We start from the raw sequence: 57671 nt of genomic DNA, 5'->3' as shown, positions 1-57671 counted from the left end.
GATAAACTTACTGGTGTGCTTACCATGTTTGCGTCTATTTTAGTGTGGTTTTTGTTACCTTGGCTTGATAAATCAAAAGTTAAAAGTGGTGCTTATCGCCCGGTGTTTAAGAAATTTTTTTGGGTTTTTGCAATAAATTTTGTACTTCTTGCCTGGCTTGGAGGACAAGAGGTAAAAGAGCCTTACATCACTATGAGTAGGCTATCTACTCTTTATTACTTTGCATACTTTGTGATAGTTTTACCACTGCTTAGTAAGTATGAAAAGCCAAAAGAACCACCAAAAACCTTAAGTGATTCTGTGCCGGAGATGAGGTGATGTCAATTCAAAGCAGATCTCTTACAAAATTCTCTGTCATCCCAGAGCTCTCTTCTGTCATCCCAGAGCCCTCTTTTGTCATCCCAGTGCTTGACACTGGGATCCAGAAAAAAAATAAATGGATTCCAGCATCATGTACACAATTGTATGAACGTTGTATACAACACACAGTGTCATTCCACTATCTTCCGTTGTCATCCCAGTGCTTGACACTGGGATCCAGGTATAAAAATACTTACAAATCATGCAATGGACAACAGATTCTAGGAGTGCATGATAACCATAATGTCAGTGATGAAATAAGCTGGATTCCAGTGTCAGCTACTTGCATGACATCAATTCGAAATTTACTAAAACAGTGGTTATGCATGGGATCTAATGTATTTGCAATCTTCTGCATGTTATTTCTATCTAGTCTTATATCTGCAGAAGAATTTAAATCATCACCAAATAAGAAAATAGACTGGAAATTTGATGGAATTGTCGGATCTTTCGATAGAGAGTCAATTCAGCGTGGCTATAAAGTGTATAAAGAAGTCTGTGCTGCTTGTCATTCAATGAATAGGGTAGCATTTCGTAATTTGCAAGATGTCGGTTTTTCTGAAGAAGATGTAAAACAAATAGCAGCTTCTTATCAAGTTAAAGATGGTCCGAATGATTTGGGTGAAATGTTTGACAGACCTGGAGTACCTTCGGATTATTTTATTGCGCCTTTTGATACAAAAGAAGCAGCTGCAGCAAGCAACAATGGTGCAGTCCCACCAGACTTATCATTAATTATTAAAGCAAGGCATGATGGTGCAAATTATGTCTATTCATTGTTAACAGGCTATCAAAACGGCGAACACGATGAAAATGATTTATATTTTAATTCGTATTTTCCAACAGGCAGATTAGCTATGGCGCCACCACTTTCTGAAGGAATGGTGGAATATGATGGTGCAAGGCAAGCCACAGTTGAAAATATGGCGTATGATGTGATAAATTTTTTACAATGGGCAGCAGAGCCAGAATTAGAGCGCCGGCATAAACTTGGATTAAAAGTAGTGGCGTATTTTATAATTTTAACAGTGTTTTTTGTATTAACTAACAACAAAGTTTGGAGCAAGCTCTATAAAAAGAAGTGATAGTCAATTTTGCCTCAAGCACAATGGTTGTCATCCAAGTAGCTAACACTGGTTCCTTTATGACGGTGTCATCCGAGTAGCTGACACTGGGATGGCTTTGTCGCATCGTACCTTATACGGTAATAATTTACGATAAATTCATGTAGCCATTTCGAATTTAGCCATACCAATGTCAGTAAATTTATTAAGCAAACAGCACTTAATGAGCAGTTCTTTTTCACGATTTATAGCTCTTTTCATAGAAGTCCGGATGTGATAAGGATAGATAATGATAAGGAGGTTGAATGCCAGCAGCATATAGTTATGATTTAAGAAAAAAAGCAATGGAGGCGCTAGACGAAGGAGAAAGCAGAGAAGCAGTGGCAGCAAGATTTAAGATTGGACGAACTACTTTATGGGAGTGGCAGCACTGTAGGCTTGACCATAAATTATGTTAAGATAGAAAATGACTATTTTAGATAGAGCTTGATGTAATGCAGTGCGATACAAAATAACGGTAGAATATAATGGTAGTAATTTCTCTGGTTGGCAAAAACAGCAACACTCTGCTAACTCAATCCAGGAGAAGATAGAAAATGCTATATTTAATTTTAGTGGTGAGAAAGTTACTTTGTACTGTGGTGGCAGGACTGATGCAGGAGTTCATGCTTTAGGACAAGTTGCTCATTTTGATATGGAAAAGGAATTTGAGCTTTATAGAATAAGGAATGCAATAAACTATCATTTAAAATCAATTCCTATAGTCGTGCTTAATGCAGAAGTTGTAGATGATGCGTTTCACGCACGGTTTTCAGCAAAAAAAAGATATTACGAATATAGAATAGTTAATCGCTATGCTCCTGCCGCTCTGGAGACGGGTTATGTATGGCAAGTGTTTAGCCCACTTGATGTAAATATTATGCGTGAAGCTGCTAAACATCTACTTGGAAAACATGACCTTTCAAGTTTCCGTTCAAAAGATTGTCAAGCCGCAAATCCGATAAGAACAATTGATGATATCGATATAATACAAAATGGGAATCATATACACATCAAAATATCTGCTATTTCCTTTTTACATAACCAAGTGAGGATTATTGTGGGTACTTTAGTTGAATTTGGAAAAAATAGAACCAATCCGCAAGAAATGCTAAATATATTAAACCAATGCAAAAGAAGTGCCGCTGGAGTTACTGCACCACCTTTTGGCTTATATTTGGTAAAGATAGATTACTAATTTAATAAAAGCTAGTGAAATAAGTGCCATACCGCCACGGTATCTCCAGATTCCGCTAACAAGCAGCGAGATGACGAGTTTAAGTTCTCATTGGCATTACTACATATAATGCACTTGAATCGTCTTCATCAGTGATAATTGTAGCACTATTACCATCGGCTAAGCTAAACTTACATTTATTTTTTATGCAGGATAGAACATCAAGTAAATAACGCGAGTTGAACCCTATTTCTATAGGGGCTTCATTGTAGTCCACTTCTATGGATTCAGTTGCATCACTGCACTCTTGGGAGTTTGAATGCAGAGTTAGCAGCTTTTCTTGTAGTGAGAATTTAATAGATTTTACTTTATCAGATACAACAACGGAAACTCGATCTATAACGTCTGAAAGTTTTTTACTTTCAATAATCATATGCTTATCTTGAGATGCTGGAATAACTGCTTTATAATTTGGAAAAGTTCCATCTATTAATTTTGATATTAGAATATATTCACCGCATGTAAACTTGATTTTTCTGTCTGAGAGTTTTACTTTAATTTCATTACAATCGTCCAATATTTTTAACAGCTCCATAACAGTTTTACGTGGAATGATCACACCAAATTCGCCATTGATGTTCCCAGGCTTTGGCCTCTTTATACATGATAAACGATGGCCATCAGTTGCAACGCAGTACAGAAATTGCTCATCTGTATGTAGATATATTCCATTTAAATTATACCTTGTATCATCTAGTGATACAGCAAATTTTGTTTTAGTTAATAAGTCTATCAGGTCTGTATTTAGTAGAGTAAAATCATGTTTATAATTGTCTTCTTCAAGAGCAGGAAAGCTGCTTGAAACTACATTCGGTAAAGAAAAGTTTGCATTTCCGCAAGACATCAATAATTTTCCTTGGTTGTTTACTTCAAAATTGACATCCAAATCAGCGGGTAACTTCTTCACTATGTCATGTAAAGTATGCGCTGAAATTTTTACTTCTCCTTCTGTTAATACGGTTGCAGCAAGTGAGGCAAACATTGAAATGTCAAGATCAGTTGCCATTAATTTTATGCTGCCGTGTTGTGCTTTGATATTTATACACGCCAAAACATCTATTGCATTACGCCTTTCAACCACTCCACTTACTCTGGATAATGTATTTAAAAGACTTGTGCGGCTCACGCTAAAACGCATCTGCTCGCACACAGAATTTTGCTTTTTGATTTCTGTATCTACACCTGCAACCTCTGACATTGCTAACTCTCAAAAATATATTTTAAATGATATCCACATCCCATATAAAGTAAAGTGCTATTTATATTTCCATTGAAAGAGTAGTCTAGTTTATACTATAGCTGGGTATTCTGTTACAATAATTTACTTTGTATGGCATAAATCATGCATTTTTTGATACGCTTTTTGAAAACCAAGTAGGGAATAAGTATCATCAATGGTCACTGTTTTTGTTTTTCCATTAACTACCATTGATAATCCCTGCTTCATTTTTAGAATGAGATCTTGATCTATTTTTGTATGCTCTGCCCACGCAAAACTTCCCTGTATTATGGGCAGTGTATATTTAATTTTTTTGTCGATATTGAGAGCTACAGGCTCCTTATCATACTGAAAACCAGAGGTAACGCTTACCTCATCTGCTTTTTTATCAACATAACTAACCATTACATACGGCTTGCGATTGGTTGTATAATATTCGCTTTTTTTTTTAGGATAGGATACAATATAACATACTTTCTCTCCATCTTCCAATGCAGTATACACGAGCCAATCTTTATATTTTTCCTTCAATTGTACATCACTAACCGATGCAAAAGCGCCTATCGAAAAAAATATTAGAAATATAAAAAAACTACGCATGCAAACAAAATTTCAAACTTTCAGATTGTATATATTGTTTTACCTTAGCCATCGCCTGCTCAGCCAACTGCCTTATTCTTTCTCTTGAAACACAATATTTTTTACTAAGTTCATCCAGAGTTTGAATGTTTTCAGACAAATATCTACTGATAAAAATGTCTCTTGCCCTTTCGTTGAGGCTCGCTAGTGCATTGTTTAAAATTGCTTCTTTTAATTCTTTTTCTTCATGATTCTGATAGGTTACTTCTTGACTGACCAAGTTACATGGGATCATATCTTGTAACTCCCTTTTAGAGTCATCACCTATTTTTATGCAATCGTTTAGCGACTGATCCTTACAAGCCAAACGGTAATTCATTTGTATAACATCTCCTTCGGATACAGAAAGCTCATTAGATATTGCTTTTATTTCTTCATTATTTAAAGTTTCTCTGTTTGTATACTGTAAAATTCTTTTTTTTATTTTACGTAAACTAAAAAATAATCTTCTTTGTGCTTGCGTTGTGCCTATTTTCACAAATGACCAAGATTTCAATATAAAGTCTTTTATTGAAGCTTCAATCCACCACACTGCATAAGTTGAAAAACGAAACCCTAAATCAGGATTAAACTTTTTTACTGCATGCATTAAACCCATATTCCCTTCCATGACCAGGTCCATCAACAATAGTCCATAATTTTTGAATTTCATTGCAATTTTCACTACCAAATTCAAATGGCTGGTAATCAATTTATGAGCAGAAGAAATATCCTTGTATTGGTTCCAATTTTTTGCTAGTTGTACTTCTTCCTCTTGAGACAGCATGGGAAATTTTCGCACCCTAGCAATATATTGCATGAGATTGGTTCTGCTATCGACACATAAGCTTGCCATTGGGGTCAACATAACAACTTAAATTAAAACTTCATGCATATAATATATTGATTTTCCAGCAAAAATTCAAGCTTTGATTTGAAAAAAGTACAAATTTTCCATCTAATTTCTTGGAGACAGTAGGCCGCAGTGTTAGCTAATTGGATAACATTATGTAACTTTAGATGATATTCTACCAGTACAATGGTAAACGTTATAGCTTAAACACATAGCAAATAGTGTTATTCCAGTGCCTTGACACTGGAATCCACATTTCTTTTTTCTAGATCCCAGTGTCATGCTACTTGAATGACAAGAAAAAACCCACTGGGATAACAAGACTGAGATAGACTAAAAATTAAACGCTACTCCAGCTTCTGCACCAACAGTGCTGTAAAGGACTGTATGTCCTCCTTTGTCTTTCTCACCACCGCTTTTATCGAAATTAGCACCATAAGAACCGAAATAACGAGCTCCAGCATAAAGTTTGACTTCTGGAGTTACATCATAACTAACACCAGCTTTTACTTGACCAGCAAAACCAAATTTACTTTTTTGATCATTCACAGCGTCTTTCAAAGGAGTGCTAATATACGCTGCACCAACACCAACACCAACATATGGAGTGATAGGCATATCTTCAATTGCTATATCGTAATAAACGTTAACTAGCCCTGAAATTGCTGTTACACTGTCTGCAATAGTATCTGGCGTAAATCTTGCATCTGTAACATTATTTTTGTTTAGGTATGAATAAACTCCTTCAACATCAACCCTGATGTCGTCCATTTTGTAACCAAACGCACCACCACCAGCTAGAAAAGACGCTTTTAATGGACTGTAATCACTATTGTCTTTCTTATAGGTAATACCATCAACTTTTGTGAAAAGAGGTAAAATTTCACCGTTGTATTGCAAACGAATATAGTAACTAGTTTCTTCATCACTTATTGGACCAACAGGATCTGAAAAAGCAGAGTTTGATAAACTTAGCAACGTTGCTAAAGCGGCTGCTGAAAAAAACTTTTTATAATGCATAATTGTCCTCGTAAAAAAATTAAAATTCCACTTTAGCAGTCTAAGTAACAACTAAAGTTAAGTCAAGTGCTAACTTAATAACACAAAATATTCTACATTTTAACTAATTTTTAGGAGAAGACAAAGATTTTATTAATGAATAAATACGACTTTTGATTTTTTGGTATAGCTAACACAGGTAAGATTTACTATCGAAAGACCTCGTCATCTCGCTGCTTGTTAGCGGATGAGAAATCCACAACTGTACGAACATTGCAATTTGGGCCTACCAGGAGGGCAATGCCTCTTATCCAAGTACCATCTTCTTGTCATCCCAGTCTGGGATCCAGGAATTTTATTAAGTTGGTAAGCATAAAAGTAGCCGTTTTATGTTAAAACACAATGTTCTTGATGAGATTACGGCAAGGCTGGATTCCAGACTGGAATGACATCGTTTACTATGTGCCATATTGCAATGTTTGTACAGTTGTGGAATGAATCACGGTATGACGTAGGGCTATGCTAGTATAGGTACATTATATGAAGAAGTACTAGCGTTGGGAATATTAGAAAAAAAATACTTACACTAAAAGAAACTTCAGTAGTAAATTCAAAAAGGAAGTTTAAACCCAGATGGTAAACCCATCATACCTGCAAGATCAGAAGTTGCATTCGCCATATCTTCTTCTGCTTTTTTAACGGCATCATTAAACGCTGCTGTTACTAAATCCTCTACTATATCTTTTTCCTCATTTCTCATAAGTTCTAAGTCTATGTTCACCTTTTTAGCTTTATAGCTACCTATTTTTATGACTTCCACTAATACAGAAACTTTGCCACCACCAGAAATACCTTGAAACTCTTTTCCAACATATTTTTCTTGAGCTTCTGCAAGCTTTTTTTGCATCTCTTGCGCTTGTTTCATTATTTGACTAAAATCCACAACTTACTCCTTATTTTCTATATTAACTACTTTTGCACCTTTAAACGTGTCAAGGATATCCTTAACTGCAGGTGCATAATTTAAATTACTCACTTCCCTGTTTATATAACCTGTATCAACTGCAACAACCCACTCTTGCTGAGTCACCTGGTTTAAGTAATTTTTTAAATCATTGCAAAAATTACTATCCAACTTAGATACAGCTTTTAATTTTAAATATCCAGGTTTACAATCTATTAATTGTAGATTATTACACAGTTGTTTGTAAAGATAAATTTGGTTACTTCGCCTTAATAGTTGCAAAATCTTATCAAAATCGTAATTTTGTTGTTTATTTTCCACATGGATCCCAGTGTCACGCACTGGGATGACAGAGTGGGGTTGTTGTTTACTTTCCACATATTTTTTTGGATCCGAGTAGTCAGCTACTTGGATGACAGAGGGGGAAGGTGCAACAGGTCTGCCCTGTCTATTTCCTTGCTCTACATTCTGCGAAAGAACTTTTTTGATCACCTGTTCCGGAGAAGGCAGATCAGAAAGATAACAGAGGCTAATTAACATCATTTCAGCAGCAACATCGTTGCATGTTGAAGTTTTTATATCTTGAATACCTTTAAGCAACATCTTCCACAATCTCGAAAAAAATATTAAAGATCTCTTTATACTTAAATCTTTTATCCTATTCTTTTCATGCTCTGTAACTGCATTATCAATCTCTTTTGTAATCAAAAAACGGCATACTAACTGAATTGTTTGCAATAGACCTTCAAAAATACTAAGTGGGTTTGCTGTTTTTACCGCCTTGTCAAACACTGATAGAGCTTTCTGTAAATCACCTTCTAATATTGCCCCTAATAGATCAAATATAATATCTTTATCCACTAGGCCAAGTATGTCTGTCACATTTTTAGTGGATATTGCACCATCTTTGCTATATAGCACTGCTTGATTCATCAAAAACAAGGCGTTACGCATTGAATTTCCAGAGTGTCGTGCAATTAATTCTAATGCTCCCTTTTCAATGGAATAACTCTCTTTTTGTGCAACATCATTTAAACGTTCCACTATTTTAGCTACAGGAATGTTGTGTAAATCAAATCTTTGACAACGTGCAATAATAGTTATTGGTATCTTTTTTATTTCCGTAGTTGCTAAAATGAACTTTACACTAGATGGTGGCTCTTCTAGGGTTTTAAGTAATGCGTTAAATGCACTGCTAGATAGCATGTGTACTTCATCTATAATGTAGACTTTGAATTTAGAGCTTATAGGTGAATAGCAAATATCTCCCAGGATTACTTTAATATCGTCAATGCTAGTGTGACTTGCTGCATCGATTTCAATTACATCTGGATGGCTTGAATTTTTTATTGCTAGACAATTTTCACATGATCCGCAAGGTTCAAAAATTGGCCCCAGGGAACAATTCAAACATAAAGCTATTATCCTTGCAGTGGTGGTTTTACCAACTCCACTACTACCAGAGAGCAGTATAGATTGTGGGATTTTGTTTAAAATAAAAGCATTTTCTAATACACGCACTAATATATCTTGACCTACTAGATCTTTGAAGCTACTAGGACGATGTTTTAATGCTATATTCATAGCCTCGGATAAAACAAATAATGAAATAGGTATGCAACCCAAAAAGGTTCTGATATGGCTGCTTCATTTCTGATCTGACCAAATTACAGAGTTTTTGCCTGCATACCTTATAAAATATTATACTTTTTTTTTTATTTAGCAAGGTATATCCTATATTAGCTCTATAATTTGATATGTTAAATTTTTTACAGTGCTATTTTGAAGTAAACAAAAAGTTAGTTGTCATGCAAGTCACTACAAGATTGTCACTCCAATGTTTATTTATGTCATTTCAGCGCTTATTTATGTCATCCCAGTGCCTAGGCATACAGCTGTATGAATGTTGTGATATAAGAGCAATTTTTACCGAAAAGGATGTCATCCCAGTGCTTGACTACTTGGATCCAGAAAACTTAACTGTAAATGAGCGCACTAGGCAATTGTATAACAAGAACTGGATTCCAGTGTCAGCTACTTGCATGACACTACCTGCTACGCAAACTTCTGTGGACTACAAAGAAAGTTCGTACAGTTGTAGGTCAAGCCATAGAGTAACAAAAAAAGGATATTGGTATAACAAAAGAGGAACATTATGATTTTATATCATTTTCCTCTTTGTCCATTTTCACGAAAAGTTAGAGCTTTTCTAAAAGAAAAAAAATTAGGCTGTGATCTAGTGTATGAAAATCCGTGGGAAAAGCGGAATGAATTTATGGAGATCAATCCAACCGGGCAAGTACCAGTGTTAATAGATAATAACTTTGTAATAGCGGATAGTAATGCCATTTGTGAATATATAGAAGAGACTTACAATAGCGACGTCAAATTACTTGGTTCATCCACTATTATTAAGTCTAAAATACGCGCTCTAATCAATTGGTTCGATAACAAATTTTACAATGAAGTTACTAAGTATATTATGAATGAAAAAGTAATTACTAACCGCAGCCCTGACTCTAGATTTCTTCATGCAGCTCAGCATAACCTGCCTTGCCATATGGAATACACCGAACACTTAATTAACAAGAACGTTTGGCTTGCAACTGATAAGTTCACTTTAGCTGATATTACTTTAGCATCGCATATTTCCGTAATGGATTATGTAAGTAGTTTTCCATGGGAAAAAAGTAAAATTTTAAAAGAATGGTACTCCATTGTTAAATCAAAGCCTTGTTTTCGTGAGATATTATTAGAGAGGATTTCTGGTTTAATCCCTCCTAAACATTATGCTGACCTTGATTTTTAACTTATGTTAGCTTTAAAGCTACAGTCATTCCTTCATCAGTTGGAATCAATATAGAGAAATATTTTTTTTCATCTGATAATCTATTATTAAACTCCCTCATGGCATGCCATGATTTTTCTGATACTTCTTTTGGAGGCGATTCTAAAAATACTGTGTTAAACAGTAGAGTGTTATCTGCAACGATTAGCCCATCTTGTTTAATGTATGACTCTGCCCAATCTAAATACTTAGGATAACTACTTTTGTCAGCATCAATAAATATCATGTCAAATGGTGCTTTTGCTGATAATTCATTAATTTTTTCCAGTGCATCGCCTTCTATTAGAGTAATTTTATCACTTAGATTAAAAGCACTAAAATTTTTTTTTGCTATTCTTGAGTGTTGAGGATTATTTTCTATTGTATATATATGACCGTCTTTTAGTAGAGCTTTTGCCATGCAAATCGACGAGTAACCGTATAACGTGCCAATCTCAACAATACTTTTGATTTTTTGGATTTTTATAAATAAACTTAATAGCTTTCCTTCTTCAGGGCCAATTTGAATATGTTGCTTTTTTTCAAGAATACAATATTCTTCTATTTTTTTATATTCTTTTGCAAATAGATTTCTTATGTATGACAATTTTATACTAAAATTATTACGCATATATTATAAATTAGGGAGACTTAATTCATACACAATTTATAAATATAATAATATAGTTTAAAATAATAAAAACATTTATTTTAAGTTATTATTTCATAGTATAAAATTTTAAGTGACAAAAATTATTATATATCGTACTATAGTTAACTAGTATAATAAACAGTCGATTATTATGCTAGAATTAAAGGGATTGTTTATGCGCATTTCTCTTTTTAAAATATAATTTTTATAATCAATTAGAGGGGGTTATATGTCTTATACTATTGCTGGTGAAGTTGAAACGTTAAACAAAAAATCTAACAAGAATGAAGGGGTTATGTTACTACATAATCCAGCTTATCGTGAAAAGTATAAAGAACGTTTTGATGAAGCTCAGAGAAAAGTTATGGATATGGTTCAGTTTTATGATGGGACAATAGTATTAATAGAGAATAAAATCGCTATGTATTACTACACTTGGCACAGTAAAAAAAGAGAGTTTGAGCGTAAAAAACAACAAACAGTAGTGAAAAACAATGACTCAGCATAGAGTCTTTTATATGGTAAGCTACAGTGGTATTACTTCGCTATAGCTTTTCCATATAATTTATCTATCACATTAGTGAAATATTTCAGCTCTTTATACCCTCCATGTTTAACTTTATTATGCTCTATATATGATTTATCATCGTTAAGCTTGATGAAAAATATTGGAGTGGCTGTGATACCAAGTTTATTAATTGCCAGTGATTTATCATTTACGATTTTATCCATTATTTTCTTATCATTAATGCATTGGTTAAATGCATCTTGCTTTAAGTTGCTTAGTGCAGCAATTCTTTGTAGTAAAGTCAAATCACTTAAATTGTAGTAATTCCACGAATCTATTGAGTTAAAAACAGCTTTGTTAAAATTAAAGTAGTCTTCTTGTTTTTCGTAGCAATGACTTAGCATTGCAGCCTTTAGCCCTCTGTAATCCAAAGGAAAATGACGAAATATATATAACATCTTACCTGTGTCTATATATTTCTCTTTAATTTTAGGAAAAACATTCCTATGAAAAAGAGAGCAGTGATAACAAGTTAATGAAGCATATTCTATCATTAGAATTGGTGCTTTTGGATCTCCTAATAATTTATCATTAGGTAATGGCGATAATAGCTCATTTGATGTTATTTCATTGGGTTTTTTTTGAATGTATTGGTTATCGGATAAATCTTGCTTAACAACTGCATAAGAATTAACACTTATGAAAATTAATAAAAACAATAGTCTAAAAATCATTACAATATAAACACTTAACTTACTAAAAAAAATTATACATTTATATTAATAATGTCAAGATAACTTTTGTTTAGCAAGGCTTTCAGCCCTATCTTTAAATGCAGCAATTATTTTACTTTGTGTATACTTATATACTGAGTTTAATAAAGTGGAAAATGAGTTGGACTTAAACTTAAACTCTATATAAAACTTTACCATAGTTTTATTTTCATCTATGGGAATGAATTGCCATTCATTGTATAGATGTTTAAATATTCCATTTGATGATACAGCTTTTATCCAACCTTCATTTGTTCCACTTGGAGAAAGAGAAGTAACTTCTGATGTATATCTACCTTTAATTCCATGAAAAGCTGCGAGGAGATCCACAACCATTTGGTTGTTAATTTTTTCTTTTATATAAACGGCTTTGCACCAAGGAACAAAATCAGGATACCTTTCAACATCAATTACAATTTGGAATACTTCATTAGGCAAACATAGGAAAACACCCTGTTCTTTGTATTGATGAAGCATAAATGTTAAACCAATCAAAATAGGATCCGTATCTACCGTCAGCCTTAGTAGATTCCTGAGACTAAAGTTAAGGTGGGCATCGCGTATCAATTTCAACGAAATTAACAGAGGCAATTCCCTTGACTAGAAATTATCGCTCGGGAAATTTAACTTAACTCATAACGCATAGAACAGACCCTTAATTAATTGTAGATGATTTATACAAGGTGTGTCTATAGATATATTAAAGCTAGCGATTATTATTTAATCTTTATTAAACTTTGCATTCTAAGTATCATAGCTAATAAATATATCTTATGAACATTACTAAAGTGTTAACTATCATTGTTTTTATTGTAATTTCTTCAAGTGCTTACACTAATTGTACAGATCACAAAATTTTTGTGCATACTATGAAGCAACAAGTGGATGGTATATCTACAAAGGAGAATAAAAAAAACCGGGAATGTGTGCAAAAAAAGCTTCAGGAGGTCATTCAAAACAATGTTAACCTCAAAGGAATATCGCAATTCGTCATAGGAAAACATTGGGCTTTAGTTAAACAAAAAGAAAAAGAAGATTTTTTAAGAGAGTATGAAGTGTATCTTACGCGTTTGTGCGTTAAAATTTTATATAAATACATGCATGATAGTGAAATGATCATAATGAGTACAAAAGCAGTTGACGATGAAACTTGCTTAATTGGTACAAGATTTTCTTACGGTGATGAAGAATTTACAAATATTGATTTTAAAGTTACTAAAAATAACAGTTCTTTCTTGATAAGTGATGTTGTAATGAGTGGAATAAGTATTGCTATTAATCAACGTTATCAATTTAGTGAAAAAATCGACACACATGGCATAGCAAGTGTGATAGATGAATTAAAATGTAACAACAATCTATGATATATATGCCTCATTGGCCTAAGCCACTTGGTAGCAGGCCGAATGATTTTTCTCTTGATCGCATAAAAGGCTTTCTTAGCAAACTAGATAACCCCGAGAAAAAAATGCCTCCCGCAATTCATATAGCTGGAACTAATGGGAAAGGCTCAACACTAGCATTTATAAGATATATAATGCAAGCAGCAGGGTATAAGGTACACGCATACACTTCTCCACATTTGGTGAATTTTAATGAAAGAATAGTTATTGCAGGCAGTTATATCGACGATAATGAATTATATAGCTTGTTAGAAGAATGCCGTGCCGTAATTGCAGAACAACCTATCACTCTGTTTGAAGCTGCAACTATTGCAGCTTTTTTAGCTTTTTCTCGTCATAAAGCCGATATAACTTTAGTTGAAGTGGGTATGGGTGGAAGGCTTGATGCAACAAATGTTATAGATAATCCGATTTTAACAATCATTACTTCCATTGCACTTGATCATACAGAATATCTTGGCCCTACTGTAGAAACCATAGCAGGTGAAAAAGCTGGAATAATGAAACCTAATATTCCTTGTGTAATAGCACCACAAAAAAAGTCTATAATGAATACACTAGAATTCCATGCAATAAATAAGAAATCTCCTCTGTATAGAGGAGGCCTTGAATGGAATTGCAAAAAAAAGAACAACAAAATGGTTTTTCAATCAGCTATTCAATCAATAGAATTTCCTTTGCCATCTTTAAAGGGTGATCATCAGGTGATTAATGCAGGCAATGCTATTGCAGCATGTAGTATTTTAAGTGGAAAGTATGAATTTGATATTGGAGAAGAGGATATCACTTCAGGTTTACAGTGCACTTATTGGCCTGCACGGCTAGAGTCTATAAAAGAAGGTAATTTAATTTTCCTACTACCGAAAGATTGGCAATTATTTTTAGATGGTGCACACAATAATGATGGTGCTAGAGTACTATCTCAGTGGGTAAGAGATAACTTTGCTGAAGGTGTCTATATAATTTTTGGTGTTACTCGTAACAGAAATGTAGAAGAGTTCTTAGAACACTTAAAACCATATATCAAACTACTATGTGCGGTTTGTGTTAAGTCTGAACCTAAAGCAACAAATACAAATTTGATTAGGGAAAAAGCCAATAACATAGAAATAAAGGCAGTTGAATGTGAATCAATTGGCGATGCAATATCAAATCACATATTAAAAGCCTCTACCCAAAACGTCAAAACCATACTAATCTGTGGCTCATTGTTCCTAGCTAGAGACTTCGCTATGGAGAATAGCTAACTTTGATGATATTAACTGACCGATGGGGAAATAACTTTGATTGCTCATAGTACTGCTTGGCTTTTCGTTATCGACTTCTATAAACTGATCATCACCTTTAAATTGCTCCTCAATTGAATTTATAGCTGTCTTTTTGAGAATATAATTACTTGCAGCATTTAAAATAGGTGAAGTAACAATTAAAAGCGTGAATGGTAATGAAAGTAATAAGCCGGATAACATCATAGAGTTAGTTATACCAAAGCCGTTGGCAACTAAATCTAATCCCACACCGAAAAACATTAAAGATGTACAGATTATGTTGCTCAAAATAACTGAATTTTTTAGCCACTTTAATTTAGTCCTATCACTCTTTGAAAAATTTTCGCATTCTTGGTCAAAGTTAAACAATAATAAAACATTAGTCTGATGATTAAACTCTTTCCCATTTCTAGTATAAATGCTCTTGATAGCTGAACTCAAAATAAATCCTGCTAACAAGGGAGCAAGAAAACCTACTGCTATTGGTACATTACAAGAAATACCATTAATTATTAAAAATGCAATTGATGTGAAGAATACTAAAAGACTTCCTAAGAGACATGAATAAGAAGAATATTTTGAATAAGCAGTTACATTATTGTTAATTGACTGCTGCTTATTATAGAGTTTATTTCTGCGCTTATCATCTAAGTATTTTTGCAATTCTTCATAACTGCGACTCCACAACTTACCGCGTAATTCTTTTATTAAATTATTTCTTTTATTGAGACCTTTCTCCAATGGCTCTATTATAAATTCTTCAAAAAATGGCTTATTTAATGCAATAACCTTAAATTTCTCCTCCGCTTCTTTATTGTTTGGGTTTTTATCTGAGTGATATTTTAACGATAATTTACGGTATTGTTGACTAAGCTTTTTCTTAATATTCTTAATGTCAGAATTTACCACATCCTCCTTTTGAATATTAAATGTTCAAAACAACTGCTTTAAAGCGTGGTACTCATTTTCATTCAAAACATTTCTAGCCACATTACACCTACAAATTAACTAACTAACTATTAATGTTCTATAATATACATATTTCCAAACTATGTCAATTATTTCATAAATATCTTTGGTAAAAATTATTTCTGTTATGACTAGCATGATAAGTGTATGAAGCGACTAAAATTGTCATTACAGCGCTTAGTGTACGACAGTGCTCCAACATTTAGGGTTGCAGTTTTCATGGCAGATCTGAGTAGCTGACCCATCTAAGAGGTGTCATTCAAGTAGCTGACACTGGAATGGCTTTGTTGCATCGCACCTTATACGGTAGTAATTTACAATAAATTCATGTAGCCATTTCGAATTTAGTCATTTCAGTGTTGGCTACTTGGATGACACCACCTGCTATGCTGCAAATTGCAACGTTCGTACACTAAAGTATAGTGTGTTACTAACGAAGGCAAACAAATATCTGCTTTATGAAAACGTTAATATTTTTCATTGAAATAATACATAAATACTAGAAAAACCTTGGCAGGTTATTCGCGTTTGATTATCATAGAGAATTATATAAATTAATAAATGATCTATGGCAAGTAACCCAGAAGAAAGAAATAGTGATAAACAAAAAGCGCTAGATAACGCAATAAGCCAGATTGAAAAAGCATTCGGTAAAGGTGCAATAATGAAGTTGAAGCAAAACCCTGTAGAAAAAATAGACACAATATCCACAGGATCAATTGCGCTTGATTCGGCTCTAGGTGTTGGAGGTCTGCCAAAAGGGCGTATAATTGAAATATTTGGCCCCGAGAGTTCTGGTAAAACCACTCTTGCCTTGCACGTGATTGCTGAAGCACAAAAAAAAGGAGGATCATGCGCATTTATCGATGCAGAACATGCATTGGATGTCTTATATGCTCGTAAACTTGGGGTAAGCACTGATGATTTAGTGATTTCACAACCAGACACTGGAGAGCAGGCGTTGCATATTGTTGAGTATTTAGTGTGTTCTGGTGCGGTTGATGTGATAGTTATTGACTCTGTCGCAGCATTAACTCCAAGAGCTGAAATTGAAGGTGATATGGGTGATCAACATATGGGGCTGCAAGCAAGGCTTCTAAGTCATGGGCTACGGAAACTAACCTCTGCCGTTTCAAAAGCGAACTGTATATTGATATTTATTAATCAAATTCGTATGAAAATAGGAGTAGTGTATGGAAATCCTGAAACTACCACGGGTGGAAATGCATTAAAATTCTATACTTCTGTAAGGCTTGATATAAGAAAAGTTGGTGTAATAAAAGACAAAGAAAATATTACAGGTAATGAAACAAGAGTTAAAGTTGTAAAAAATAAAGTTGCTCCTCCATTTAGAGAAGCGAAATTTGATATAATGTACAATGAAGGTATATCAAAACTCGGAGAAATAATAGATATGGGAGCAAAGCTTGGTGTGCTTGAAAAAGCAGGCGCTTACTATTCATATAACAACACACGTCTTGGGCAAGGAAGAGAGAATGTAAAAACTTACCTAAAAACAAACAAAGAAGTCGCAAATGAAATAGAAACGAAAATCAGAGATTTACTCAGAAATCATGATAATTCTATCATAATAGACGAGGATAGTGAGCAACTTTTAGAAGAATCAGTTTTCTGATCTAAACTTAGGCATTAGATTTTGTGTTGGACGGGTTGTTACAGTATGACGGTAATTCTATGTGCTAATATAACAATCTGTAATGTTACCTTGTATCAAAAAGACTTTGCTGAAGCAGTTAAAAAAAGCTTTTCATGAGAAATTATAAATGATAAATTGTTAACAATAGGTTATTGTTAATAAGATTATGTGTTTTGGTTTACCTAATATAAACAGGGAAGGTTATTCATTTATAGTAGTTTCCTTTATAGTAACGTGTATAGCATTCTCTATATCTTGGGGGTTTGGCGTTACGTGCTTGTTTCCGACATTATTGTGTACTTATTTCTTTCGTGATCCAGCAAGAGCTGTGCCAAACAATAAGAATCTTATATTAAGTCCTGCTGATGGTGTGATTTCAAAAATTGAAGAAGTTAATTATCCTTTATCAGCAGAAAACGGAGAGGAGAAGAAGTTTACGCTTGTTAGCATATTTTTAAGTGTTTTGAACGTCCATGTGAACCGTATACCAATATCTGGTACGATAAAGGAAATGAGTTATAAAAAAGGCAAGTTTGTATCCGCAATGAGCAATAGGTCTAGTAACGAAAATGAAAAGCAGGTTATTGTAATTGAATACGAAAAGGGGAAAGAAATTATTGTGGAGCAAATAGCTGGATTAATTGCACGTCGTATCGTTTGTAATTTAGGAATATCCCAGAACGTAAAAGCAGGTGAAAGGTTTGGAATTATAAGGTTTGGCAGTAGAGTGAATATCTATGTTCCTGCTGATACAGAAGTCAGAGTTTCAGAAGGGCAAACTGTTATTGGTGGTGAAACAATTATAGCAAACTTAAATAAGGAAAACGTTCAAGAGAAGCTTACTTTTGACGTTATATGAATAACGATGGAAGTAACAGTAGATTCTTACCTATTACTAAATTATTCCCAAACTTTATAACTTTATTGGGTTTATGTTCTGGTCTCACTTCACTTAAATTTACATTTAATGAACAATGGGAATTCTCAGTAATTTTTATCATCATTGCAGCAATAATAGATGGAATGGATGGCAGAATAGCTAGAATTCTAAAATCAACTAGCGATTTTGGAGCCCAGCTTGATTCTTTTGCAGATTTTCTAAATTTTGGTGCAGCGCCTGCATTTCTTTTGTATTTTTGGAAGCTAAACGAAATCAAAGTCATAGGTTGGATTTTAGTAATGATATACGTAATCTGCATATCAATAAGACTTGCAAGATTTAATGTTTCGCTACACTCAGAACAACCATACTGGGAAAAATTTTTCTTTTCTGGTGTTCCAGCTCCAGTGTGTGCTTTACTTTCTTTGTTACCAATAATTATTACCTTTCAATCTCATGAGAGTGAATACTTACTTCTCATAGAGCGATTTTTTAACACAAGAAACGTAGCTTGTTACTTTCTGGCCATTTCATTTTTTTCGATAAGTCACATTCCAACTTTCTCTGCAAAATATATTTATATTCCCAAAAGCCTATCCTATATATTTGTGTCATTTTTTGGAGTACTTATTGTATTTTTCATCAGTAAGCCCTGGATGACTCTACCAATTTTAGGTATAGTGTATACACTTACTATTCCAATAAGCATCGGGTTTTACATATATTTTACATATAAAACTCGTTAGCTAACAAAAAATAGAAAACTGCATGATTTTGAAGATAAGTGAACTATTAAATTCATTTCTGTATATAAAGATATTCAACATTCCATTTATAATTATTTGGGTAATTGCAACTGGAATCTTTTGTACTGCCCAGTTCAAATTCATTAACTTTAGGTTACTTAAATATGGAATACAGACGCTATTCAATCTAAAGTGTAATAACAGCAACAATGGCATAATCACTCATATTCAAGCGTTTGCAACAGTAATTTCAGGAACAGTTGGTCTTGGAACAATATCAGGAGTTGCAATAGCTATCACAATAGGGGGCCCAAGTGCAGTTTTTTGGATGGTAATTACCGGAATACTTGGTATGTCGATAAAGTTTGCCGAGGTGGTGCTTGCATTTACTTATCGCTCTGAAAATACAACTGGCGGGGCTTTTTATTACATGAAGTACGGGCTTGCAAAAATTGGATTTGCAAAAACTGGTAGATTTCTTGCCTTCACTTATGCGATTATGCTACTTATTGCAATGATTTTGGGCGGTATACCATTTCAAGCAAATCAAATAGCAGCACTATCAAATAACCTCCTAGAATACAACGCATCCATTATTATATCCCTGCTTGTCTTTATTGTAATATTGGAAGGAATAAAGCGCATTGCTTTCGTTTCAACGAGCTTAGCACCAATTATGATAGTGCTATATGTGGGTATGTGTATATATTTAATTTATGTAAACGGAAGTAATTTGCTGAATGCTCTATCCATAATATTCCAAGATATCTTCAATAAATCAGCTATAGGAAGCGGAGTATTGAGCGGATTAATAGCCGGAGTGAGAAGATCAGTGTTTGCTAACGAAGCAGGTACCGGAACAGCAGCTATAGCACATTCAGCTGTAAAAGAAGAAGATCCAATTAAAGTTGGGTGCGTTGCAATGATTGCACCACTTATAGACACAATATTAATCTCATTTTTGACTGGTATTGTGATAATTATCACTGGTATGCATAGCACTGATAACGTGGGTGATATTACACTAATTAGTTCGATATTTTCAACAGCTTTGCCCTTGTTCAGCAAGTTAGTTTTTCCGCTAATGATGTTTTCCTTTGCATTTTCCACAATAATAGCTTATTGTTACTACTGTGAAGTTGCTTTGCTGTATTTATTTGGTAGTAAAAAAATACTGATACCGTTCCAAATTCTTATAGTGGTTTCAGTGTATATCAGCTGTATGTCAAAGAATATAGAATTTATATCTTATCTAGGTGACAGTTTGTTTATGTGCCTTATGATTCCAAATGCTGTTGCAATATATCTACTAAGAAGGGAAGTTTTGAATACAATAGATTCTTATTACAATTCTAAAGGGTATTAACATGATTTATAGATTGCTTTGTATGGTGTTATTTTGCCTATTGTTTAATGATGTGTACGCTGCTTCAGGTTTTTACGAAAGTTATGACGCTGTGTTGAATGGAATAAATAACTTCATGAATGAAGTACTGTTTTTCAAGATCCTTTACGTGCCATTTATAATCCTTCTACTAGTTTTTGGTTATGTGTTTCTAACATTACGTTTTGGATTTCTCAACATAAGAATGTTTAAGCATGCGTTTGCTATTTTATGTGGAAAATATGACACGAATCACCATGATGGTCATATTACGCATTTTCAGGCATTTATGACTGCACTTTCAAGCACAGTAGGCCTTGGAACTGTTGCTGGAGTCGCAATTGCAGTTTCAATGGGTGGACCAGGAGCGGTGCCTTGGATGATGATTACAGGTTTTTTTGGTATGTCAGCAAAATTTGCTGAGGTAACGTTGGCGTTTAGACATAGAACAGAAGATCAGGACCAATTGTTTAGTGGTCCCTTTCAGTATATAAGGAATGGTCTGGAGGAATTTGGATTTAAAAAACTTGGTATTGTGCTGGCTGCCATGTATGCAGTATTCTTTGTATTATCAGGTCTTGGTGGAAGTGTAGCGTTTCAAACCAACCAAATGGTTTCAATATTATCTGGCTATTCAAGTTGGGTAGATGGTCACTCTTGGTTTCTTTCTTCCATAATTTCTGCGCTGCTTGCTCTAGTGATTATTGGCGGAATTAAAAGGATAGCTAGAGTATCTTCTGCACTAGTGCCTATTATGTCACTTATATATATCTTTAGTTGTATTATTATTATTGCATTTAATATTCATAACCTTGGTTATACGTTGAAAATATTATTTTCCACTATGATAGATTTCAATGCTGTTGGCGGAGGGATGGTAGGAGCATTTGTTGCTGGAATTCAAAGGGCAATCTTTGCCAGCGAAGCAGGTGTTGGTTCTGCTTCAATTACTCATGCAACAACTAAAGATGAAGAACCAGTAAGAACTGGACTAGTCGCTATGATAGAACCATGCTTTGACACAATGTTAATTTGCTGTTTAACAGGAATAACAATAGTAATAACAGGTGCATACCAAACAGGTGTTGGTGAGGGAATATTAATTACTCACAAAGCATTTGAGACAGTTTCTCCATGGTTTCCTATCCTTCTAACAGTAGCTGCTCCTTTGTTTGCATTTTCTTCAGTAATTTCGTTTGTATATTGTTGTGAAATGGGGTGGCTATATTTATTCGGTGCAAAAAGTATAGTGATATACCGCATAGCGGTAATAATTGTGGCGTTTTTCTCTGGTCTTTCTAAAGATATAATGGCTATTGCCAATATCGGTGGAACTTTATTCTCTTGTTTAGCTCTCATCAACATGACAGCGCTTATACTGTTTAGTAATCAGATTAACGATGAAGTTCAGTGCTACCTAAAAAGGCTGAGGAATAATAAAATTAATTAGGTTCTTGGTATAATGGAAAAGTATGTAGTCCTTATACTGTCCTACATACTCGGTTCAATACCGTTTAGCTTAATCATTACAAGAATAAAAGGGATAAACTTAAGAGAAGTAGGTTCAGGAAACATTGGTGCTACAAACGTTGCAAGGACGGGAAATAAATTTCTTGCTGCTTTGGCATTATTTCTGGATTCCTTTAAGGGATTTATTGCCGTTTATATAGCACAACAATTTTGTGATAATAACGATTTTTATATATATGTATCTGCAATTTTAGCAGTTTTAGGACACATGTTTCCTATTTGGCTAAAATTCAGTGGAGGAAAGGGCGTTGCAACCACTCTAGGGATACTGATAGCATTTAACATCGATATTACTTTAGTATTCGTAATAATTTGGATAATAGTCTTTCTTGCCTTTAGATACTCTTCCCTTGCTTCACTCAGTGCTACTTCAACGGCTGTAGCATGGTCCTTTTTTTTTCAGAGGAATTTGTTCTTAACATTACTAATTATAGGAGCACTGGTCTTCCTAAAACACCACAGAAATATTGTGAATCTTCTGCAAGGTAAAGAGTATAAATTTTATAGATAATGTACTGCCAAATTATTGACACTTAAACTACGAGACAAATTGCTTGACGGTATGATTTTGTCCTCTTTGTTTAAGTCTATGATTTTTGCTTTTGTTATATTCTCTACTTCTTGAGGTGTTAAAAGACCATCTTCAATGAATTCCTTTTTTGTTTCTCTTATTTTTTCATAAAGTTGAGTAACGTGATCTTTATTTCCTTCATATACACTTTCAATTTCTAACTCTAGCTTATGTGAAGCTCCTTTTTTTAACATTTCATCCATTGCTGCTTTTGTTACTTTTAACCTTTCTTGCAAAATTTTCTTTATTTTTTCCTTATCATTTTCGTTATTTTTACTGAGTTCTACATATACCCTATAACATCTTTTTTCTCTTGGGAGCATTCTTAACCCATCTAACATGCTAATTATCTGACCTTCAATAGTCTTCTCAGCCTTTAATTTAAATTCTGCTACTTCTTCTTCTATTATCTTATTAGCTATTCTCTTAGCTCCATCCAAAGATGAATCCTTGAGAGAAAAATCTGTCTCGAGTAGATCTCGATTTAATAGCTCTAAGAATACTTTTTTTCCGATGTTTTCGAGTAAACTTTCTTGGTCATCTAAATCATGCTCCTGCAGTTTATTTCTCATGTGCTGAACCAGCTCACAACATTGTAATTTATTTAACTTTATAGAGCTAATATTTTTCATTAACGTCAGCACAATTTGTTCACTATATTGAGAAGTAATACTCAATAATTTTCTCATTAAAGGAATACTTACTTCTGAAATAAAATCATCAACTATTTTTTGACTTTCATCGTCTTCATAACCATTTTGAACGTCATACCAAGCCTTAAGAATTTCTTTATTGTTTTTCTTGTTTTTTAACCTGTCTAACATAAACTCACGTGCTTTATTTTGTGCTTCTGAGAGCAACATTTCCCTTGGGGGAGTAAATCTAATTTCTGGATCAGGATGAATACCCTCTAGCGTGCTTAACATTCTATAGATAATACCGGTGAAGCAAGTGTTAGGAATTCGCTCTTTTCTAGAGAAAGTTTGGCTATCAATTAAATTAGAAATCAATGCATCCTTTTTACTCTTAACGGCTTCTCCGTCTCCATCATTGCAAGCCCTTAAAACTAAAAGCAGAACCTGCCCACCTGTAAAGCCGGAGCTATGCTTTTGATCATCTTTGCAAAAGTCATCTAAAAATGCAATTACTCTTCCTTTATCCTCATCACTAAACTCATATGAATTGTTTATATATCCAATGAATTGAATATATTCATCATTTTTGATTACGTCTTCAGGTACTTGTTCACTATACTTACCTTTTAATTTATCAATATTTTTAATGATATCATCATTTAATTGATGGGGCAGTAAATGTTCAAGCTTAACATCAAAACTATTAACCATACCACGTAAATTCTCTTTTATACCTTCCAAAAAGAAATTTATAGAAGCTTTAAGCAGCGTAAATGGGTTAAAATCTTTTGGCCTTAGTTCACTCTGCAATAAAATTAATAGCATTGTAAGTGGTATAGTTCCCAGTAACGAAATAAGCAAGAAAGTGGTAGTGAAAGTTAGATATGTTATGAAAGCAGAAAACAAGAGGAAGGCTGCTACCTTGATTGTATTGTTTTTAAAAAATATTTCCCAATATTCCCTTTTGCTCATTTTTTGCTGTTTTGCCGTTTTTATTTCTTTGTAGATATAAAGAGTTTTAATTTCAGACCTGAAGAACATAGTACCAAGAGAAAAAAGAACATTAACAGGATTAGTGATAATGCTTAACGAGACAAAAGCTCCAAAGTAGCTAACAAATTTTAGCTTACTAGAATCCTTTGAAGGAAATTGTATTTGAGAAATACCTATCATAGCTTACCTTCAACATCATTACACTCTAGTAATAGCATAATAATTTAAAACGTCAATGTTTAAGTATCTTATTATCCGCACACTCATCGTATTCGATCTCGACTGTAGAGTGTGCTATCTCGAACTTATCTAGCAATATTTTTTTTATTTCATATAAAACATTGGTGTGCTGCACATTTTGCTTTATTTTAGCATGCATGGTAATTATAAAATAATTATCAGACAGCGACCATGTATGTATGTGGTGCACATCTATCACTTCAGGTAATTCTGATGTGATCTTACTTTTTATCTCTTCAGCAGATATACCCTCAGGCGTACCTTCAAGGAGTATATGGCAAGAATTTTTGAGAATTTTATAGCCGCTATTTAGAATTATCACACTAACAAATACTGATAAGATTGGATCTACTATTTGCCATCCAGTAAGCATGATAATTATAGATGCAAGTATAGCAGCTACAGAACCTAAAATATCTCCTATAACGTGTAGTACAGCACTTTTTATGTTTATATTGCTCTCGCATTTACTATGTAATATAAAAAAGACTATTATGTTAGAGACAAGACCGAGTGTAGCAATTATTAACATTACTTTCCACTCAACATTGACTGGAAAAATAAACCTCTTTATTGACTCAATTATAATGATTACTGCAATGAGGAATAGAGTTAAACCATTAACAAATGCTGCAATTATCTGCAACCGATGATATCCGTATGATCTCTGCAAATCGGATTTCTTAGCTGAAAACCTATGTGCTAACCAGCTTAAAACCAAGGCAAAGAGGTCAGTGAGCATATGCCCTGCATCTGATAATAGAGCAAGCGAATGTGAAATTATTCCACCTACTATTTCCATAAACATTGTTATCGCAACTATTATTATGGAATAGATTAAGCGCTTGGACTGCGCTGCTGAGTGTTTACCGTTATGCACTGCTGTCATATAAAATCTTTTCATAAACAAAAACGTGGGTAACACTGGGTTCGAACCAGCGACCGCTTGCACGTCAAGCAAGTGCTCTACCAACTGAGCTAATTACCCATCGTGGTTTTAGTATAGTGCTTTGGTGGAATGAAAGTCAATAAACCACTTTGCTTTTGTCCTTGTCCAATGTGATTCCGGAATATAGCTGTATAGAATTTCAGCCATATTCTAAATTTTACATATTAAGTTAACTATCTATACTTTATTTATTAAGATATAAATTATATTAATACAGGGATTTACGTTTTTTTTAGGGAAATTACTTTATGCTTGATATTGAAAGATCAGCAAATTAGAGGTTAAAATTATGACAATTAGTCAACAAGTAAATAAAAATATAACTAAAGCAGAATATTTCAACAATAACGGCAAAGGGTTTAATTCGCCACATGTTATAGAAGTTGAAGATTTAAATATTAAAGTAGAGGTTTATTCTCACAATTTAAGAGCAAGTAAAGTTGCTAACATTGAAAGTGAGATAAGAGAAACAGCTACTAATTTTAAAAACGCATTCGAGTTAGAACGCGGCAGTTCAGAACAAACATTTAAAATTTACATGTTTGATGACAAGGATGATTACACTCACCTTGGCGGAAGCGAGCGTTTCGGTTCTTACCTTGGAGACGAAGGTGGTAAATGTTACTACAAAGGGAAAGCTGACGTTTTTGCTGAAATGTACGTCTACCAGCAAGGTGGCATTCATAACCTTCAGCATGAATTTGCACATGGTTTAACTTACTTGGCTACAGGAGGCAAATCTTTACCTACAGTATTAATGGAAGGAATTGCAGACTACTTTGAGCATCATTCAGATCATAAATTCAATTCTCAAGGATCAAGTATCGACAAAACTGAAGCTGCAAATTTGGATTTAGATAAAATTTTAAGTTTAGAATACTCAAAGGACAGCGAAGCAAATAGCTTGGTTTATAAAACAGGTCATGCGTTGATAATGTACTTACAGGAAAAAGATCCTAGTTTATTAAGAGACTACCTAGATGCTTTACGTCAAGGTAACTCAGATGAGTCAAAAAGTTTCTTGAAAGACATAAAAGGACACGATACTGACTTCAAAAGTTGGCTTGCTGAGAATGATACAGAAACTGCAATGGAACATCTCAACGCTTTGCAAGTTACAAAAGGAGATTTCATAGCAATTGGTCAAGAAATAGTGGGTGGAGAAATTAAAAACGTATCCTACTATAAAGCAAATATAGAAAAAATGGATGGAGAAAACGTTGGAAGTTTTTCTCCTGTAGAACACGTTGCATTTTATGATGTTGCTCGTGCTATAAATAGGGCAACAAATGATACACTTGATATATCAAAGGAATATCATTTCCTCAAGGTAGTAAAAACTTCCGATGGACAGGATAAACTAACTTACTCTGACCAACAAGGTAATGAATATCGAAACAGTCAAGAGTATAAAAATCAGGCTTTAAGGATATTATCAAAATATGATACAGAAATTAAGAATCAGGTAGATGAATTTGATAATTTGAATAAAGAACGTGGTGAAATGTATCAAAAATATCATAAAGGAGAGATTACTATTGAAGAGTTACGTAATGAGGAAAATACAAAATACAGACCAGCATTTTTAAAGTTTGATCAACTAAAAAACAAAGCTGTTGATAAGATTGAAAATAATTCCCAAGCAGCAAAAATATTAGATGGGCTGGTCAATATCGATCCAAACTTAATCAGAGGTACTCATATTGATCTACAAGAAGGTAAGATTTTTTCTATGCAAGCTCATGGTCAAGGAGATATGGGTGCACTGTCTATATATGACGGAAATACAAAGCTTGGAGAATTATTGAGCGAATCAGGATTTTTTAAGCAAGTTGAAGGCCAAACTAAAGAAACTTTCGTTTTTGAGGATATATTACACAACTTAAATGTTTCATACGAAGGTGGTGCTTACATGGCAGTTACAAAAGAAAACGGTCATTATAAAGCTTCCCTAATAGATGGCAGAACAGTTGAACGTGATGAATACTTTGATGAGGCGCATTTACATGAAAATGAATTGTTGCATCCTAGCACTGGACACATCCAAAAAGATTTAGATTCTCTGCTCCTTAGAGGTACCAAAATTTTGAATCATCAGGATTCAGAGCATGCCCAATATTCTGATGAGCAAAAGGCAAATGGAGTAATCGTAGAAAAAGGAAAACTACTGGATAATAAGGGAACAGATAGGACAGACGACGATGTACACGAAGCGGTTGTAAAACAAGGAGGCGAAAATTTACATACATTCAAAAATATGGGCTTTTATATTACCGAAAAAGGTGATCTATTTATTCATGAACATGGAGCAAATGTAAGGTTTCAACTACCACAAAGTATTACTCATCTAAAATTAGTGGAAAAAGACGGAACATATAAGCTTGTTCCGGTGACGAAAGATGGAAATGAACATCGAATAGGTATGCCAAATATATCAGATGAATATAGATACATAGATCCAATATTTGCACATGAATATGAAAAGAGAGATTATTCCCATAAACATGTAAATGTGGGCCTTATAAACTTAGAGAAATATGGCTCTGGCAAACTTTTTGCTATAAAGTACGACCCAAATGATTATCACATACAAGGAAACTCCAGCGGTGAAATAGTTAGAATAAAAGATCAAACATATTTCACTAAAGTAAAATTGTTTGATGGTGATGAAGAAATTGGAATGTTGTCTAATAACTTTCACAATTTCAAAGGGAAAATATTCTTTTCTGCTGACTACAACTACAGTTATAACGATTTCCTAGCATCTGTTTCTCCTCAAGTTGAAATTGAAGATATGGGAAATGGAAGTAAAAAAATAACTTTTGATCAAGGCAGTGGCGATATCGGTGATACTAATAGAGGCTACACGGACTATCAGAGAATATTTACAAAAGAGAAACAAACCGAAAGTCCAAAAGGGCAAGTAAGTGAAACTAAGACAGAAGTTCATAGTACTACTAATGTTGTTGCACAAGCTGCTGAAGAGAAAACTGCATCAAACGACAATAGTGAAATGCAGTCTGATCAGCCACAAATTCCAACAAGGGCAAAAAGGTCAGCTTCAGTGGAGGAGAAAGAGCAAGAACAGGTAGTATTAAAAGACACAATTCTCAAAATAGAAAAGAGCTACGAGCAGGACTCAGAAGGGAAGCATAAGGCAAATGTAACGATAAATTATAATGATGTGAAAGCCTTGTATGATAGAGCGGAAGGAGCAGAAAAGCAATCTGTGTTAGATTTTTGGAACAAACTGCACACATCAGATTATAAGGTTGGTGCTTTGCCGGAAGACAAATACTATTTTGAAAAAGGCAAATTCGTAATCCACGATAGTGGCACAAAGAAGCTTATAGTGTTACCTGAAGATAAGGTGTCCATCAAGATAATGAAGGATGGTGATAGTTATAGTTTAGCTATATCAAGTGGTAATGGCAAAGTAATAAACAGCATTAGTAAAATAGATAATCCAAATTACGAATTGCTGTCAGATTCAAGTCATTTCAATTCAGGGGAGCAAGATAATATTGTATTATCAGATCAACATCACGAATATAATCTTTATCTAGAGAATGGTTTTGTGAAAATGTTCGATTGCGCAAGCGATCACATTTATCACGACCACAACTCGGCCTATATCTAATACATACAAGGAGGGCAGTGCCCTCTTCTTGTCATTCCAGTGTCAAGCACTGCCGTCTTGGATGGAAACCAGCGTCACGCCCTGGAATGACAGGGTTTGTCATCCGAGTAGCCCCTTCGGTGTCATCCCAGTGCCCAGACACTGGGATGGCTTTGTTGCATCGCTACTTATGAAAGGCTAACTATAATTAGGATTATAAGCAACCTATTGAAAATCTTGTTTTTTTGCAATCAATCTGATCAAATTTAAGAATAGTAATTTGTTATTTATATTAATAAATTTAATTCTATTGAAAATAGCTAAAGCATTGAAATTCTTGAATTTTAGCCGGATTGGTAAATGGTAGTGAAATTTCTTTTACTCAAATTTAGGTATTCATTGACCGTTCTTGTTATAAATACCAGAATAATAAGCTACTGATATTCCCTATCTTTTTTATCTTTAATCCATCATAGCTAGCGATGCAACAAAGCCCACTGGGATCCAGAAAAATTGATTGTGCACTATACAACATTTTCGATCAAACCAGTGTCAGCTACTTGCATGACATCATCTGCTACACACTTGGATTACAAGAGGAGAATTCTGAAACAACAAGTTTCAGGGAAGTCTTATGCAAAATCTAGCATTTACGGAAATTATATTATTTTTATGCACTCTATGGTTTTTATAATCAATGGAGAGTGTGATATGACGTTAGATGAACCTTTAGAAGAATCACTCATAAACAATAATGATTTTGTAAATGCTCTATTAGCAAAGCTCAAAGCAGGGGCTGATGATAATGGTGTTTATACTAAAAAAGGTGTGGATGATGAGTTGAAAAAGAAAGCTGACACAGCCGCTCTAACTAACAAAGCTGACAAGAATTACGTCGATACTGAGCTAAGAAAGAAAGCTAATTCAGCTAATTTAGCAGCTAAAGCTAATACTGCAGATGTTTACACTAAAAAAAATGTAGATGATGAGTTGGCAAAAAAAGCTGACACAGCCGCTCTAGCTAACAAAGCTGACAAGAATTACGTCGATACTGAGCTAGGAAAGAAAGCTGGTGCAGCTGATTTAGCAGCTAAAGCTAACACTGCAGACGTTTACACTAAAAAAAATGTAGATGATGAGTTGGCAAAAAAAGCTGACACAGCCGCTCTAGCTAACAAAGCTGACAAGAATTACGTCGATACTGAGCTAGGAAAGAAAGCTAATACTGCAGATGTTTACACTAAAACTGCTGCTGATACTGCTTTTGCTAAAATCAATGCTTCCAACCTTATAGAGGCAGTAAACAAAAAAGCTTTCGCGAAAGCTATACTTCCTGCAAAAGACGGCGACAAATCAATTCTAGTGGATAAATTAGGAGAATTCCTTGATAACTCTACTGACAATAAGTATGGTGCCAAAAGTGATCAAACAGCAAAGGTGTTCTTAGGAGGTAAAGGGCTAAAGGGAGATCAAGGAAACACCGGGCCAAAAGGAGAGAAAGGGGATACTGGTCTTAAAGGAGCAGATGGAGCTCAAGGCCCAAAAGGAGATAAAGGAGACACCGGGCTAAAAGGAGAGAAAGGGGATACTGGTCTTAAAGGAGCAGATGGAACAAGTCCATCAGCTACTGAAATAGCTGCTGAGAAAGCCTTACAAGAGCATGTAACAAAGATAAGCATAGAAAGTCCAGAATTTAAAAGAGCTGTGCAAGAGGAAATGTCACAACCGTATTTTGAGCCTCCAACAAGTGATGATGCTGCACTTAATTGGACTTGGTAATCCAGCGCTAGATCCAAGTAGTCACGCTACTTGGATAACAGGATAGGGAAACTGGGATAACATTCCGCTACGTCATTCCAGCGCGTGACCAGGTCTTTTTAGCTATCATAGGATGACAGAAGCAGACACTCCACTTTGTCATTCCAGTGCCTCCTTCTCCTGTCATCCCAGTGCCTTCTTCTTGTCATCCCAGTGCCCAGACTACTTGGATCCAGGAAAAAGAATGGTGTCATCCAAGTAGCTGACACTGGGATCTAGCAAGCTTTGCTTGCAAATAAGTCTAATACGCGTCGCGTTTTATGCCAAAACACAATTGGAGTTACATGCAAAATAGATCCCAGTGTCAGCTACTCGGATGACAAAAAAAGGAGCACTGGGATGACGATTGTCGTTTAGCCACAAACATTAAGAAATTTACCAAATGAAAAAAAAGGCAAAAGAAGCCCTGGGGTTATTATCCGCTTTAAAATATTGGCGTTTTTTATGTTTTAAACGCTTGACAAGCGAAATTCAGCTGCTTTTAATTGCAACTAACTTACGCTGCAAATGTTTAAGAAATTTACTAAGCAGAAAAAAAGACAAAGAATCCCCGAGTTAGCTAGTCTTTTACTATCTCTGTCGAGTATTGGCATTTTTTGATGTCTTGTAACGCTTTATAAGCGCGTTCAGCTTATTTAGATAAAAATCTAGATGTAGATGAAGTTTTGTAAAGACATACAGTATCTATATACTGCAAAAAATTGAACATAAGACGCCGATACATTAAGTAATCCTTACCTTTTAATCTGCAGATTGGCGAAAGCAAATACAATAGCTTCACTATCATGATAAGTGGGCTGGCGAAGGGTGTCAAGTAAGTTTTTTCGTTTCTACCAGCTACTTGGATGACACCACATAAATTAATAAATAGGAAAATTACTACAAATCCTTTCAACTTTAGCTTTTACTGCTTTTTCGACACTTGAGCTATTTCCGCTGATTAATCCTTGAATTACTTCATTTATTAGATCAGCTACCTCCTTAAAATTTTCTGCCTCAAGTCCGCGTGTTGTCTCAGCAGCGGTGCCAAAACGGAGCCCTGAAGTGATGGTCGGCTTTGCTGTATCAAATGGTACAGAGTTTTTATTACAGGTAATACCGGCTCTCTCAAGGCTATCTACAACGTCTTTTCCAGTTAATTTCTGCGATCTTAAGTCAACTAGCACTATATGAGAGTCAGTGCCACCGGTTATAATGTCGAGTCCATGCTTTTGCAATTCTTGAGCTAGTACTTTCGCATTTTCCACGACTTTCTTGCTATAAGTTTTAAATTCTGGCGCCAATGCTTCTTTAAATGCAACAGCTTTTGCAGCTATCACATGCATAAGTGGCCCGCCCTGCAATCCTGGAAAAACTGCAGATTGAATTTTTTTGTGTAATGCTTCATCATTGGTCATCACTATTCCACCACGAGGACCACGCAAAGTTTTGTGAGTCGTGGAAGTCATAACATGTGCATATTCAGCAGGGGATGGATATTCGCCCGCTGCAATAAGCCCTGCATAGTGAGCAATGTCTGCAAGCAAATAAGCACCAACTTTATCTGCAATCTCGCGAAAGCGTTTGAAGTCCATTTTTCTTGGATAAGCAGAAGCACCAGCTATGATCAATTTCGGTTTATGCTCCAGCGCCAGCTTTTCTATCTCATCCATATCCAGCAAGTAAGTGTCTTTATTCACTGTATATTGAATTGACTTAAACCATTTACCAGAAAGGCTTGGTGCCGCACCATGAGTTAGATGCCCACCGCAACTCAGTGATAATCCAAGTATTGTATCGCCTGGAGTAAGCAGTGAAGCAAATACCGCCTGGTTTGCCTGAGAACCAGAATGAGGTTGAACGTTTGCAAATTTAACACCAAACAACTTACAAAGTCTTTCTATAGCCAGACTTTCAATTTTGTCCACATGCTCACAACCACAGTAATATCTTTTACCTGGATAACCTTCTGCGTATTTATTAGTCAGAAAAGAGCCTTGTGCCTCCATTACCGCTTTGCTTGCAAAATTTTCTGATGCAATTAATTGCAATTGTGATTTTTGGCGTTGTAATTCTTTTTCTATAGACTGATAAACCTCGTTATCAAAAGACTTTAAACTATTTTTAGAGCCACAGATTTTCTTTAAAACACTCATCATAGATCAAACCTCGCTTTAATTTTAAGATGCACAAGCAATTTTAAGACTGCTTGTCCTGCTTTTTTAACCATAAGAGCCCAAAAACAGCTATTAGCAAACATACAGGAATAATAGATGTTGCTTTTATCAGCAATTCAGCACTATAAATAGGACTTCCATGTATAATCGCTTTATCCCAATAAGAACCTATTACCTTCGCAATTCCAGTGTGAAAGAGGTAGCCAAAAACCATAACTATCATATTTGATACAGCTGTAGTTAATCCTATTAAGTTATTATTTACATAACTTAATGCTTTGTACAGTGTTACTATTTGATATCCAGAAGCGAAACCTATAACAAGAAGTGCAGGCAATACAATATACAATCCGCCAGCCCGTGTAAAAAGTAAAAGGAAACTAGCAATCATTGCAAAGGAACAGACAATAATAACTTCATAATGTCTATTTGGGTATTTTTCTAATATGTGAGCAAAAGAGAGCAATCCAGCTGCAAATCCTACATATATAACAGAAGAAATTGAAGACGCTAGATCACCGGCCATTTGATATACCTCACATAAAAAAGCTTTTGTCCAAGCATCAGCAAAACCTTCTAGTGGACCTACCATTAAGCCACCAAAAAAACTAATTAGAATGATATATTTATTGAAAAGCACAGTTTTTAGATCCTTCATGCTAATTTTTTCTTTTCGAAAGTCGTAAGCATTGTAAGGAATAACTAAAAATAAAGATAAAGCGAGTAAGAAACCAAACCCTGAAAGAATATAAATTACGTAATTCCAACCAAACTCATCAAGCAAAAGTTCTATTGGTAGACCACCATATATTGCCCCTAATAGCCCTATAATAACAGATATGCTTGCCATTTTTGCTGATTTTTCTCGCGAAAAATACATACTGGCAACTTTAAATACTCCTATTGCTGACGCAGACGAGCCAATCCCAACAATTATTCTACCTAATACTGAATAATACCACTCATCAAAGCACACAAGAGGTAATGTTCCAATAGATACCAAGACAGCACAAATAGGTAAAACAATTTTTGGACCGAATCTATCAAAACAAAGACCAACAGGGATATGAACTAGTGTAAATCCCACATAGTAGAGACCATTAAATTGCCCTAAATCTGCAATGCTTATATTAAATTTTGTTATTAATACAGGCGCAATTATGTTTGGCATGACACGTAACACATACTGGTATGCATAGAAAAGAGATACTATCAACCATACAAAAAAATTACTTTTCGACATACCTACCACCTAATAAAACCCAATTACAATTAAAACAAAAATATCAAAGTAAAATAAAGTATTATATTTCATAATAACAAGAGCCTTAAATTAGTACATCTAACGATTTTATCATACGAGCCTTCGATAAATTATCTACTTATTACAATCAACTTCTCTAAAATCTTTATTTTTTAACCATAAGAGCCCAAAAACAGCCACCAGCAAACATACAGGAATAACTGATGTTGCTTTTATCAGCAATTCAGCACCATACACAGGATTTCCTTGTATTATTGTTCTATCCCAACACAAATCTACTATTTTTGCGATCCCAGTGTGAAAAAAATAGCCAAAAACCATAACTATCATGTTTGACACAGCTGTAGCCAGGCCTACTAAGTTATTATTTACATAACTTATCGCTTTGTAAATGGTAACCACCTGATATCCAGATGTGAAGCCAATAATAAAAAGCGTAGGTAATACAACATACAAGCCACCAATCTGAGTAAAAAGCAAAAGAAAACTAGCGATCATTGCAAATGAGCATGCAATTATTACTTCATAATGCTTATTTTTATATTTTTCCAATAAATAAGCCAAAGAGAATGATCCTGTTAACATTCCTATCAATATTACGGAAGAGAGAGAAGATGCCAAGTCTTCATTCATTTCATATACTTCAAAAAAGAATGCCTTTGCCCAACCATCGGCAAAACCTTGCATTGGACCGACCATGAGTCCACCAAAAAAGCTAATTAGAATAATATGCTTGTTGAAAAGTATGTTTTTTAAGTCTCTAATGCTAACTTTTTCCTGTTGAGCATTGCTTTCAGGCGTTACTAAGAACAGCAACAGAGCAAGTAAACACCCAAATGCTGAGAAGGTATAGATAACATAATTCCAGCCAAATTTATCGAGTAAGAAGTCTAAAGGTAATCCGCCACATACCCCTCCCAAAATTCCTATAATTATAGATAAGCTGGCCATTCTTGCTGATTTTTCTTGCGCAAAATACATGCTTGCAACTTTAAAAAGCCCAATTGCTGAAGCGGATGACCCAATTCCAACGACTATTCTGCCAAGTATTGAATAATACCACTCATCAAAGCATATAAGTGGTAATGTTCCGGTAAATGTTAAGATAATACAAATAGGCAAAACAAATTTTGGCCCGAATTTGTCAAGAGCAAGACCAATAGGTATGTGAGCCAGCGTATAGCCTACATAGTATAACCCACCAAACTGGCCAACATCTGCAATACTTATGTTAAATTTTGTTATCAATTCAGGCGCAATTATGTTTGGAATTACGCGTAATATATATTGGTACGCATAAAACAGTGACGCCAACAGCCAGACTAAAAAATTCCTCTGCAACATGAATCTCAGCTAAAATTTAGGATTATAGATACTTTAGTTATAAAAAACAATACTATATTAATCATCTAAATCTGCTTAGCTCTTTTTACAGCTTATAACTTTAAGTAGCCAAAAGCCTATCATTCCTATTAGTAGGCATATAGGTATTATTAACATAGACTTAACCATTACATCAGTTCCATAAAATGGCTTTCCATCGATAATTTCACCGTTCCAATAAAAATTCATTATATTTGCAATAATGACGTGAAAAAAATAACCAAAACTCATAACTATGGAATTACCTACAGATCCTGCACTTGCTACTGCTTCGTTTTTTACACAACTTACAACTTTAGCAGTAAAAACAATTTGGTATGCAGAAGCAAGACCAATAATGAATAGTAATATACATGCCAGGAGTTCACTAATATTGCATATAAAAAGTAATAAGAACACAATTATCATGGCCATAGCACAAGAAATTATTATTTCATAGTGCTTGGTTGGATTTTTTGCTAATATGTAAGGAAGTAATAAATGCCCAAAGCCAAAGCCTATTAGTATCCATTTTGAAATGCTATATGCAATGTGTCTATCTATAGCGTACATCTCATGCAAGAATGTTGCGGACCACGCATCTGCAAAGCCTTCTAATGGTCCAACCATAAAACCGCCAAACAAACCTATCAATAAAATATCTTTATTAAATATAACTTTGCTTAAATTTTTAATATTTAATTCTTCGTCTGAGGTGCCAACTTTAGGTATAGATATAAAGGTAGTTAAAGCAAGCAATAATCCAAGCATTATACACACAGTAAATAAATAATCCCACCCAAACTTATCAAGTAAGACATGTAATGGTTTGGTGGCAAATACACCACCTGAAATGCCAATAATAACCGATATGCTGAACATCATGGCAAATTTTTCTCTATGGTAATAGATTCTTATTATTTTAAAGAGTCCAAGTACTGAAGCAGAGGATCCAATACCAGTAATTATTCTTCCAATAATAGAATAACTCCAATCATTAGAACTGACTAAAGGTAAAGCACCTAAAGATGTTAATGCAATACAAATCGGTATAACAACTTTAGAACCAAATCTATCTAAAAGAATACCTACAGGAATATGTGCTAACACATAACCTACATAATACAGTCCACAAAATTGTCCTATTTCTGTTGTTCCTATATTAAACCTTACTACCAATTCAGGAATTATAATATTTGGAATTACGCGTAATATATATTGGTATGCATAAAACAGTGACGCCAACAACCAGATTAAAAAATTCCTCTGCAATACTTTACCCCAAAGCTAGCATTAGACTTCTTTCGAAACTAGGATAAAGCAGTAAAAATAGTAATTTTGAGGTAAGGAGAAATGAAGTATGAAATAGTGAAAGAGCTCGATAAAGGGGAGTTTCGTCGACTAACAGGAGTAAAGAGATCAACATTTAACAAAATGGTAGGGATTTTATGTGAAGAAAATAAAAAAAAGAAAGCCAAAGGAGGAAGGAAAAATAAGCTAAACGAGGAGAATATGCTGCTCATGGTATTAGAATACTTACGAGAATACCGTACATATTTTCACATAAGTCAAAGTTATGGAGTAAGTGAAAGTACGGCATATAAAACTGTAAAATGGGTAGAGGATACTCTAATACAACACCAAGATTTCGCATTGCCAGGACGAAAAGAACTCCTAAAAAGCGACGTGAAATATGAGATTTTGGTGATTGATGCAACGGAAACACCTGTAGAGAGACCAAAAAAAAGCAGAAAAGATTTTATTCAGGAAAGAAGAAAAAACATACGCTAAAAACACAAATAATTGCAGAAAAGAAGAGCAAGAAAATTATTTGTACGTCATTTTCAAACGGGAGAAAGCATGACTTTCGGCTTTTCAAGGAGTCAAAAGTGCATGTATCAGAAGGTATAAAAGTTTTAGCCGATGCTGGCTATAGAGGTTTTCAGAAAATTCACAAAAATGTCGAGTTGCCACACAGAAGGATGAAAAAGAGTCCCTTAATTAAGGAAAAAAAGGTAGAAAATCGGGAGCTAGCAAGCAAAAGAGTAGTAGTTGAGAATGTAATTGGTCTGTTAAAAAGATTCAAAATTATTGCAGACAGATACCGCAATCGGAGAAAACGTTTTGGCTTGAGATTCAATTTAATAGCAGGAATTCACAATTTTGAGCTGTCTATATGAGTTTCGAAAGAGGTCTATTATAGATACTCTGTTTATAGAAAACAATATTTTTATGAATACTTATTTTAATTTACCGGAATTTTATACAGTTGAACTCATAGCCAACATAAGTAGTTTATGCATTAACTAAATTTTCCAGGTTCAAGTTTGGATGATGGAAAAAGTTCACTTTTTCTATTTTTAAAAGAGACCTTTTATTTTACTTATAATTTTTTCTACCATATCTACAACTGGCTCATGAATAAGGTATATGAAAAAAATTACACCACAAATGATAAGTATATTTATGATTTTACCCTTATTCATCTTTATCTTGAGCTTCACTTTTGTTACAAGATCCATTTTATTTATGTTTTTATTTCATGCTGACAATTATATCTTAAATACCATAATTTTCAGTAAAATTTGACTTCAGAAGTATTCTATTAATTCAATATTAACCTTTTTATGTGTAAAATAGTTAATATAATATTAAAGCAGGCTGATGAATATAAGCACGATAGATGATACGCTGCAAAATTACATAACAAAATACATTGAACAAACATTCGCTACACACGTGCTAGGCAATAGATACGACAAATTGTATAGGAAACTTCTAAGTGGTATAGAAGAGATAATAAAGCTTGCTGTAAATGAAGCAAAACACTACGATGAAAATTTAGAAGATCTATATAACGATTCAAGATTTAATAAGAAATTTATTCAAGCTGTTGCTAAACATCAGGTGTCGGAATTTTTAAATACTTATCCGAAAAGAAAAGAAATTGTTGCAGAATTTTACAATGAACATCACATTAACGAAAGTGATTTAAAGACTCTGGAAAAGGGGAAAGATTTAGTAAATAAAATAAATAACATTAACTTACTGCAACAAAATGAAAAAAATGAGGAATTCAATATTAGAAAGACACTTGCTCAATCAATAAAAATGCCTTCCATAGAAAAACACAAGTTAGAACATTCAAAATAACCTTGGCGAAGTATGGCAAAATATACAACTTATGGATAGTCTATTTCATTTTAACTCCTGGCACGCTTTAGTAATACTATCACATCCAATTTCTAATTGTTCCCGAGAGGTTGCATAAGAAATTCTGATAAAATTTTCTAGACCAAATGCAATTCCTGGAACCACAGCAACCAAATGATCTCCCAGTAAGTATTCAGTAAAATCTAAATCATTATTTATTATCTTACCACTTTTTGTGCTTTTACTGAGCAATCCTTCACATGAGACAAATAAATAAAACGCACCTTGTGGAACAGACGCTGATAATCCCGGGGCAGAATTTAGCTCTTTCACCATAAAATCTCTACGACTCTTAAAAATCCTTGTTCTTTCTTTCAAAAAACTATGATCACCGTTTAATGCTGCTGCTGCTGCTGCTTGTGCTATCGAATTTGGATTAGAAGTGCTTTGAGACTGCAGCGTAGAGATAGCTTTTACCACATCACTTCTACCTGCAATATACCCTATTCTCCAGCCTGTCATTGCATAGGCTTTTGATACTCCATTGACTACAAAAACTCTATCATAAAGCTTCGGCTCAACCTGAGCGATAGTAAAAAACTTTTCGTCGTATATTATATGCTCATAAATATCATCTGTAACGACATTCATATGTGGATATTCAAGCAATATTTGTGCTATGTCTTTCAATTCATCACATGTGTACACAGCTCCTGCAGGGTTGTTCGGTGAGTTAAGAATTAACCATTTAGTTTTTTTAGTTATCCTGCTTTTCAATAATTCCGCTGTCAGTTTAAAATTTTGTTTGCATTCTACTACAACTGGCAAGCCGCCAAAAAGACTTACCATATCAACATATGAAACCCAATAAGGAGCTGGAATAATAACTTCATCTCCAGAGTTAATTGTTGCCATGAACAAATTGAATAACACCTGCTTAGCACCTGTACCAACACAGATTTGGTTAAGCGTGTACTCGAGGTTATTATCCTTTCTTAACTTATTAATTATTGCTTCTTTCAGCTCACGCGTTCCATCAACAGCAGTATATTTAGTCTTACCTTCACTTATTGCTTGAATAGCTGCTTTTTTTATATGATCTGGAGTATCAAAATCCGGTTCTCCTGCAGCTAAAACACAGATCTTTTTTCCTTCATTTTTCAACTTATTTGCCTTATCAGTTACAGCAATCGTAGGTGATGGTTTTATTAGGGACATTCTTTTTGCAAGGTCTGACATATCTTACTGAAGCTAAATTCAAATGATAAACCCCGTACAACAAAAAAGCTAGAATTTTGTGTATTGTATTAGTAGCTTTTTACCAGGTTTACCAATGCAGCAATATTTTCAACTGGAGTATCAGGGAGTACTCCATGTCCGAGATTAAATATGAAGGGTAAATCTCTAAAGCAATCTATTATACGTTTTGCTTCTTTGATTGCTTCCGTTTTATTATAGGCTAAAAGATTAGGATCAAGGTTTCCTTGTAGAGGGATGTTTAGATTCGTTTTCGCCCATTTTATTGGAACATTATAATCTATACTTACTGCAGATACACCTGTTTGTTCGCAGTAATCTTTATAAAGATTTCCAGCAGACCTTGGAAAACCTATTATTGGAAAATCAGAAAATCTATCCTTTATTGCCAAGATAATTCTCTTTGTTGGTTCGATAACATATTCTTTAAACAATGGTTCCGATAACGCACCAGCATTACTGTCAAATAGCTGAATAACATCTGCTCCAAATTCTATCTGTTTAATTAGATAAATAATCGTTACTTCCGTTATTCGTTCAATTATTTCCTTCAAACACGAAGGATAAAAATTTAATACTTTGGAAAAAGTTTTGCTGCTCCTACCTTCTATGATGTATGAGGCTACTGTCCATGGTCCACCAGCAAATCCTATGAGAGATTTTTCTTTTGGTAATTGGCTTCTGACTTTTTTTATAGCGTTTAGAATTGGTAAGGTTTTAGTTTCAATTTCTTGTGGACCCTTCAATTCCTTAGGACTTTCCACGGGTTTTATTATTGGACCTACACCGCGTACGAAATTCACGTCACAACCCAAAACATCAGCTATTATTAAAATGTCTGAAAAAATTATCGCCGCATCCATGTCAAATCTTGTCACCGGCTGTAACGTCAATTCTGTCACTAAATCTGTGTTGTAGCATATCTCCATAAAATTATTCATATTTTCTACTGCTTTGCGGTACTCAGGAAGAGACCTGCCAGCCTGACGCATTAGCCAGATAGGCACTCTTCCACCCGGCTCATTTCTCTTAATAATTTTCGCTATTGTTGTTTTGCCGCTTTCCAATCTATTCTATTTATTCTTTTGTATATTAAAGTATAGTAATAATAATAGTTCTATCAATAACTTGTTACTAACTTAAAATTCAGTAAAAATTGGCGTTGTTCAACTTGTGGATAAATATGTGAGTAACTTTCGTATATTATTGATTTTCTGTTATGATTTATGTGTATAAGTAAGGTGTTTAGAGTGTTAGTAATTTTCTTTTATGGAAAATACTTTACCATCATGCATTGTTACACAACTATGTATATGTTGTTGAAAAAGTTGTTGATCAATTGTTGGTATTTTATATCAACAAATAATTCACAAATTAATTTGACATTATTCACATGCTTATTAAACATTTAATAACAGTTTTCTTGATAAATCTAATCTGAAAACGTTTTTGCCATTACAGGGAATAAATTGAGTAAAAAAAGAACCTTAGTAGAAAAAATAGCATATAGAATTTTTCTCTTCCTTTTCAAAAAAGCTTCTGTGTTGAAAAAGTGTGCGACTGAGGCATTAATGAAAGATCTGCCAGACCTTAATATATTTAATGGTCTATTAAAATTCCGCGATTGTGGTATAATGGATATAATGACTCCACGTACAGAGATATGCGCAGTAGACATTGAGTCAAGCGAGCGTGAAATAATAAAGAAGATAAAAAACACTTGCCACACTAAAATACCAATTTATAAAAATAACTTTGATAACGTAATAGGCTTTTTTTATGTAAAAGATGTTATTTTTAATAGGGATAAAAATTTTAATCTGAAACATATTATACAAAGCGTAATATTTGTTCCACCCTCGATGAAGACAACTAATCTTTTTGTTAGGATGAACTCTTCTAAATCATGCTTAGCTATCGTATTGGATGAATATGGTGGAACTGATGGTTTAATTTCAATGACTGATCTTATAGAGGAACTAATACCAAACATTGATAGTGAAAACGAAATAAATTCAGAATATACCATTACTGAATTGTCTCAAAATAAGTTTGAAGTATCAGCAAGGGCTCTTATAAAAGATATAGAAGAGGATCTAAAAATAGAATTACGTGACCCTGAAGAAGACTATGTTACACTTGGTGGTTTGATTCTTTCGATTGCTGGTAAAGTGCCTTCTGTAGATGAAGTCATTAAATATAAAAATGGTATGAAGTTTATCATCAAAGATGCAAATGAGCGCTACATTAATAAAATAGTACTAGACTTAAGTGATTACAAAAATTAGATTTGGTACCCCTTGTCGGGGAATGCCTTGACACGAAGAAAAAGTTGTAATAACCAAATATGCAACTCAAGTTATAGTTAAACCTATTTCCAGCAAATTATTTTCGCAAGTATAATGCATTTCAGTGTTATAGTACTCTAATAATAAAGAGGTCATATAGATATTAATATCTTTTGTATTTAAATTAGTGTCATTTTTTTTGATTAATTTGTCTACTAATGATTTGCTTATTGGTTTGTGTTCATTTAGAATTTTTATAGTTAATAGCATTTTATCTTCTGTTTGACTCAGTAAAACAGATACTAGTTCAACTTCCGCCACTGCACTGGCTATAGTTAGCACCATATTAGAAATTATCTTATTTATCTTTTCAATTAAATCTTCCTTATTTTTTGCAGAGTATGCGTCTATTTTCCACGTAAGCTTTACTTTTTTTTTAATAAATAATTTTCGATATTAGATTTGGTCTTATCAAAGCTATAATTATCCATTGAAGAAGAATATGCCTGCTTCATAACTTTATGTTTATATATTAAATCATCGGAGCTTTCTTTAAGAAACAACAACGCTTCCTTCTGCACATCAGCATCATTCTTATCTATTACTTCAAGCTCTTCTACGCCAAACGTTATTCCATTCATAGAGTTAGCAAAGTCATGAAGCAGCCGTCCTGATAGCAGTTCCGTTATTAACAGTATGTTTTTGGTATTTTCGTTCATTGGATAATTATAAATGATTTAAGTTACCCTATATTGGTAAGTATATAATAGTCAATTAAGAGAAAGTTTCGTTGCACTTTTTATATCAAGGCATTAATATAGTATTAACAATTTTAAAATTTATAAAAGGATTATGAATACTTATACCAGATCAGGAATAGATATTGAACTATATAATAAGTTAATAAAAGAAGTCAAGCCTATTGCTCAAGAAACTACTAGAGAAGAAGTAATCAGCGAAATAGGTTCATTTTCTGCGTTATTTGATTTTGCTGCACTAAGTAAGAAGTATGACCATCCAGTACTCGTTTCCTCAACTGATGGAGTAGGTACGAAACTGTTGATAGCTCAAGAAGTGAATAAACATGATACTATAGGTATAGATTTAGTTGCAATGTGTGTAAATGACTTACTTGCACAAGGAGCAACGCCTTTGTTTTTCCTTGATTACTTTGCAACAGGCGTTTTGACCAAAGATGTTTTATTATCTGTGGTTAAGGGCATTGCAGAGGGGTGCAAGCAAGCTAAAATAGCATTGGTTGGTGGGGAAACTGCAGAAATGCCTGGAATGTATGGTAATAATCACTATGACCTTGCAGGGTTTGTGGTTGGTGTAGTTGATCGAAAGCAAATTCTTCCAAACTGTAGTATGATGAAAGCAGGTGATTATATAGTTGGCTTAGAGTCAAGTGGAATTCACTCAAATGGGTTTTCTTTAGTGCGCCATGTTTTCAAAAGCTTAGGTATAAATTATAACGATACATCTCTATGGAATAATAAATCTTGGAGTGAAATACTACTTGAACCAACAAAAATATATGTTGATTCTTTGCTGCCTATCATGTCACAAGTAAAAGGTATTGCGCACATCACGGGTGGTGGTTTGGTAGACAATATTCCGCGAATTCTTCCAAAAAACTTATTTGCAAACATAGACATTAATTCCTGGAAATGGCCAGATATATTTTTATGGCTAACAAAGGAGGGTAAAATAGAGAAGAAAGAAATGCTAAAAACATTTAATTGTGGTATTGGTATGGTATTGATCGTAAGTTCTGAGAATATGCAAAACGTGAAAAATCATTTCCAAAAACGTGGAGAAAAAATTGAAATTATTGGAAAACTTGATGAGGCATGTAACCCTCCACTTGATAGAGTAGTATTTAGTTAACCTAACTTTACTGACAGTCTTTTTGCAACTTCTAGGTATGCTTCCTTTAAATCTCCTAAATTCAAACGAAAGACATCTTTATCTAGCTTTTTATAAGTATTTTTATCCCATAATCTGCAGTTATCAGGGCTAATTTCATCAGCTAAAACGATTTTAGTACTGTCATTTATTAATCTGCCAAATTCTAACTTGAGATCAACTAAATATATACTTGCATTTGAAAATAGGTGAACTAATATTTCGTTGATTTTTAAAGTTGTAGTTTTAACTTCATCCATTTCTTTGCTAGATAGCCAATCAAAATACAGTATGTGATTTTCACTTACCATTGGGTCGGCTAGGTCATCATTTTTGTAAAAAAAATCGATTATAGGAGATGCAAGCCTCTCACCTTCTTTGATATTAAAACGTTTGCAAAAGCTGCCAGCTGCGACATTTCTAACTACTACCTCAAGAGGTATTATCTTGAGTTTTTTGACTAGCTGTTCTCTTTCGTTTAGAGTTTTTATAAAGTGTGTGCTAATTTCTGCTTTCTCAAGCTTTTCCATGATAAAAGCACTAATATGATTATTAATTATTCCTTTACCATCGATTATTTCATATTTTTCCTTATTGAATGCTGTAACATCATCTTTAAAGTGCTGTATGACAATTGATAAGTCTTCAGTTTCAATAATGGCTTTCGCTTTACCTTCGTATATCGTTTTATTCAGTGACATGTTTAATTTAACTATATATTATATCAATTTACTATTCTTAGAGTATAGCCCCAAATAACTTAAAATAAACCTTAATGGCATTCAATGTTACAATATTAACCATATTCCCAGAAATGTTCCCGGGGTTTTTGAACTATTCTCTTGCCGGAAAAGCGTTAGAAAAAAAAATATGGAACCTTGAAGTAATAAATATTCGTTCTTTTGCGAAAGATAAACATTCAACTGTGGATGATGTTCCATATGGAGGTGGAGCAGGAATGGTTATGCGTTCTGATGTAGTTGGTGATGCAGTAGATAGTATGCTCTCTGTTCATAAAAACACTAAGTTTATTTACATGACTCCATCTGGAACTAAGTTTAATCAGAATATTGCCAGAGAATTATTAGAGTTTCCTCATATAACAATATTGTGTGGTCGATTTGAAGGTATTGACCAAAGGATAATTGATGCGTATACTCCTTATGAGTTAAGTATTGGAGATTATATACTTTCAGGAGGTGAGCCAGCTGCAATGGTGGTTCTTGATGCATGCATTAGACTTCTTCCAGGTGTAGTAAATAATACCGATAGTATTACTGAAGAAAGTTTTAATTATGGTGGTGGTGTACTTGAATATCCTCAATATACTAGACCTGAGCAGTGGAAGGGATATAAAGTACCTGAGGTTTTGTTATCTGGCAATCACAAAAAAATAAGTGATTGGAGGCAGAAGCAGTCTCATGTTATAACAAAAAAGCGTAGGCCTGAATTATTGAGTGGAGAGATAAATGACAAATTTACTTAAAAAATTTAACGAACAGCAAATGCAAGTGTTAGCTAAAGAAATACCAGAATTTCGTCCTGGCGATGATTTGAAGGTCACTTTTAAAGTAGTTGACGGTACAAGTGAACGTATACAGATATTTGAAGGTGTATGTATATCAAAAAGGAACCGCGGGTTACATTCTTCTTTTGCAGTCAGAAAAGTGAGCCATGGAGAAAGTATAGTGTCTCAGTTTTTTGTTTATTCTCCTGCACTGGTTTCAGTGCAAGTGACAAGAAAAGGAAAGGTTCGTAGAGCAAAACTGTATTATCTGTGCAAACTATTTGGAAAAGCTGCAAGGATCAAAGAGCGTACTACTTATGTTAAAAAGAAATCTAAGTAGATACAATAGGGAGTGATGTCAATTGTGTCATCTCAGAACTCTCTCTTGTCATCCCAGTGCGTGACACACAACTGTACGAACATTGTGTTTGCCTCCCGCTGTGGTGTCATCCCAGTGCTCCGACACTGGGATCCAGCATTCATTATTCTCCTTTTGGTTTGTGCTTTCATGGAAAATGTAAAAATTATTTGCAGGCAAAGCCTGCAGGATCCCAGTGTCAGCTACTTGCATGACAAAAAAGGGGAAAGTTTTTTCAAATCCTCGTGTAAAGAAAAGTAAATGAGTATAAAGAAAAAATTCCTTAAATTACTTCAGTCAAGGCGTGTACATGCTCGTATAAAAAGGAAAAATAAAAAGAACAGAGCGCTACGCTTTTGTTCTTTCACGGCACTAGTTATCTCACTTGGCTGTCCTGTGTGTATATTGTTGAGTATATTAGTTAACTCTTACAGTGCCTTAACAGTAACGAAAATTTTATTGCCAGTTGAAATAAATGCTGATCTTGCTTTGGCGAGTAATCCTAGTGATTTGCGGTATAAGTCCATTGGCTTACTCAACGATTCTTTACGTAAGGTGTTTGGAGGAACTGATTTTAAAGACGGTGACGAAATTTTAAGTCGTAATTCTTACAAAGAACTAGAGAAATTTTTTCGTAAGAAAGTAAAAGATAGTGGTGAATATGAGATCTGGTTTACCGCGTCAAGTATAATTAATTCAATAAATAAAGATAAACATTTGAATGATCGTTATGCTAAATTACTTGATTGGCTAAAAGAAAAGAGGAGAGTGAAAAAATTTTTTAATAAGTCTTTATTCCTTAAATCTGACTCTCGTGAACCTGAGAATGCAGGGATTTTAGGGGCATTTATCGGTTCATTAATGACAATTATAGTGTGCCTAGCATTAGCATTACCAATAGGAATTATGTCGGGCATCTGTCTTTACGAATTTATGCCTAAAAATAGGCTAATAACTAATATTGTAGAAATTAGCATAAATAATCTTGCTGCAGTGCCTTCAATAATATTTGGTGTAGTGGGCTTAACTCTCTATCTTGGCATATTTGGGCTACCACGCTCTTCACCACTTGTTGGTGGAATGACTCTTTCATTTATGATGTTACCTAATATTATAATTGCAACAAAAAATGCCTTTGCGAATGTTCCTATTACGATAAAAGATGCAGCGTTTGCGCTCGGTGCACCTCACATCAAGGTGATATTAGATCACTCTTTACCGATTGCGTTACCAAGAATAATACATGGTACTGTGCTTGCAATTGCAAGGATTTTAGGTGAATCTTCTCCTTTACTTATGATGGGTATGGTGGCATTTATTGCTGATACACCTACGTCCTTTTTCGATCCGGCGACTGTTCTACCTGTGCAAATATACATATGGTCAAGCAATCCTGAAATTGCATTTGTTGAACTTGCTGCTATCGCAATTATAGCTTTATTATTGGTGTTATTTGCGTTAAATTTAGTAGCAAATTTTGTAAAAAGGAAATTCGAATTTTTTAATTTTTAGCAATTCATGAAAATCACAGTCCTATCTGGTTATGGCTTAAATTGCGAAAAAGAAACTGCATTTGCATTTATGGAATGCAGCAGAAAACTTGGTATTGGTAATATTGAAGTAAAAATCGTTCACATTAACGATATCATAGATAATCCAGGTGAACTGAAATTAAGCAATATACTTGCAATTCCAGGGGGTTTTTCCTATGGTGATGACACTGGTGCTGGTAATGCGTTTGCTTTACGTATTAAAAACAACTTGTTGGATGAGTTTCAAGAGTTTTTATCTCAGGACAAGCTGATTATAGGAATATGTAATGGTTGTCAGATATTAGTAAAATTAATTCCAGAGTTCTCTAATCTAGCTTTAATCCATAATGATATAGGCAATTACCAATGCCGCTGGATTAGAGTGAGAGTTAATCCGCAGAGTAATTCTGTTTGGCTACGGGGTCTGAGTGAACTATATCTCCCTATTGCTCATGGGGAAGGCAAATTTTTTATGGATCAAGATATTTTGAACCAATTGATTGAGAGCAATTCCACCGCATTACGTTACATTGATAAAAATGGCAACTATGCTAACCTACAATTTCCTTACAATCCGAATGGATCTACATACGACCTAGCAGCTTTATCAGATAAAAGTGGAAGAGTGCTAGCTTTAATGCCCCATCCAGAAAGGGGAATATTTTTTACTCAGCAAGATAATTGGCCCCTTGAAAAAGAAAAGAGCAAGCGTTTAGGTGTTGCTGTGCCAAAATATGGCGATGGAATGCTTATATTTGAAAATGCACTAAAGTATTTTTGTTAAAATTTATTGATAGGGATTTATGGTCGAAATTATCCCCTGATATTGCAAAAAACTTGCTTGACAAGCCTTGCCAGTCCCCTTATCATGAAACTGAAGCTATTTATTTATCTTCGCAATCTGTGCAGGTTAATGACAAAAAACTTAGGGTATTTGGCGTCTCATGTTTAATTTTTCGCACTACGTGCATCGCATGTCTTTAAAAATTTCTGGGTTTTTACCTATATAAGCCGAAACGCGCTTACAAAGCGTTTAAGACAGCAAAAAACGTCAAATTGACAAGGGAGAATTTGAATGCTAGCTACTACGGGGTTTCTTTGCCTTTTTTCCTGCTTAGTAAATTTCTTAAACACTTGCGGTGTAGGTTAGTTGCAAGTTAAAAGCAGCTAAATCGCTCTTAATCAAGCGTTTTAGAATAAAAAAAACGCCGATATTTTAGTACATAGTGAATAGCCAACCACCACGGGGCTTCTTTTGCCTTTTTTTTCGTTTGGTAAATTTCTTAACATTTATAGCTAAACAATAACCGTCATCCCGCTACGTGTTAGCGGGATCTAGAGATACCGTGACGGTATGACGGTCTGCGGCGGTATGACGGTTCGCGGTGGCATGACGATAAGCCTCGTCATCCCGCTACGTGTTAGCGGGATCTGCCGAGATACCGTGGCGGTATGACGTCTCGCTTGCAACCTATAGCCTTGTCATTCCAGTGCTCCTTTTTTTGTCATCCCAGCGTCACGCGCTGGTTTCAACATTATATCATGAACTTTCTAAAATTCATTGAGTTATGCTTTCAAACGGTAGTGCCGGGGTGTGAGTATAATAATTATCGGTACATAAAAGTCATAGCAGATAGGCTGGAAGCAGCGAGCGCTGGTGAAGTGAAACGAATAATATTCAATATGCCTCCGCGCTCGATGAAGTCCATATGTGTAAGTGTTGCGTGGCCCGCATGGATACTGGGAAATCAGCCAACTGCAAGAATAATAGTTGCAAGCTACTCTCGGCTGCTTAGCGAAAAGCACTCGCTCGATACAAGATGCATAATGCAGTCTAGTTGGTATAGAGAGCTGTTTCCAGAGGTAGAACTATCCAAAGATCAGAATACCAAATACAAATTTCAAACAGTGCAGAGAGGATACAGAATCGCAACGTCAGTTGGAGGGACGTTAACAGGTGAAGGTGGTGATTTCATCATCGTGGATGATCCACTGAGTCCCGCCCAAGCTTTGAGTGAAACGTTTAGAAAGCGTGCTACAAATTGGTTTGACCAGACTTTAGTAGCCAGGCTCAACAATAGAAAAAAAGGAGTAATTGTTCTTGTGATGCATAGGCTCCACCTGGAAGATTTGACCGGACACCTTCTCTCCAAACCGAAAAGCATATGGCATCATATTTGTTTACCAATAATAGCTGAAAATAAGGAGATTACTTATTAGACCTCTTTCGAAACTCATATAGACAGCTCAAAATTGTGAATTCCTGCTATTAAATTGAATCTCAAGCCAAAACGTTTTCTCCGATTGCGGTATCTGTCTGCAATAATTTTGAATCTTTTTAACAGACCAATTACATTCTCAACTACTACTCTTTTGCTTGCTAGCTCCCGATTTTCTACCTTTTTTTCCTTAATTAAGGGACTCTTTTTCATCCTTCTGTGTGGCAACTCGACATTTTTGTGAATTTTCTGAAAACCTCTATAGCCAGCATCGGCTAAAACTTTTATACCTTCTGATACATGCACTTTTGACTCCTTGAAAAGCCGAAAGTCATGCTTTCTCCCGTTTGAAAATGACGTACAAATAATTTTCTTGCTCTTCTTTTCTGCAATTATTTGTGTTTTTAGCGTATGTTTTTTCTTCTTTCCTGAATAAAATCTTTTCTGCTTTTTTTTGGTCTCTCTACAGGTGTTTCCGTTGCATCAATCACCAAAATCTCATATTTCACGTCGCTTTTTAGGAGTTCTTTTCGTCCTGGCAATGCGAAATCTTGGTGTTGTATTAGAGTATCCTCTACCCATTTTACAGTTTTATATGCCGTACTTTCACTTACTCCATAACTTTGACTTATGTGAAAATATGTACGGTATTCTCGTAAGTATTCTAATACCATGAGCAGCATATTCTCCTCGTTTAGCTTATTTTTCCTTCCTCCTTTGGCTTTCTTTTTTTTATTTTCTTCACATAAAATCCCTACCATTTTGTTAAATGTTGATCTCTTTACTCCTGTTAGTCGACGAAACTCCCCTTTATCGAGCTCTTTCACTATTTCATACTTCATTTCTCCTTACCTCAAAATTACTATTTTTACTGCTTTATCCTAGTTTCGAAAGAAGTCTATTCAATCAAAAAGCCAGCGCCTCCTGTTCCTGTCACCAGAATAGCTTGGTCAACTATAAATGAGTACACCAGAAATAAAACAGCATTACCTGCAAAAATACTATACTTAAGAGAAGAAGGTCAGTTGCTATACCACCTAGATGGAGGAAAAGAAGAAGTTGAGATGATAAAGGTTGAACTTGGAAGTTACGCTTTTGCTGCACAATATCAACAAAACCCTCTGCCACTTTCAAGTGGTATAATTAAACGAGAGTGGCTGAAGCGCTATAGAAATTTTTCTGATAGTCTCTCATATGTCACTCAGAGCTGGGACACTGCAGTTTCAACAAGCAGCATGAGCAACTTTAGCGTCTGCACCACCTGGACAAAAGTGGGCAATAAATTCTATTTACTCGATGTATATCGCGCAAAGCTTGAGTATCCAAAGCTTAAAGAGCAAGTTCTGTCACTAGCTGCAAGATGGACACCGCACGCAATTTTAATCGAAGCAAAAACAAGTGGTCAGCAATTGGTGCAAGAGCTAAAGACAAACAGTGATTTACCAATTATCGAAATAGTACCACATGATGACAAACTCACTCGATTTTATCAAATTGTTCCGATTATAGAGTCTGGCAAGGTTTTTCTGCCGCACCAAGCAGTATGGCTGAACGATTTTGAGTATGAGATTTTAATGTTTCCTGAAACTCGACACGATGATCAAGTGGATAGTACCGTGCAATATTTGCAGTGGGTGAGAGATAGTAGCTCTAGGGTCGCAGCTTTACGGGCATTGTGATTTAAGCCTACCAGATCCAAGTAGTCAGCTACTTGCATGACACCCTGACAACCGTCATCCCGCTACGTGTTAGCGGGATCTAGAGATACCGCGAATGAATCGCGGTATGACGGTTCGTGGTGGTATGACAGTTCGTGGCGGTATGACGGTTCGCGGTGGCATGACGATAAGCTCGTCATCCCGCTATGTGTTAGCGGCTAAGAGATACCGCGGCGGTATGACGGTCTGCGGCGGAATGACGGTTAAGCAATTCGTCATCCCGCTACATGTTAGCGGGATCTCTTGTTAGCGGATGAGATACCGCGAATGAATCGCGGTATGACGGTTAAGTACGTGTTAGCGGCTAAGAGATACTGCGGCGGTATGACGGTCTGCGGCGGAATGACGGTTAAGCAATTCGTCATCCCGCTACATGTTAGCGGGATCTCTTGTTAGCGGATGAGATACCGCGAATGAATCGCGGTATGACGGTTAAGTACGTGTTAGCGGCTAAGAGATACTGCGGCGGTATGACGTAGAGCTCGCGTTAGCTATAAGATTAGCTAACATTCTGCACGTCCATAAAAAACAAACCTTCTTTTTCGTCTTGAACGCTAATAATAGCGTGAGTGTTAAAAGGTAAAGGATCATTTGTATGTCCATGGCCTACCCCTTTCATAGTAAATACAGGAAAGTTAACACTTTTTGCAAACCTTTCTTTTACAACTTCAACAAGGTTATCGTTATAGCAGTTAACGAAATCCCCAAAGATTACTGCATGTACTCCATCAAAGATGTGAGCTTGTTTTAGGTGATCTAAACTGCGCTCTATTGCGTATGGGTAGACTCTTATGTCCTCTAAAAATAGAATTTTACCTTTCGCATTTATTTGCCAAACAGTTCCTATACTGTTTTCAACTAAAGTCATATTACCACCGATGATTTTAGACTTTAATCTGCCATCTTTTAGTCTAATGCCATTATTTATCGTCTTTAGGTTATCAAATCTGATAGAATCCCGCTTGTTAAGAATTAACTCTTTCAATTTTTCAACAGAGCTTTCAGAAACGGAGTTATTTACTATCATTTCCAACATGGTGCCGTGAAGAGTTTGCCAATCATATTTAGCTTGTAGATGGATGTGCAAGGCAGTTATATCGCTATAGCCTATGAGGATCTTTTTGTTTTGAGCAATCCTTTCTTTTTTATCATTGGGTAACTTTTCTAGATAGGGAATTAACCGAGAAGCCCCTTCTCCTCCTCTGATACACCAGATTATTTTACTATCATTAGTTAGTGCACTAATCAAATCATTTGCTCTGAATTCATCAGAGTTGGAATAAAATGGATTATCATTACTATATATTTTCTCCGAAATATGGGGATTAAAATCCAAAGCTTCTACATATTCTTTTATAGTAGTCAGATCTAATTCTTTTCCCTTCGAAGAAGGAGCAATAATATCAACTTGGTCGATTGCATGAATACCTGTGTTAGCACATAAAGTGAGAATGAAATATAAAAGGTAAACAATCATTAAAATATCTTATAAAACTCTTTTTTTAGTATATCATCCAATTCAGAGAGTGGAACTTTCACTCCTAGTTCTTCCATTGACGTGACGCCATAACCTTGCAACCCACAAGGAATAATACCCTTATAGTGAGAGAGGTCTGGAAAGACGTTAAGCGCTATGCCATGATAAGTTACCCATTTTCTTAAGCGAATACCAAAAGCTGCAATTTTTTTTTCTACTCCGTTATGGTTTACCCAAATGCCTATTCTATCTTCTCTAAACTCTCCAAGTATATTAAATTGCTTTAAAACATTTATGATCCACTTACTTAGATCTCTAATATATAGCTTTATATCGCATTTGTTTCTTTTTTTAAGGTTTAACATTAAATATATAATGCGCTGTCCTGGACCATGATATGTGTGTTTACCACCCCTTCCTGTTTTATATATGGGAAATAGTTTTTCAACAATATCATCAGCTGTTGCACTGATTCCTGCAGTATAAAGTGGAGGGTGCTGGAGTAGCCATACCAATTCGTCTGCTGAATTATTGTGAATTTGTTGAATTTTCTCTTCCATGGATTTTACGGCACAGTTATAATCAATAAGCTGATTAGATATTAGCCATTCTGTCATATTCTATTTCTTTTTTTTTAGTATAGCAGTTCGTTTTTTCCTGTTATTCCAGTGTGTGACACTGAGCGCAGCCTTTCTTATTCCTAATATACTTAATACTAACTTCTGTGCTATTTCTCCTTAACAAACATAGTACATGACAAATGTTTAATTATTTGTCAACACAGGTCCTCTTTACGTATAGGCAACTTTTTTTATTGAAAAATTCAGAAAAATGTTGTATAATTATTAGTAGATTTTAGGTAAAATATATGGCAAACTCAAAATTTAGCATAACTTTCAACAACGAAATTTCAGAGTGTCTTGCTGGACTGGCTAAAATAAGAAATAAGTCCATTAAAGAACTAACAGAGAAGCTAATACAAGAAGCAATTGAAAATGAGGAAGATAAAATACTAATTGAGCGTGCTGCTAAACGTAATGTTTCAGGTGTAAAGAAAATTAGAAGTGAGGATGTAGACTGGAATACAATATTATCTTCATAGAAAGCGTTCTTGAGAAAGACCTTCCAGCTCTTCCAAAAACAATAAGATTAAGGATCATAAATGCGATAAATAAGCGCCTTACAGTTGATCCCATTAACCTTGGTGAGCCATTATATTACAGATTTAAAGGACAAAGAAGATTAAGGGTAGGTGATTATCGCGTTATCTATTCCGTAAATATTATAAAATATGAAGTGGTTATCACAGAGATAGGACACAGAAAAGATATTTATAAGTAAGTACATCATATAAACATTAAATATATTTTTACTCCTTCCTGATTCATTTTCTACCTTAGGTGGCTTCGCTCAGCTCAAAAAAAAAGCTCATTCTTTTTGCTACCCCTTATTGTGCCTGCCATTTAACTACTGTGTAGAGATTGCTCTCAAACATAATGTTCGTACGTTAGTATATCCTTCCTGTGACACCAATTGATATAATTCTACCACAAATTCAATTTTTTAGGAGGCATATATGAATCTCAATATTTTTCAAAGAAAAAAAAGCGCAGTATTTACTAAATATTCTGCTTTGCAGCTAATGATGGAGCCAAGTTGGAGTAAGCGTGATTATGTAAGTTTTGCTGAGAGCCTGTCTTGAAAAGAAATGAGAAAGAGGATATGATGAGATAAGTAAAAAATAGTAGGTAAAAATGTATCCAAGTGATATAAGTGACAAAGAATGGGAAATTTTGGAGCCAAGTGTTGCACAAGGTGCAATAGGACGGCCAAGAAAGCACAATATTAGAACAATTATTAATGCAATAAGATACATAATGAAAGGTGGTTGCCAGTGGAGAATGCTGCCAAAAGATTTTCCGCCATGGAAAACGGTGTATGATTATTTTCTCAGGTGGCGTAATAGTGGCAAATTGGAAGAAATACACGATATGTTAGTAAAAAAGGTAAGAAAAATGGTTGGCAAAAATGAAATACCTTCGGTAGGAATAATTGATAGTCAATCAGTGAAAACCACTCAAAAAGGGGATCCAGAGGATATGATGCTGGCAAGAAAATAAAGGGTAGAAAACGTCACATCATTGTGGATACAATAGGCCTAATTATTACAGCTGATGTTCATAGTGCAGGCATTCAAGATCGTGATGGTGCTCTAAATCTTTTTACTCAAGCTAAACGAAAAGCTCCAACGCTACAAAGGTTTCTCGCTGATCAGGGATATATTGGTAAATTGCAAAATTACTGTTTATTGAAAACAGGATGTTTATTGACGATTACTAAAAAAGCAGCTGATGCTGTAGGATTTCAAGTTATTCCTAAACGGTGGATTGTTGAAAGAACTTTTGCTTGGCTTTCCAATTTTAGACGTATGAGCAAGGATTATGAGCATTCTCCTCTTACTTCAAAAACTAATATCTCCTTTAATATGATTACTATTATGCTTGCTAAATTAGCTGCTTAGTTCCTTTCAAGACAGGTTCTGAGGAAGGTTACATAAAAAATGTTATTGCCTTTCGAGCAATTAATATGATTGCAAGTGCTGCATCTTCGGTACCTTTTACTCTCTGCCAGCTTACTGAACAGGGAAAATCGCAATTAAAAGCCCATCCATTACTGAAATTACTTTATTCTCCTAATCCAATGACATCAAAATCGGAATTTATTGAGGGGATTGTAACTTATCGGTTAGTTAACGGCAATTCTTATATATTGATGGTTGAGTCACAGAATAGTAGAAAACCACCAACAGAGCTTTATCTTCTGCGCCCCGATAGGGTTGAAATTGTTCCAGGGAGAAATAACGTTCCTTATATCTATCGTTATACCATAAATAACAACAGTTATGACTTTAAAGTTGATAAACTAACTGGATGTTCAGCAGTGTTGCACTTAAAGACCTTTAATCCTTTGAATGATTGGTATGGGTTATCACCAATTGAGGCAGCTGCATATAGCATAGATCAACATAATCAGGCGGGTGCTTGGAATCAAGCGATGTTGCAAAATGGGGCAAGACCAAGTGGTGCAATAGTTGTAAAATCAGCAAAAGATGGAAGTGGTGGAAGTTTAAGTCAAGAGCAGTACCAACGCTTAAAAGCGCAGATAAATGATCATTATTCAGGTTCTATAAACGCTGGAAGACCGATATTGCTTGAAGGAGGCTTGGAGTGGAAAGAAATGAGCTTATCGCCAAGGGATATGGATTTTATTGAGTCCAAACACAGTTCAGCCCGCGATATCGCCCTGGCTTTTGGTGTCCCGCCGCAGTTGCTTGGCATACCAGGTGATAACACTTATAGCAATTTAGTCGAAGCACGCTTATCCCTCTGGGAACAGACGGTTTTACCAACGCTAGAAAATATTATCTGTCACCTGAATTCTTGGCTGACACCAAGATTTGGTGAAGATCTGTGCTTGTCGTATGACAAAGATGCAATAGAAATTCTCATGGAAAAGAGACAAAAGTTGTGGAAATACGTAGAAAATGCAAGCTTTATGACACTCAATAGACTTCTTTCGAAACTAGGATAAAGCAGTAAAAATAGTAATTTTGAGGTAAGGAGAAATGAAGTATGAAATAGTGAAAGAGCTCGATAAAGGGGAGTTTCGTCGACTAACAGGAGTAAAGAGATCAACATTTAACAAAATGGTAGGGATTTTATGTGAAGAAAATAAAAAAAAGAAAGCCAAAGGAGGAAGGAAAAATAAGCTAAACGAGGAGAATATGCTGCTCATGGTATTAGAATACTTACGAGAATACCGTACATATTTTCACATAAGTCAAAGTTATGGAGTAAGTGAAAGTACGGCATATAAAACTGTAAAATGGGTAGAGGATACTCTAATACAACACCAAGATTTCGCATTGCCAGGACGAAAAGAACTCCTAAAAAGCGACGTGAAATATGAGATTTTGGTGATTGATGCAACGGAAACACCTGTAGAGAGACCAAAAAAAAGCAGAAAAGATTTTATTCAGGAAAGAAGAAAAAACATACGCTAAAAACACAAATAATTGCAGAAAAGAAGAGCAAGAAAATTATTTGTACGTCATTTTCAAACGGGAGAAAGCATGACTTTCGGCTTTTCAAGGAGTCAAAAGTGCATGTATCAGAAGGTATAAAAGTTTTAGCCGATGCTGGCTATAGAGGTTTTCAGAAAATTCACAAAAATGTCGAGTTGCCACACAGAAGGATGAAAAAGAGTCCCTTAATTAAGGAAAAAAAGGTAGAAAATCGGGAGCTAGCAAGCAAAAGAGTAGTAGTTGAGAATGTAATTGGTCTGTTAAAAAGATTCAAAATTATTGCAGACAGATACCGCAATCGGAGAAAACGTTTTGGCTTGAGATTCAATTTAATAGCAGGAATTCACAATTTTGAGCTGTCTATATGAGTTTCGAAAGAGGTCTAATTACTTGAATAATTGCTCAAGCTATCAAAATAAAAGTTTTTATTCAGTAATTTGTGTATAAAGGGTACTATTTTACTAGTAGTGAAATAAATCAGAATGAAGTCTATTTTATTAACGAGGCCTTTATTGGACTCGTTCAATACAAGAAATATATTGAGAAAGTATGGATACAAAGTTTTTATAGAACCAGTATTCACAATAAAGTACTTAAATCCTGATATATCTGC

General features: G+C 34.7%; 57 protein-coding genes, 1 tRNA gene, 2 other RNA genes and 4 pseudogenes (2 of these 64 cut by a window edge). 36 read left to right on the top strand and 28 right to left on the bottom strand.

Annotated features, from left to right (window positions below; translation table 11 throughout):
• From ACICQD_RS07350 to truA, 4 genes and pseudogenes are all read left to right on the top strand, one after another.
• Positions 1-318: the 3' end of a cytochrome b gene (locus tag ACICQD_RS07350; RefSeq protein ID WP_006280242.1), read on the top strand. Its footprint begins 912 nt before the window's first position; only the last 318 of its 1230 coding nucleotides appear in the window; the start codon falls outside the window, past its left edge; its stop codon occupies positions 316-318.
• Between the two features lie 368 nt (positions 319-686).
• A complete protein-coding gene (locus tag ACICQD_RS07345) occupies positions 687-1445 on the top strand; it encodes a cytochrome c1 (RefSeq protein ID WP_010963022.1) in 759 nt (252 codons plus the stop codon).
• 284 nt (positions 1446-1729) lie between these two features.
• A pseudogene (locus ACICQD_RS07340) lies at positions 1730-1852 on the top strand (IS630 transposase-related protein); the annotation flags it as partial.
• A gap of 71 nt (positions 1853-1923) precedes the next feature.
• Entirely contained in the window at positions 1924-2661 is a 738-nt protein-coding gene (truA, locus tag ACICQD_RS07335; RefSeq protein WP_010963021.1) for a tRNA pseudouridine(38-40) synthase TruA, read from the top strand.
• A 79-nt stretch (positions 2662-2740) separates the two neighbouring features.
• Here truA and dnaN read toward each other — a convergent pair whose 3' ends face one another.
• The 7 genes from dnaN to ffs all read right to left on the bottom strand — a co-directional run bounded on the left by dnaN (position 2741) and on the right by ffs (position 9048).
• Entirely contained in the window at positions 2741-3898 is a 1158-nt protein-coding gene (dnaN, locus tag ACICQD_RS07330; protein ID WP_038199350.1) for a DNA polymerase III subunit beta, read from the bottom strand.
• 123 nt (positions 3899-4021) lie between these two features.
• Positions 4022-4519, bottom strand: coding sequence for an invasion associated locus B family protein (locus ACICQD_RS07325; protein ID WP_006279310.1), 498 nt, complete (start codon positions 4517-4519; stop codon positions 4022-4024).
• Positions 4512-5405, bottom strand: coding sequence for an RNA polymerase factor sigma-32 (locus ACICQD_RS07320; RefSeq protein ID WP_264329481.1), 894 nt, complete (start codon positions 5403-5405; stop codon positions 4512-4514). Before ACICQD_RS07320 ends, ACICQD_RS07325 begins: the two co-directional genes overlap by 8 nt.
• A gap of 318 nt (positions 5406-5723) precedes the next feature.
• Complete coding sequence (locus ACICQD_RS07315; RefSeq protein ID WP_265024501.1) at positions 5724-6410, bottom strand: acyloxyacyl hydrolase; 687 nt, start codon at positions 6408-6410, stop codon at positions 5724-5726.
• 589 nt (positions 6411-6999) lie between these two features.
• The gene (locus tag ACICQD_RS07310; RefSeq protein WP_010963017.1) at positions 7000-7332 is read right to left on the bottom strand and encodes a YbaB/EbfC family nucleoid-associated protein; all 333 of its coding nucleotides are present in this window, start codon (positions 7330-7332) and stop codon (positions 7000-7002) included.
• A 3-nt stretch (positions 7333-7335) separates the two neighbouring features.
• The gene (dnaX, locus tag ACICQD_RS07305; protein ID WP_010963016.1) at positions 7336-8937 is read right to left on the bottom strand and encodes a DNA polymerase III subunit gamma/tau; all 1602 of its coding nucleotides are present in this window, start codon (positions 8935-8937) and stop codon (positions 7336-7338) included.
• A gap of 21 nt (positions 8938-8958) precedes the next feature.
• Positions 8959-9048: signal recognition particle sRNA small type (gene ffs, locus ACICQD_RS07300), an RNA gene on the bottom strand.
• A gap of 236 nt (positions 9049-9284) precedes the next feature.
• On the opposite strand from ffs, the pseudogene ACICQD_RS07295 reads away from it, so the two are divergent.
• Together ACICQD_RS07295 and ACICQD_RS07290 are read left to right on the top strand one after the other, a co-directional pair.
• Positions 9285-9401 (top strand): annotated as a pseudogene (locus tag ACICQD_RS07295) (WPE palindromic element domain-containing protein); the annotation flags it as partial.
• Between the two features lie 107 nt (positions 9402-9508).
• Positions 9509-10162: a glutathione S-transferase family protein gene (locus tag ACICQD_RS07290; protein WP_010081992.1), complete on the top strand. Its 654-nt coding sequence runs from the start codon at positions 9509-9511 to the stop codon at positions 10160-10162.
• Between the two features lies 1 nt (position 10163).
• Here the strand turns inward: ACICQD_RS07290 and ACICQD_RS07285 are convergent, their stop codons facing one another.
• Positions 10164-10811 (bottom strand): O-methyltransferase, encoded by a 648-nt coding sequence (locus tag ACICQD_RS07285; RefSeq protein WP_010081993.1) that lies wholly within the window; start codon positions 10809-10811, stop codon positions 10164-10166.
• A 250-nt stretch (positions 10812-11061) separates the two neighbouring features.
• On the opposite strand from ACICQD_RS07285, the gene ACICQD_RS07280 reads away from it, so the two are divergent.
• Positions 11062-11340, top strand: coding sequence for a DUF2671 domain-containing protein (locus tag ACICQD_RS07280; protein WP_006279425.1), 279 nt, complete (start codon positions 11062-11064; stop codon positions 11338-11340).
• Positions 11341-11369: 29 nt separating this feature from the next.
• On the opposite strand, the gene ACICQD_RS07275 is transcribed toward ACICQD_RS07280, so the two are convergent.
• The 3 genes from ACICQD_RS07275 to ssrS form a co-directional block, all read right to left on the bottom strand.
• A complete protein-coding gene (locus ACICQD_RS07275) occupies positions 11370-12074 on the bottom strand; it encodes a DsbA family protein (protein ID WP_395461805.1) in 705 nt (234 codons plus the stop codon).
• Positions 12075-12128: 54 nt separating this feature from the next.
• Entirely contained in the window at positions 12129-12551 is a 423-nt protein-coding gene (locus ACICQD_RS07270; RefSeq protein WP_245611012.1) for a type II toxin-antitoxin system RatA family toxin, read from the bottom strand.
• A 58-nt stretch (positions 12552-12609) separates the two neighbouring features.
• Positions 12610-12770, bottom strand: a non-coding RNA gene (ssrS, locus tag ACICQD_RS07265) — 6S RNA.
• Between the two features lie 116 nt (positions 12771-12886).
• On the opposite strand from ssrS, the gene ACICQD_RS07260 reads away from it, so the two are divergent.
• Positions 12887-13477, top strand: coding sequence for a phospholipid-binding protein MlaC (locus ACICQD_RS07260; protein ID WP_182321265.1), 591 nt, complete (start codon positions 12887-12889; stop codon positions 13475-13477).
• Positions 13474-14763 carry a bifunctional folylpolyglutamate synthase/dihydrofolate synthase gene (locus tag ACICQD_RS07255; RefSeq protein WP_395461804.1) on the top strand — a complete coding sequence of 430 codons (1290 nt, stop codon included), beginning with the start codon at positions 13474-13476 and terminating at the stop codon, positions 14761-14763. Before ACICQD_RS07260 ends, ACICQD_RS07255 begins: the two co-directional genes overlap by 4 nt.
• Here ACICQD_RS07255 and ACICQD_RS07250 read toward each other — a convergent pair.
• A complete protein-coding gene (locus ACICQD_RS07250; protein ID WP_395461803.1) occupies positions 14731-15693 on the bottom strand; it encodes a J domain-containing protein in 963 nt (320 codons plus the stop codon). The two genes, ACICQD_RS07255 and ACICQD_RS07250, sit on opposite strands and share 33 nt — an antisense overlap.
• A gap of 628 nt (positions 15694-16321) precedes the next feature.
• Here ACICQD_RS07250 and recA point away from each other — a divergent pair.
• The 6 genes from recA (at position 16322) to plsY (ending at position 22461) form a co-directional block, all read left to right on the top strand.
• Entirely contained in the window at positions 16322-17389 is a 1068-nt protein-coding gene (recA, locus tag ACICQD_RS07245; protein WP_010963008.1) for a recombinase RecA, read from the top strand.
• A 187-nt stretch (positions 17390-17576) separates the two neighbouring features.
• Positions 17577-18269 carry a phosphatidylserine decarboxylase gene (locus ACICQD_RS07240; RefSeq protein ID WP_007548750.1) on the top strand — a complete coding sequence of 231 codons (693 nt, stop codon included), beginning with the start codon at positions 17577-17579 and terminating at the stop codon, positions 18267-18269.
• The gene (locus ACICQD_RS07235; RefSeq protein WP_015589351.1) at positions 18266-19036 is read left to right on the top strand and encodes a CDP-alcohol phosphatidyltransferase family protein; all 771 of its coding nucleotides are present in this window, start codon (positions 18266-18268) and stop codon (positions 19034-19036) included. The genes ACICQD_RS07240 and ACICQD_RS07235 overlap by 4 nt, the downstream gene beginning before the upstream one ends.
• A 22-nt stretch (positions 19037-19058) precedes the next feature.
• Positions 19059-20402 (top strand): alanine/glycine:cation symporter family protein, encoded by a 1344-nt coding sequence (locus ACICQD_RS07230; protein WP_395461802.1) that lies wholly within the window; start codon positions 19059-19061, stop codon positions 20400-20402.
• Between the two features lies 1 nt (position 20403).
• Entirely contained in the window at positions 20404-21870 is a 1467-nt protein-coding gene (locus tag ACICQD_RS07225; RefSeq protein ID WP_155969383.1) for an alanine/glycine:cation symporter family protein, read from the top strand.
• A 12-nt stretch (positions 21871-21882) separates the two neighbouring features.
• Complete coding sequence (gene plsY, locus ACICQD_RS07220; RefSeq protein WP_010963004.1) at positions 21883-22461, top strand: glycerol-3-phosphate 1-O-acyltransferase PlsY; 579 nt, start codon at positions 21883-21885, stop codon at positions 22459-22461.
• On the opposite strand, the gene ACICQD_RS07215 is transcribed toward plsY, so the two are convergent.
• From ACICQD_RS07215 to ACICQD_RS07205, 3 genes are all read right to left on the bottom strand, one after another.
• The gene (locus tag ACICQD_RS07215; protein ID WP_138264899.1) at positions 22452-24329 is read right to left on the bottom strand and encodes a hypothetical protein; all 1878 of its coding nucleotides are present in this window, start codon (positions 24327-24329) and stop codon (positions 22452-22454) included. The two genes, plsY and ACICQD_RS07215, sit on opposite strands and share 10 nt — an antisense overlap.
• A gap of 52 nt (positions 24330-24381) precedes the next feature.
• Complete coding sequence (locus ACICQD_RS07210; protein WP_161601227.1) at positions 24382-25269, bottom strand: cation diffusion facilitator family transporter; 888 nt, start codon at positions 25267-25269, stop codon at positions 24382-24384.
• 35 nt (positions 25270-25304) lie between these two features.
• A tRNA-Val gene (locus ACICQD_RS07205) sits at positions 25305-25377 on the bottom strand.
• A gap of 250 nt (positions 25378-25627) precedes the next feature.
• Here ACICQD_RS07205 and ACICQD_RS07200 point away from each other — a divergent pair.
• The 4 genes from ACICQD_RS07200 (at position 25628) to ACICQD_RS07185 (ending at position 30977) form a co-directional block, all read left to right on the top strand.
• Complete coding sequence (locus ACICQD_RS07200) at positions 25628-28978, top strand: peptidase M2 (RefSeq protein ID WP_395461801.1); 3351 nt, start codon at positions 25628-25630, stop codon at positions 28976-28978.
• Between the two features lie 17 nt (positions 28979-28995).
• Positions 28996-29151, top strand: a complete 156-nt coding sequence (locus ACICQD_RS07195; RefSeq protein ID WP_153296799.1) for a hypothetical protein — start codon at positions 28996-28998, stop codon at positions 29149-29151.
• A 355-nt stretch (positions 29152-29506) separates the two neighbouring features.
• Positions 29507-30736 carry a collagen-like protein gene (locus ACICQD_RS07190; RefSeq protein WP_395461800.1) on the top strand — a complete coding sequence of 410 codons (1230 nt, stop codon included), beginning with the start codon at positions 29507-29509 and terminating at the stop codon, positions 30734-30736.
• Positions 30737-30848: 112 nt separating this feature from the next.
• Positions 30849-30977 (top strand): hypothetical protein, encoded by a 129-nt coding sequence (locus ACICQD_RS07185; RefSeq protein WP_280097965.1) that lies wholly within the window; start codon positions 30849-30851, stop codon positions 30975-30977.
• Between the two features lie 658 nt (positions 30978-31635).
• Here the strand turns inward: ACICQD_RS07185 and glyA are convergent.
• The 4 genes from glyA to ACICQD_RS07165 all read right to left on the bottom strand — a co-directional run bounded on the left by glyA (position 31636) and on the right by ACICQD_RS07165 (position 36829).
• The gene (gene glyA / locus ACICQD_RS07180) at positions 31636-32913 is read right to left on the bottom strand and encodes a serine hydroxymethyltransferase (protein WP_395461799.1); all 1278 of its coding nucleotides are present in this window, start codon (positions 32911-32913) and stop codon (positions 31636-31638) included.
• Positions 32914-32953: 40 nt separating this feature from the next.
• Complete coding sequence (locus ACICQD_RS07175) at positions 32954-34174, bottom strand: MFS transporter (RefSeq protein WP_253303566.1); 1221 nt, start codon at positions 34172-34174, stop codon at positions 32954-32956.
• A 135-nt stretch (positions 34175-34309) separates the two neighbouring features.
• Positions 34310-35539: an MFS transporter gene (locus ACICQD_RS07170; protein ID WP_395461798.1), complete on the bottom strand. Its 1230-nt coding sequence runs from the start codon at positions 35537-35539 to the stop codon at positions 34310-34312.
• 75 nt (positions 35540-35614) lie between these two features.
• Positions 35615-36829: an MFS transporter gene (locus tag ACICQD_RS07165; protein WP_174515889.1), complete on the bottom strand. Its 1215-nt coding sequence runs from the start codon at positions 36827-36829 to the stop codon at positions 35615-35617.
• 81 nt (positions 36830-36910) lie between these two features.
• Between ACICQD_RS07165 and ACICQD_RS07160 the strand changes: the two genes are divergently transcribed.
• Positions 36911-37737, top strand: a protein-coding gene (locus ACICQD_RS07160; protein ID WP_395461446.1) for an IS5 family transposase whose coding sequence is annotated in 2 segments (ribosomal slippage) — positions 36911-37298 and positions 37298-37737 — 828 coding nt in all. Because the reading frame shifts where the segments join, the coding sequence is not laid out codon by codon here.
• Between the two features lie 484 nt (positions 37738-38221).
• On the top strand, positions 38222-38710 hold the full coding sequence (locus ACICQD_RS07155; protein WP_395461797.1) for a hypothetical protein: 489 nt from the start codon (positions 38222-38224) through the stop codon (positions 38708-38710).
• Positions 38711-38755: 45 nt separating this feature from the next.
• On the opposite strand, the gene ACICQD_RS07150 is transcribed toward ACICQD_RS07155, so the two are convergent.
• Both ACICQD_RS07150 and hemE read right to left on the bottom strand, forming a co-directional pair.
• Positions 38756-39949, bottom strand: coding sequence for a pyridoxal phosphate-dependent aminotransferase (locus ACICQD_RS07150; RefSeq protein WP_395461796.1), 1194 nt, complete (start codon positions 39947-39949; stop codon positions 38756-38758).
• A gap of 68 nt (positions 39950-40017) precedes the next feature.
• Positions 40018-41034, bottom strand: a complete 1017-nt coding sequence (gene hemE, locus ACICQD_RS07145) for a uroporphyrinogen decarboxylase (RefSeq protein WP_395461795.1) — start codon at positions 41032-41034, stop codon at positions 40018-40020.
• 402 nt (positions 41035-41436) lie between these two features.
• Between hemE and ACICQD_RS07140 the strand changes: the two genes are divergently transcribed.
• Positions 41437-42255 (top strand): transporter associated domain-containing protein, encoded by an 819-nt coding sequence (locus tag ACICQD_RS07140; RefSeq protein ID WP_007549273.1) that lies wholly within the window; start codon positions 41437-41439, stop codon positions 42253-42255.
• A gap of 66 nt (positions 42256-42321) precedes the next feature.
• Here the strand turns inward: ACICQD_RS07140 and ACICQD_RS07135 are convergent, their stop codons facing one another.
• On the bottom strand, positions 42322-42666 hold the full coding sequence (locus tag ACICQD_RS07135; protein ID WP_233395610.1) for a hypothetical protein: 345 nt from the start codon (positions 42664-42666) through the stop codon (positions 42322-42324).
• A gap of 14 nt (positions 42667-42680) precedes the next feature.
• Positions 42681-42974 (bottom strand): hypothetical protein, encoded by a 294-nt coding sequence (locus ACICQD_RS07130; protein WP_395461794.1) that lies wholly within the window; start codon positions 42972-42974, stop codon positions 42681-42683.
• A 133-nt stretch (positions 42975-43107) separates the two neighbouring features.
• Between ACICQD_RS07130 and purM the strand changes: the two genes are divergently transcribed.
• Entirely contained in the window at positions 43108-44145 is a 1038-nt protein-coding gene (gene purM / locus ACICQD_RS07125; protein WP_007549277.1) for a phosphoribosylformylglycinamidine cyclo-ligase, read from the top strand.
• On the opposite strand, the gene purC is transcribed toward purM, so the two are convergent.
• Positions 44142-44864 (bottom strand): phosphoribosylaminoimidazolesuccinocarboxamide synthase, encoded by a 723-nt coding sequence (gene purC / locus ACICQD_RS07120; RefSeq protein ID WP_010081959.1) that lies wholly within the window; start codon positions 44862-44864, stop codon positions 44142-44144. The genes purM and purC overlap by 4 nt on opposite strands.
• Positions 44865-44938: 74 nt before the next feature.
• On the opposite strand from purC, the gene trmD reads away from it, so the two are divergent.
• Together trmD and rplS are read left to right on the top strand one after the other, a co-directional pair.
• On the top strand, positions 44939-45649 hold the full coding sequence (gene trmD / locus ACICQD_RS07115) for a tRNA (guanosine(37)-N1)-methyltransferase TrmD (RefSeq protein ID WP_007549279.1): 711 nt from the start codon (positions 44939-44941) through the stop codon (positions 45647-45649).
• Positions 45633-46010, top strand: coding sequence for a 50S ribosomal protein L19 (gene rplS / locus ACICQD_RS07110; RefSeq protein WP_006279489.1), 378 nt, complete (start codon positions 45633-45635; stop codon positions 46008-46010). Before trmD ends, rplS begins: the two co-directional genes overlap by 17 nt.
• Before the next feature lie 48 nt (positions 46011-46058).
• Here rplS and ACICQD_RS07105 read toward each other — a convergent pair whose 3' ends face one another.
• Positions 46059-46241 carry a hypothetical protein gene (locus ACICQD_RS07105; protein ID WP_395461793.1) on the bottom strand — a complete coding sequence of 61 codons (183 nt, stop codon included), beginning with the start codon at positions 46239-46241 and terminating at the stop codon, positions 46059-46061.
• 48 nt (positions 46242-46289) lie between these two features.
• On the opposite strand from ACICQD_RS07105, the gene pstA reads away from it, so the two are divergent.
• From pstA to ACICQD_RS07090, 3 genes and pseudogenes are all read left to right on the top strand, one after another.
• Entirely contained in the window at positions 46290-47540 is a 1251-nt protein-coding gene (gene pstA, locus ACICQD_RS07100) for a phosphate ABC transporter permease PstA (protein ID WP_395461792.1), read from the top strand.
• A 6-nt stretch (positions 47541-47546) separates the two neighbouring features.
• Positions 47547-48344 carry a phosphoribosylformylglycinamidine synthase subunit PurQ gene (locus tag ACICQD_RS07095; protein WP_044471287.1) on the top strand — a complete coding sequence of 266 codons (798 nt, stop codon included), beginning with the start codon at positions 47547-47549 and terminating at the stop codon, positions 48342-48344.
• 758 nt (positions 48345-49102) lie between these two features.
• Positions 49103-49777 (top strand): annotated as a pseudogene (locus tag ACICQD_RS07090) (hypothetical protein); the annotation flags it as partial.
• A gap of 17 nt (positions 49778-49794) precedes the next feature.
• Here the strand turns inward: ACICQD_RS07090 and ACICQD_RS07085 are convergent.
• Positions 49795-50621 (bottom strand): IS5 family transposase gene (locus tag ACICQD_RS07085; RefSeq protein WP_395461446.1). Its coding sequence is split into 2 segments (ribosomal slippage): positions 49795-50234 and positions 50234-50621, totalling 828 coding nucleotides; the frame shifts between segments, so codons are not numbered across the junction.
• A gap of 45 nt (positions 50622-50666) precedes the next feature.
• On the opposite strand from ACICQD_RS07085, the pseudogene terL reads away from it, so the two are divergent.
• A pseudogene (terL, locus tag ACICQD_RS07080) lies at positions 50667-51458 on the top strand (phage terminase large subunit); the annotation flags it as partial.
• A gap of 538 nt (positions 51459-51996) precedes the next feature.
• On the opposite strand, the gene ACICQD_RS07075 reads toward terL, so the two are convergent.
• Together ACICQD_RS07075 and lipB are read right to left on the bottom strand one after the other, a co-directional pair.
• Positions 51997-52974 (bottom strand): LD-carboxypeptidase, encoded by a 978-nt coding sequence (locus ACICQD_RS07075; protein WP_395461791.1) that lies wholly within the window; start codon positions 52972-52974, stop codon positions 51997-51999.
• Positions 52974-53591, bottom strand: coding sequence for a lipoyl(octanoyl) transferase LipB (gene lipB / locus ACICQD_RS07070; RefSeq protein ID WP_010081985.1), 618 nt, complete (start codon positions 53589-53591; stop codon positions 52974-52976). Before lipB ends, ACICQD_RS07075 begins: the two co-directional genes overlap by 1 nt.
• Positions 53592-53842: 251 nt before the next feature.
• Here lipB and ACICQD_RS07065 point away from each other — a divergent pair, with 251 nt between their 5' ends.
• From ACICQD_RS07065 to ACICQD_RS07035, 7 genes are all read left to right on the top strand, one after another.
• Positions 53843-54076 (top strand): DUF6290 family protein, encoded by a 234-nt coding sequence (locus tag ACICQD_RS07065; protein WP_010081986.1) that lies wholly within the window; start codon positions 53843-53845, stop codon positions 54074-54076.
• On the top strand, positions 54052-54315 hold the full coding sequence (locus tag ACICQD_RS07060) for a type II toxin-antitoxin system RelE family toxin (RefSeq protein ID WP_080717643.1): 264 nt from the start codon (positions 54052-54054) through the stop codon (positions 54313-54315). The genes ACICQD_RS07065 and ACICQD_RS07060 overlap by 25 nt, the downstream gene beginning before the upstream one ends.
• Before the next feature lie 235 nt (positions 54316-54550).
• A complete protein-coding gene (locus ACICQD_RS07055; protein WP_395461790.1) occupies positions 54551-54676 on the top strand; it encodes a hypothetical protein in 126 nt (41 codons plus the stop codon).
• 52 nt (positions 54677-54728) lie between these two features.
• Positions 54729-55495 (top strand): IS5 family transposase gene (locus tag ACICQD_RS07050; protein ID WP_395461506.1). Its coding sequence is split into 2 segments (ribosomal slippage): positions 54729-55056 and positions 55056-55495, totalling 768 coding nucleotides; the frame shifts between segments, so codons are not numbered across the junction.
• Positions 55483-56565 carry a phage portal protein gene (locus tag ACICQD_RS07045; protein ID WP_395461835.1) on the top strand — a complete coding sequence of 361 codons (1083 nt, stop codon included), beginning with the start codon at positions 55483-55485 and terminating at the stop codon, positions 56563-56565. The genes ACICQD_RS07050 and ACICQD_RS07045 overlap by 13 nt, the downstream gene beginning before the upstream one ends.
• Before the next feature lie 34 nt (positions 56566-56599).
• Positions 56600-57426 (top strand): IS5 family transposase gene (locus ACICQD_RS07040; protein WP_395461446.1). Its coding sequence is split into 2 segments (ribosomal slippage): positions 56600-56987 and positions 56987-57426, totalling 828 coding nucleotides; the frame shifts between segments, so codons are not numbered across the junction.
• A 114-nt stretch (positions 57427-57540) separates the two neighbouring features.
• A protein-coding gene (locus ACICQD_RS07035) for a uroporphyrinogen-III synthase (RefSeq protein WP_395461789.1) crosses the window boundary here: on the top strand, positions 57541-57671 show its start. 577 nt of this gene lie beyond the right edge of the window; 131 of the gene's 708 nt are visible here — the first part of the coding sequence; the start codon lies at positions 57541-57543; the stop codon falls past the right edge of the window.

It is taken from the genome of Wolbachia endosymbiont (group A) of Therophilus tumidulus (assembly GCF_964277345.1).
Classification (GTDB): domain Bacteria; phylum Pseudomonadota; class Alphaproteobacteria; order Rickettsiales; family Anaplasmataceae; genus Wolbachia; species Wolbachia pipientis.
Note: the sequence above shows the minus strand (reverse complement) of the source record. Positions and strands in the feature narration are given on the sequence as shown.

Coding starts and splice junctions, on each gene's coding strand:
- ACICQD_RS07175 (WP_253303566.1), bottom strand. CDS start 34,174: ATGTCGAAAAGTAATTTTTTTGTATGGTTGATAGTATCTCTTTTCTAT.
- ACICQD_RS07275 (WP_395461805.1), bottom strand. CDS start 12,074: ATGATTTTTAGACTATTGTTTTTATTAATTTTCATAAGTGTTAATTCT.
- purC (WP_010081959.1), bottom strand. CDS start 44,864: ATGTCACTGAATAAAACGATATACGAAGGTAAAGCGAAAGCCATTATT.
- ACICQD_RS07150 (WP_395461796.1), bottom strand. CDS start 39,949: ATGTCAGACCTTGCAAAAAGAATGTCCCTAATAAAACCATCACCTACG.
- ACICQD_RS07130 (WP_395461794.1), bottom strand. CDS start 42,974: ATGAACGAAAATACCAAAAACATACTGTTAATAACGGAACTGCTATCA.
- glyA (WP_395461799.1), bottom strand. CDS start 32,913: ATGATGAGTGTTTTAAAGAAAATCTGTGGCTCTAAAAATAGTTTAAAG.
- ACICQD_RS07255 (WP_395461804.1), top strand. CDS start 13,474: ATGATATATATGCCTCATTGGCCTAAGCCACTTGGTAGCAGGCCGAAT.
- trmD (WP_007549279.1), top strand. CDS start 44,939: ATGGCATTCAATGTTACAATATTAACCATATTCCCAGAAATGTTCCCG.
- ACICQD_RS07055 (WP_395461790.1), top strand. CDS start 54,551: ATGAATCTCAATATTTTTCAAAGAAAAAAAAGCGCAGTATTTACTAAA.
- ACICQD_RS07095 (WP_044471287.1), top strand. CDS start 47,547: ATGAAAATCACAGTCCTATCTGGTTATGGCTTAAATTGCGAAAAAGAA.
- rplS (WP_006279489.1), top strand. CDS start 45,633: ATGACAAATTTACTTAAAAAATTTAACGAACAGCAAATGCAAGTGTTA.
- ACICQD_RS07325 (WP_006279310.1), bottom strand. CDS start 4,519: ATGCGTAGTTTTTTTATATTTCTAATATTTTTTTCGATAGGCGCTTTT.
- ACICQD_RS07280 (WP_006279425.1), top strand. CDS start 11,062: ATGTCTTATACTATTGCTGGTGAAGTTGAAACGTTAAACAAAAAATCT.
- ACICQD_RS07285 (WP_010081993.1), bottom strand. CDS start 10,811: ATGCGTAATAATTTTAGTATAAAATTGTCATACATAAGAAATCTATTT.
- ACICQD_RS07200 (WP_395461801.1), top strand. CDS start 25,628: ATGACAATTAGTCAACAAGTAAATAAAAATATAACTAAAGCAGAATAT.
- ACICQD_RS07185 (WP_280097965.1), top strand. CDS start 30,849: ATGACAGAAGCAGACACTCCACTTTGTCATTCCAGTGCCTCCTTCTCC.
- ACICQD_RS07320 (WP_264329481.1), bottom strand. CDS start 5,405: ATGTTGACCCCAATGGCAAGCTTATGTGTCGATAGCAGAACCAATCTC.
- purM (WP_007549277.1), top strand. CDS start 43,108: ATGAATACTTATACCAGATCAGGAATAGATATTGAACTATATAATAAG.
- ACICQD_RS07230 (WP_395461802.1), top strand. CDS start 19,059: ATGATTTTGAAGATAAGTGAACTATTAAATTCATTTCTGTATATAAAG.
- lipB (WP_010081985.1), bottom strand. CDS start 53,591: ATGACAGAATGGCTAATATCTAATCAGCTTATTGATTATAACTGTGCC.
- ACICQD_RS07260 (WP_182321265.1), top strand. CDS start 12,887: ATGAACATTACTAAAGTGTTAACTATCATTGTTTTTATTGTAATTTCT.
- ACICQD_RS07235 (WP_015589351.1), top strand. CDS start 18,266: ATGAATAACGATGGAAGTAACAGTAGATTCTTACCTATTACTAAATTA.
- ACICQD_RS07345 (WP_010963022.1), top strand. CDS start 687: ATGGGATCTAATGTATTTGCAATCTTCTGCATGTTATTTCTATCTAGT.
- ACICQD_RS07155 (WP_395461797.1), top strand. CDS start 38,222: ATGAATATAAGCACGATAGATGATACGCTGCAAAATTACATAACAAAA.
- ACICQD_RS07105 (WP_395461793.1), bottom strand. CDS start 46,241: ATGCAAGTAGCTGACACTGGGATCCTGCAGGCTTTGCCTGCAAATAAT.
- ACICQD_RS07215 (WP_138264899.1), bottom strand. CDS start 24,329: ATGATAGGTATTTCTCAAATACAATTTCCTTCAAAGGATTCTAGTAAG.
- ACICQD_RS07290 (WP_010081992.1), top strand. CDS start 9,509: ATGATTTTATATCATTTTCCTCTTTGTCCATTTTCACGAAAAGTTAGA.
- ACICQD_RS07240 (WP_007548750.1), top strand. CDS start 17,577: ATGTGTTTTGGTTTACCTAATATAAACAGGGAAGGTTATTCATTTATA.
- ACICQD_RS07065 (WP_010081986.1), top strand. CDS start 53,843: ATGGCAAACTCAAAATTTAGCATAACTTTCAACAACGAAATTTCAGAG.
- ACICQD_RS07075 (WP_395461791.1), bottom strand. CDS start 52,974: ATGATTGTTTACCTTTTATATTTCATTCTCACTTTATGTGCTAACACA.
- recA (WP_010963008.1), top strand. CDS start 16,322: ATGGCAAGTAACCCAGAAGAAAGAAATAGTGATAAACAAAAAGCGCTA.
- ACICQD_RS07315 (WP_265024501.1), bottom strand. CDS start 6,410: ATGCATTATAAAAAGTTTTTTTCAGCAGCCGCTTTAGCAACGTTGCTA.
- pstA (WP_395461792.1), top strand. CDS start 46,290: ATGAGTATAAAGAAAAAATTCCTTAAATTACTTCAGTCAAGGCGTGTA.
- ACICQD_RS07170 (WP_395461798.1), bottom strand. CDS start 35,539: ATGTTGCAGAGGAATTTTTTAGTCTGGCTGTTGGCGTCACTGTTTTAT.
- dnaX (WP_010963016.1), bottom strand. CDS start 8,937: ATGAATATAGCATTAAAACATCGTCCTAGTAGCTTCAAAGATCTAGTA.
- plsY (WP_010963004.1), top strand. CDS start 21,883: ATGGAAAAGTATGTAGTCCTTATACTGTCCTACATACTCGGTTCAATA.
- dnaN (WP_038199350.1), bottom strand. CDS start 3,898: ATGTCAGAGGTTGCAGGTGTAGATACAGAAATCAAAAAGCAAAATTCT.
- ACICQD_RS07225 (WP_155969383.1), top strand. CDS start 20,404: ATGATTTATAGATTGCTTTGTATGGTGTTATTTTGCCTATTGTTTAAT.